The organism is Delftia sp. WSY_7 (assembly GCF_043104845.1).
Lineage (GTDB): Bacteria > Pseudomonadota > Gammaproteobacteria > Burkholderiales > Burkholderiaceae_C > Comamonas > Comamonas tsuruhatensis.
This window is the reverse complement of sequence record NZ_JBICLB010000015.1, coordinates 1-55,947: the sequence shown is the minus strand read 5'-3', so window position 1 is coordinate 55,947 and position 55,947 is coordinate 1. Positions and strand designations below refer to the sequence as shown.

General features: G+C 67.4%; 51 protein-coding genes and 1 pseudogene (1 of these 52 only partly in view). 13 read left to right on the top strand and 39 right to left on the bottom strand.

The features are described from left to right. The 3 genes from ACF8ME_RS07560 to ACF8ME_RS07550 form a co-directional block, all read left to right on the top strand. Positions 1–355, top strand: partial view of a hypothetical protein gene (locus ACF8ME_RS07560; protein WP_392415913.1) — the 3' end only. The gene continues 1,895 nt to the left of window position 1, outside the view; only the last 355 of its 2,250 coding nucleotides appear in the window; the start codon falls outside the window, past its left edge; it ends in the stop codon at positions 353–355. 72 nt (positions 356–427) lie between these two features. Continuing rightward, on the top strand, positions 428–1,543 hold the full coding sequence (locus ACF8ME_RS07555) for a 3-deoxy-7-phosphoheptulonate synthase (protein WP_043825515.1): 1,116 nt from the start codon (positions 428–430) through the stop codon (positions 1,541–1,543). Between the two features lie 435 nt (positions 1,544–1,978). Continuing rightward, on the top strand, positions 1,979–3,280 hold the full coding sequence (locus ACF8ME_RS07550) for an MATE family efflux transporter (RefSeq protein ID WP_392415911.1): 1,302 nt from the start codon (positions 1,979–1,981) through the stop codon (positions 3,278–3,280). Between the two features lie 99 nt (positions 3,281–3,379). Here the strand turns inward: ACF8ME_RS07550 and ACF8ME_RS07545 are convergent. From ACF8ME_RS07545 to ACF8ME_RS07535, 3 genes and pseudogenes are all read right to left on the bottom strand, one after another. Then, positions 3,380–3,822: pseudogene (locus ACF8ME_RS07545) on the bottom strand (PaaI family thioesterase). Continuing rightward, on the bottom strand, positions 3,815–4,282 hold the full coding sequence (locus ACF8ME_RS07540) for a MerR family DNA-binding transcriptional regulator (RefSeq protein ID WP_392415909.1): 468 nt from the start codon (positions 4,280–4,282) through the stop codon (positions 3,815–3,817). Before ACF8ME_RS07540 ends, ACF8ME_RS07545 begins: the two are co-directional and overlap by 8 nt. 29 nt (positions 4,283–4,311) lie before the next feature. Next, a complete protein-coding gene (locus ACF8ME_RS07535) occupies positions 4,312–5,214 on the bottom strand; it encodes a LysR substrate-binding domain-containing protein (protein ID WP_209672543.1) in 903 nt (300 codons plus the stop codon). A gap of 117 nt (positions 5,215–5,331) precedes the next feature. Between ACF8ME_RS07535 and ACF8ME_RS07530 the strand changes: the two genes are divergently transcribed. Both ACF8ME_RS07530 and ACF8ME_RS07525 read left to right on the top strand, forming a co-directional pair. Further along, positions 5,332–5,955 (top strand): glutathione S-transferase family protein, encoded by a 624-nt coding sequence (locus ACF8ME_RS07530; RefSeq protein ID WP_047325949.1) that lies wholly within the window; start codon positions 5,332–5,334, stop codon positions 5,953–5,955. Between the two features lie 20 nt (positions 5,956–5,975). Continuing rightward, the gene (locus tag ACF8ME_RS07525) at positions 5,976–7,013 is read left to right on the top strand and encodes an LLM class oxidoreductase (RefSeq protein ID WP_047325948.1); all 1,038 of its coding nucleotides are present in this window, start codon (positions 5,976–5,978) and stop codon (positions 7,011–7,013) included. Between the two features lie 63 nt (positions 7,014–7,076). Here the strand turns inward: ACF8ME_RS07525 and ACF8ME_RS07520 are convergent, their stop codons facing one another. Continuing rightward, a complete protein-coding gene (locus ACF8ME_RS07520; RefSeq protein WP_016450326.1) occupies positions 7,077–7,859 on the bottom strand; it encodes an SDR family oxidoreductase in 783 nt (260 codons plus the stop codon). Between the two features lie 66 nt (positions 7,860–7,925). Between ACF8ME_RS07520 and ACF8ME_RS07515 the strand changes: the two genes are divergently transcribed. Beyond that, entirely contained in the window at positions 7,926–8,873 is a 948-nt protein-coding gene (locus ACF8ME_RS07515) for a LysR family transcriptional regulator (RefSeq protein ID WP_047325946.1), read from the top strand. Between the two features lie 162 nt (positions 8,874–9,035). Here ACF8ME_RS07515 and dbpA read toward each other — a convergent pair whose 3' ends face one another. The 3 genes from dbpA to ACF8ME_RS07500 all read right to left on the bottom strand — a co-directional run bounded on the left by dbpA (position 9,036) and on the right by ACF8ME_RS07500 (position 12,909). Further along, positions 9,036–10,436 carry an ATP-dependent RNA helicase DbpA gene (dbpA, locus tag ACF8ME_RS07510; RefSeq protein ID WP_016454517.1) on the bottom strand — a complete coding sequence of 467 codons (1,401 nt, stop codon included), beginning with the start codon at positions 10,434–10,436 and terminating at the stop codon, positions 9,036–9,038. A 341-nt stretch (positions 10,437–10,777) separates the two neighbouring features. Further along, a complete protein-coding gene (locus ACF8ME_RS07505; protein ID WP_016450329.1) occupies positions 10,778–12,454 on the bottom strand; it encodes a hypothetical protein in 1,677 nt (558 codons plus the stop codon). A 143-nt stretch (positions 12,455–12,597) separates the two neighbouring features. After that, positions 12,598–12,909 (bottom strand): hypothetical protein, encoded by a 312-nt coding sequence (locus tag ACF8ME_RS07500; protein ID WP_193584884.1) that lies wholly within the window; start codon positions 12,907–12,909, stop codon positions 12,598–12,600. 106 nt (positions 12,910–13,015) lie between these two features. Between ACF8ME_RS07500 and ACF8ME_RS07495 the strand changes: the two genes are divergently transcribed. Continuing rightward, positions 13,016–13,402 carry a hypothetical protein gene (locus ACF8ME_RS07495; protein ID WP_047325945.1) on the top strand — a complete coding sequence of 129 codons (387 nt, stop codon included), beginning with the start codon at positions 13,016–13,018 and terminating at the stop codon, positions 13,400–13,402. 205 nt (positions 13,403–13,607) lie between these two features. Here ACF8ME_RS07495 and ACF8ME_RS07490 read toward each other — a convergent pair whose 3' ends face one another. Both ACF8ME_RS07490 and ACF8ME_RS07485 read right to left on the bottom strand, forming a co-directional pair. Beyond that, positions 13,608–13,907, bottom strand: coding sequence for a hypothetical protein (locus ACF8ME_RS07490; RefSeq protein ID WP_047325944.1), 300 nt, complete (start codon positions 13,905–13,907; stop codon positions 13,608–13,610). Beyond that, complete coding sequence (locus ACF8ME_RS07485; protein WP_133074251.1) at positions 13,908–14,168, bottom strand: hypothetical protein; 261 nt, start codon at positions 14,166–14,168, stop codon at positions 13,908–13,910. Between the two features lie 373 nt (positions 14,169–14,541). Here ACF8ME_RS07485 and ACF8ME_RS07480 point away from each other — a divergent pair, with 373 nt between their 5' ends. Further along, the gene (locus tag ACF8ME_RS07480; RefSeq protein ID WP_392415907.1) at positions 14,542–15,855 is read left to right on the top strand and encodes a hypothetical protein; all 1,314 of its coding nucleotides are present in this window, start codon (positions 14,542–14,544) and stop codon (positions 15,853–15,855) included. Here the strand turns inward: ACF8ME_RS07480 and ACF8ME_RS07475 are convergent. After that, entirely contained in the window at positions 15,843–15,980 is a 138-nt protein-coding gene (locus ACF8ME_RS07475; protein ID WP_189354339.1) for a hypothetical protein, read from the bottom strand. The two genes, ACF8ME_RS07480 and ACF8ME_RS07475, sit on opposite strands and share 13 nt — an antisense overlap. Positions 15,981–16,012: 32 nt before the next feature. Beyond that, positions 16,013–16,192, bottom strand: a complete 180-nt coding sequence (locus tag ACF8ME_RS07470; protein WP_133074249.1) for a hypothetical protein — start codon at positions 16,190–16,192, stop codon at positions 16,013–16,015. Positions 16,193–16,429: 237 nt separating this feature from the next. Here ACF8ME_RS07470 and ACF8ME_RS07465 point away from each other — a divergent pair, with 237 nt between their 5' ends. The 3 genes from ACF8ME_RS07465 to ACF8ME_RS07455 all read left to right on the top strand — a co-directional run bounded on the left by ACF8ME_RS07465 (position 16,430) and on the right by ACF8ME_RS07455 (position 17,808). Further along, positions 16,430–16,744 carry a helix-turn-helix transcriptional regulator gene (locus ACF8ME_RS07465; protein WP_012203973.1) on the top strand — a complete coding sequence of 105 codons (315 nt, stop codon included), beginning with the start codon at positions 16,430–16,432 and terminating at the stop codon, positions 16,742–16,744. Then, the gene (locus ACF8ME_RS07460; protein WP_392415904.1) at positions 16,741–17,097 is read left to right on the top strand and encodes an SRPBCC domain-containing protein; all 357 of its coding nucleotides are present in this window, start codon (positions 16,741–16,743) and stop codon (positions 17,095–17,097) included. Before ACF8ME_RS07465 ends, ACF8ME_RS07460 begins: the two co-directional genes overlap by 4 nt. 105 nt (positions 17,098–17,202) lie before the next feature. Beyond that, positions 17,203–17,808 carry an ATP-dependent Clp protease proteolytic subunit gene (locus tag ACF8ME_RS07455; protein WP_392415902.1) on the top strand — a complete coding sequence of 202 codons (606 nt, stop codon included), beginning with the start codon at positions 17,203–17,205 and terminating at the stop codon, positions 17,806–17,808. Between the two features lie 360 nt (positions 17,809–18,168). Here the strand turns inward: ACF8ME_RS07455 and ACF8ME_RS07450 are convergent, their stop codons facing one another. The 6 genes from ACF8ME_RS07450 to ACF8ME_RS07425 form a co-directional block, all read right to left on the bottom strand. Beyond that, the gene (locus tag ACF8ME_RS07450) at positions 18,169–19,134 is read right to left on the bottom strand and encodes a DNA/RNA non-specific endonuclease (protein ID WP_392415900.1); all 966 of its coding nucleotides are present in this window, start codon (positions 19,132–19,134) and stop codon (positions 18,169–18,171) included. A 140-nt stretch (positions 19,135–19,274) separates the two neighbouring features. Then, on the bottom strand, positions 19,275–20,486 hold the full coding sequence (locus tag ACF8ME_RS07445) for an MFS transporter (RefSeq protein WP_392415899.1): 1,212 nt from the start codon (positions 20,484–20,486) through the stop codon (positions 19,275–19,277). Positions 20,487–20,497: 11 nt separating this feature from the next. Continuing rightward, entirely contained in the window at positions 20,498–20,845 is a 348-nt protein-coding gene (locus tag ACF8ME_RS07440) for a DMT family protein (protein WP_392415897.1), read from the bottom strand. Positions 20,846–20,941: 96 nt separating this feature from the next. After that, complete coding sequence (locus ACF8ME_RS07435) at positions 20,942–21,610, bottom strand: hypothetical protein (protein ID WP_392415895.1); 669 nt, start codon at positions 21,608–21,610, stop codon at positions 20,942–20,944. Positions 21,611–21,783: 173 nt separating this feature from the next. Then, the gene (locus ACF8ME_RS07430) at positions 21,784–23,118 is read right to left on the bottom strand and encodes a sigma-54-dependent transcriptional regulator (RefSeq protein WP_392415893.1); all 1,335 of its coding nucleotides are present in this window, start codon (positions 23,116–23,118) and stop codon (positions 21,784–21,786) included. After that, on the bottom strand, positions 23,103–24,455 hold the full coding sequence (locus ACF8ME_RS07425; RefSeq protein ID WP_392415891.1) for a sensor histidine kinase: 1,353 nt from the start codon (positions 24,453–24,455) through the stop codon (positions 23,103–23,105). Before ACF8ME_RS07425 ends, ACF8ME_RS07430 begins: the two co-directional genes overlap by 16 nt. Positions 24,456–24,823: 368 nt before the next feature. Between ACF8ME_RS07425 and ACF8ME_RS07420 the strand changes: the two genes are divergently transcribed. Beyond that, positions 24,824–25,378, top strand: coding sequence for a hypothetical protein (locus tag ACF8ME_RS07420; RefSeq protein ID WP_043792335.1), 555 nt, complete (start codon positions 24,824–24,826; stop codon positions 25,376–25,378). A 15-nt stretch (positions 25,379–25,393) separates the two neighbouring features. After that, complete coding sequence (locus ACF8ME_RS07415; RefSeq protein WP_392415889.1) at positions 25,394–26,836, top strand: EAL domain-containing protein; 1,443 nt, start codon at positions 25,394–25,396, stop codon at positions 26,834–26,836. 52 nt (positions 26,837–26,888) lie between these two features. Here the strand turns inward: ACF8ME_RS07415 and ACF8ME_RS07410 are convergent, their stop codons facing one another. The 22 genes from ACF8ME_RS07410 to ACF8ME_RS07305 all read right to left on the bottom strand — a co-directional run. Next, positions 26,889–28,163, bottom strand: coding sequence for a glycosyltransferase (locus ACF8ME_RS07410; protein ID WP_392415888.1), 1,275 nt, complete (start codon positions 28,161–28,163; stop codon positions 26,889–26,891). A gap of 34 nt (positions 28,164–28,197) precedes the next feature. After that, on the bottom strand, positions 28,198–29,592 hold the full coding sequence (locus ACF8ME_RS07405; RefSeq protein ID WP_016450343.1) for a sigma 54-interacting transcriptional regulator: 1,395 nt from the start codon (positions 29,590–29,592) through the stop codon (positions 28,198–28,200). 47 nt (positions 29,593–29,639) lie between these two features. Further along, a complete protein-coding gene (locus ACF8ME_RS07400) occupies positions 29,640–31,904 on the bottom strand; it encodes a TadG family pilus assembly protein (protein WP_338497664.1) in 2,265 nt (754 codons plus the stop codon). Between the two features lie 17 nt (positions 31,905–31,921). Next, complete coding sequence (locus ACF8ME_RS07395) at positions 31,922–32,440, bottom strand: TadE/TadG family type IV pilus assembly protein (protein ID WP_235434556.1); 519 nt, start codon at positions 32,438–32,440, stop codon at positions 31,922–31,924. 140 nt (positions 32,441–32,580) lie between these two features. After that, on the bottom strand, positions 32,581–33,096 hold the full coding sequence (locus tag ACF8ME_RS07390) for a TadE/TadG family type IV pilus assembly protein (RefSeq protein ID WP_026062699.1): 516 nt from the start codon (positions 33,094–33,096) through the stop codon (positions 32,581–32,583). A 32-nt stretch (positions 33,097–33,128) separates the two neighbouring features. Beyond that, a complete protein-coding gene (locus tag ACF8ME_RS07385) occupies positions 33,129–33,578 on the bottom strand; it encodes a DUF3613 domain-containing protein (protein WP_392415886.1) in 450 nt (149 codons plus the stop codon). Positions 33,579–33,588: 10 nt separating this feature from the next. Further along, on the bottom strand, positions 33,589–34,563 hold the full coding sequence (locus ACF8ME_RS07380; RefSeq protein ID WP_374005924.1) for a tetratricopeptide repeat protein: 975 nt from the start codon (positions 34,561–34,563) through the stop codon (positions 33,589–33,591). A 2-nt stretch (positions 34,564–34,565) separates the two neighbouring features. Then, on the bottom strand, positions 34,566–35,570 hold the full coding sequence (locus ACF8ME_RS07375; protein WP_016450672.1) for a type II secretion system F family protein: 1,005 nt from the start codon (positions 35,568–35,570) through the stop codon (positions 34,566–34,568). Positions 35,571–35,630: 60 nt separating this feature from the next. Further along, positions 35,631–36,593 (bottom strand): type II secretion system F family protein, encoded by a 963-nt coding sequence (locus ACF8ME_RS07370; RefSeq protein ID WP_016450673.1) that lies wholly within the window; start codon positions 36,591–36,593, stop codon positions 35,631–35,633. Then, positions 36,590–37,912, bottom strand: a complete 1,323-nt coding sequence (locus ACF8ME_RS07365; protein WP_016450674.1) for a CpaF family protein — start codon at positions 37,910–37,912, stop codon at positions 36,590–36,592. The genes ACF8ME_RS07370 and ACF8ME_RS07365 overlap by 4 nt, the downstream gene beginning before the upstream one ends. Positions 37,913–37,919: 7 nt before the next feature. Next, a complete protein-coding gene (locus ACF8ME_RS07360; RefSeq protein ID WP_016450675.1) occupies positions 37,920–39,461 on the bottom strand; it encodes a pilus assembly protein CpaE in 1,542 nt (513 codons plus the stop codon). Between the two features lie 4 nt (positions 39,462–39,465). Beyond that, complete coding sequence (locus ACF8ME_RS07355; RefSeq protein WP_392415885.1) at positions 39,466–40,953, bottom strand: type II and III secretion system protein family protein; 1,488 nt, start codon at positions 40,951–40,953, stop codon at positions 39,466–39,468. A gap of 25 nt (positions 40,954–40,978) precedes the next feature. Then, a complete protein-coding gene (cpaB, locus tag ACF8ME_RS07350; protein ID WP_016450677.1) occupies positions 40,979–42,025 on the bottom strand; it encodes a Flp pilus assembly protein CpaB in 1,047 nt (348 codons plus the stop codon). 192 nt (positions 42,026–42,217) lie between these two features. Beyond that, positions 42,218–42,802 carry a prepilin peptidase gene (locus ACF8ME_RS07345; protein ID WP_080649882.1) on the bottom strand — a complete coding sequence of 195 codons (585 nt, stop codon included), beginning with the start codon at positions 42,800–42,802 and terminating at the stop codon, positions 42,218–42,220. Between the two features lie 2 nt (positions 42,803–42,804). Next, the gene (locus tag ACF8ME_RS07340; protein ID WP_043792328.1) at positions 42,805–42,981 is read right to left on the bottom strand and encodes a Flp family type IVb pilin; all 177 of its coding nucleotides are present in this window, start codon (positions 42,979–42,981) and stop codon (positions 42,805–42,807) included. A 106-nt stretch (positions 42,982–43,087) separates the two neighbouring features. Then, positions 43,088–43,264: a Flp family type IVb pilin gene (locus tag ACF8ME_RS07335; RefSeq protein ID WP_013803749.1), complete on the bottom strand. Its 177-nt coding sequence runs from the start codon at positions 43,262–43,264 to the stop codon at positions 43,088–43,090. A 98-nt stretch (positions 43,265–43,362) separates the two neighbouring features. Beyond that, positions 43,363–45,102 (bottom strand): TolC family protein, encoded by a 1,740-nt coding sequence (locus tag ACF8ME_RS07330; RefSeq protein ID WP_392415884.1) that lies wholly within the window; start codon positions 45,100–45,102, stop codon positions 43,363–43,365. Next, positions 45,102–46,499, bottom strand: coding sequence for an HlyD family type I secretion periplasmic adaptor subunit (locus tag ACF8ME_RS07325; protein WP_392415882.1), 1,398 nt, complete (start codon positions 46,497–46,499; stop codon positions 45,102–45,104). The genes ACF8ME_RS07330 and ACF8ME_RS07325 overlap by 1 nt, the downstream gene beginning before the upstream one ends. Continuing rightward, entirely contained in the window at positions 46,496–48,340 is a 1,845-nt protein-coding gene (locus tag ACF8ME_RS07320; RefSeq protein ID WP_209803379.1) for an ATP-binding cassette domain-containing protein, read from the bottom strand. Before ACF8ME_RS07320 ends, ACF8ME_RS07325 begins: the two co-directional genes overlap by 4 nt. A gap of 99 nt (positions 48,341–48,439) precedes the next feature. Continuing rightward, complete coding sequence (locus ACF8ME_RS07315; protein ID WP_392415880.1) at positions 48,440–51,613, bottom strand: Mur ligase; 3,174 nt, start codon at positions 51,611–51,613, stop codon at positions 48,440–48,442. A 136-nt stretch (positions 51,614–51,749) separates the two neighbouring features. Then, the gene (locus ACF8ME_RS07310; protein WP_392415878.1) at positions 51,750–52,274 is read right to left on the bottom strand and encodes an OmpA family protein; all 525 of its coding nucleotides are present in this window, start codon (positions 52,272–52,274) and stop codon (positions 51,750–51,752) included. Positions 52,275–52,356: 82 nt separating this feature from the next. After that, positions 52,357–55,947, bottom strand: a 3,591-nt coding sequence (locus tag ACF8ME_RS07305) for a hypothetical protein (protein WP_392415876.1), incomplete at its 5' end; no start/stop codon positions are given.

The following is a 55,947-nucleotide window of genomic DNA, read 5'->3' as shown; positions in this document are numbered from 1 at the left end:
GCGCCAGCGCAGCCTGGGGCCCATCCTGGACGCCAGCGGCTGGGCCATCAACGGCCGCATGCGCATCAACCTGCCGCTGGGCCGCAGCCTGTCGCAGACCGCCAAGGTGCCGGTGGGCGCGCGGCGCAAGGCGGGCGACCCCTATGCGGAAGGCAACGGCCTGCGCAACACCCTGGTGGCGCTGGCCGTGGTGGCCTTGCTGGCGCTGATGGCCTGGCGCCTGCACTGGGTCGATGGCCTGCTGCCCGCCGGCTGGCAGTACGGCGCGGCACCGGCCGCTGTGCCGGCTGCGCCAGAGTCCGCACCTGCGCCTGCGCCAGCAGCGGCACCGGCACCTGCAGCGGCGGTTCAGTAAGTCGATGCCAAGGGGCGGGCAAGCCACTTGCCCCGCCCCGGTCGGGAAACCTCAAGGCGCGACAATAGCGCCATGACCACCCCCACCCACGTACAACGCAGTGCCGTGCCCCTGAGCACGCACGACACCACCCGCATCGACGACCTGCGCATCAAGGCCGTGCGCCCCCTGATCACCCCGGCCCTGCTGCAGGAATGGCTGCCCGCGCCCGAAGCCGCGCAGCAACTGGTGGAAACCAGCCGCGCCGCCATCTCGGACGTACTGCAGGGCCGGGACGACCGGCTCATCGTCGTCGTCGGACCCTGCTCCATCCACGACCACGACCAGGCCATGGACTATGCGCGCCAGCTCAAGGCCCAGGCCGACGCCCTGGCCGGCGAGCTGCTCGTGGTCATGCGCGTCTACTTCGAGAAGCCCCGCACCACCGTGGGCTGGAAGGGCTACATCAACGACCCGCACCTGGACGGCAGCTTCGCCATCAACGAAGGCCTGGAAATGGCCCGCGCCCTGCTGCTGGACGTGCTGGCCCTGGGCCTGCCCGTGGGCACGGAATTCCTGGACCTGCTGTCGCCGCAATTCATCAGCGACCTGGTCAGCTGGGGCGCCATCGGCGCGCGCACCACGGAAAGCCAGAGCCACCGCCAGCTGGCCAGCGGCCTGTCCTGCCCCGTGGGCTTCAAGAACGGCACGGACGGTGGCGTCAAGGTGGCCAGCGACGCCATCCAGGCGGCCAGCGCGCCCCACGCCTTCATGGGCATGACCAAGATGGGCCAGTCCGCCATCTTCGAGACCCGCGGCAATGGCGACTGCCACGTCATCCTGCGCGGCGGCAAGCAGCCCAACTACGGCGCCGAGCATGTGCAGGCCGCCTGCGCCCTGCTGGAAGGCGCAGGCCTGCGCCCGCAGGTCATGATCGATGTCTCCCACGCCAACAGCAGCAAGCAGCACCGCCGCCAGATCGACGTGGCGGCCGACGTGGCCCAGCAGATCGCCGGTGGCGATGCCCGCATCACGGGGTTGATGATCGAAAGCCACCTGCAGGAAGGGCGGCAGGACATCGTGGACGGCCAGCCGCTGGCGCATGGCGTGTCCGTGACCGATGCCTGCATCAGCCTGGAGCAGACCGTGCCTGTGCTGGAGCAGCTGGCTGCAGCAGTGAAGGCGCGGCGGGCGAAGCTGCGGGGGTGAGTTGACTGGTCGGGTCTGTTTTGGACCCGCGTCAGACAAGGGAGCAGTCCTGTCCTTCGGCAGGACTGCAATGCTGCAACCGCTACAGCGCAGTGGCGTGCATACAGGTCGCCGATGTAAAGACAGGGTCGGCAGACTGCGAGATCTCATTCAGATGCTGGGGCAGCGCATGCCCGCATCACGCTTTTCAGACCAGTCCGATTGCGTCATGCATTTTCGCATTGAATGATTGATTTTTATATCGGCTCAAGAGATTTTCTATTGTTGCATCCAGTGTATCTCAAGGATTGCGCCGATATGTTTGTCCATATTCCGCAGTGACAGGGATGGCGGGCAATGAATAATGAATGGCAGCTTCAACGTAACCCAGGATCTTCATTTCAAAGAATTCGGGTCATATATCATGGGTTTTGATTCTGCGGAGGAGGGATAGGTATGAGGCCTGGTGATGCAAAGCGGGTATTTGACCTCGCAGTTGGGCGCTCCGCCCCGCCGCTTGCCTCCATGGTCACCATTTTTGCCATTAGTTTCCATAGCCCTGCTCTTGTTGCCCAATTCAGCATAGCTCTTTCCTTTGCTTCACTTTTCTTTGTATTTCCGGCGAGTATTGGCGCCATCTTCTTTTCGGAAATGGCTGCCAGCAAAGATAAGGAGCAGTCAGACTCACTCATCAGTTTGCTGCTTTGGCTGGTCCTCCTATACACCGGGTTTTGTTTTATTCTGGTGTATTGGCTTCCTGTTATCTCGAAAACCCTGATATCCGGTTTGCCAGAGGAACTGTTGGATGGGGCCGTATCGCAGGCAAGATTGATAATTCTGTGTATTCCATTCTTCGGAATCATCAATGTATGTAGCTGCGTTCTTGAGTCAAGATCACATACTGCCATCGTTGCAAAATTCAGAATGTGGCAGGTTTTTTTCCATGCAGCCTGTGTGATTGTTGTGCTGGTGCTGCTTGGGAGGAATGAGTGGATGAGTGATGACTCGGTCGCTCTTGCCTATCTGTTCAGTGACATCATTTTTTCCATTGCCGCATATGCTTTGATGCGGAAATACTGTCAATTCGGTTTTTCATTCAATTTTCGTGGATTGCCTGGCAGAAGAATATTTTCCGTTTTGATTCCTGGCTATGCCAATTCTTTCTTTGGAAAATATCTGCTTTATATATTGTCAATGTCTGTTGCAGGGCTGGGTGCAATGTATTCTGCAATTCAATCCCAAGCTTCTGCCATATTGCTTTTGGCAGAACTGCCTGCCATGGGAGTCTGTGCTCTTCTGGCGATGGAGATATCAAAAAATCGTGGAAGATGGGCAGTGCAATTTCAGTTCATCAAAGATTCTTCTTCATTGATGATTTATTGTGCCATTATTCCGGCTGTTGCATTGTTTGTATTCATGCTGTTCTATGAAATATCGATGGCCAATGGTTATCAAATTGTCGGTGAGGGGTTCCTTTCCTTGGTGTGCAAAGGAACTACGGATGTGGGGTTTTTCTATGCGGCAGCAATTTCTGGCGGGCTAGGCCTTTATTGGTCGTCAAGAATCATTTTTTGGGTTGTTTACGCATTGGTGTTTTTTGCCCCGATGTCATTGGGATTTCATGGCTCCAGTTATTCCATGATCAATTATGTTTTCTCATTTTCTTCTCTCCTGTCCTGTGCGCTGTTGGTCCTGCTTATCCGCAACAGGCGAGATTCCCTATCCGAAGAGAAGATTGGCTTGAAGCAGAGCCTGTAGCAGTGGTGGCCCTTGGCGAGGTGATCTGTCCTTCGGCAACCCCGCAACCGCCACGACGCAGGCGCTGACATACGGGGTGGGGAGGCGGCGGGAGCGCCCTCAGGCCCGCGCTGGCCTGGGCTCCAGATTGCGCGCAGTCCCCAGCCAGGTCGCGCAATGCGTTTCATGACCATCCTCGGCCACCGCGAACAGGTCGGCTGCGCAGATGCTGAGCACGCGGCCGGCATCCACCACGCGGCCGCGCGCCCGCAGGTGGGTGCCGCGTGCGGGGGCGAAGAGCTTCACGCTGCCGTCCACCGTGGCATTGGCCCAGCCGGCAGGCAGCAGCGAACCTGCGGCCGACACCGCCGCAAAGTCGCCCAGTGCAAAGACCGCCGTGGCCTGCAACTGGCCCGGCTGAAAGCACAGGGCATCTCCAGCTCGGTGGCTCCGGGCTCGGCACGCACGAAGCGCAGGCCCAGGGTGCGCGCCATGGGCATGGCCAGCACGGCGTTCTGCAGCGCCTGGGTGGATGGGGTGGGGTGCGTGGTCGGCTCAGTCATGGCCTGTCTCCTTCGTGGTGGGTGAAGCGGCACGGCGCACGCGCGGCCAGGGCGCGGCGGGTTTGTCGGGTGCGTTGGATGGGGCCGGTGCCGTCTGCGTCAGATCCCGCTCGGCCTGGCGGGCGCGCAGCCACTGCACATGGTCCAGGGCCTGGGCGCGCTGGGCCTGCAGCGCAGCGATCTGTTCGTCTATCTCCTGTACGCGCTGCTGCACGGCATCGGCCAGGTCACCGGGGCCTATGCGCCCCGCACGCCAGGCGCGCAGGTTCTCCGCAATGCGCGGCAGCCCGAACCCCAGCGCGCGGGACATGGCGATGAACACCACCTCGCGCCGGGCCGAGCGCGGATAGTCGCGGTAGCCATTGGGCAGGCGCCGGGGCTTGAGCAGGCCCGCGCGCTCGTAGTGCCGCAGCGCGTGGATGGAGACGCCCGTGAGCCGGGCGAGTTCGGAGATCAGCATGTGCCAAGGCTAGCAAGGCTCGTGCTGGGCTAGGGTTGGGAAGGGGACAGGTTTTTTCCCGCCTCGTCGCGAATCCATTCCAGGAACGCGCGCACTTCGGGGCGGTCGGCCGCTCCGGGCCGCGTCACCGCGTAGTAGGCAAATCGTGCGGGCCATGGCTTGTCCAGCACCTGGATGAGCCGGCCCGCCGCGATTTCTTCCTGGGCATAGGCCTGCGGCACCAGCGCCAGGCCCTGGCCAGCCTCTGCCGCACGGATCAGCAGGAAGTCATCGTCAAAGGCACTGCCGCGCTCCGCGCGCAGGTCGTCGGCCACGCCATGCGCTTTCAGCCAGAGCGGCCAGTCTGCGCGGTCGCCGTCGTGCAGCAGGGGGTAGTCGAGGCAATCGCCGGCCCCATGGATCACGGCCCCGTGCGCCTTCAGGAATCCCGGCGAGGCGACGGGCGTCAGAACCGGCGCCATGAGGGGGAGAACCTCCAGCCCCGGATAGTCTCCCAGCCCGTGGCGCAAGGCCACGTCCACCCGGTCGCGCCGCAGGTCCACCAGTTCCGATGTGGCCTCCACGCGGATTTCAATGTCCGGGTGCAATTGCTTGAAACGCCCCAGCCGGGGCACCAGCCACGATGCCGCGAACATGGCGACCGTGCTGACGGTCAGGCTCCGTCTTGCCTTGGTGCTTTCCAGGTCGTGCATGGCCTGGTCGATTTGAAGAAACGCTTCGCGCAGCCTGGGGAACACGCTGGCGCCTGCCTCGGTCAGCCGCATGCCAAGGCGCTCACGCTCCAGCAACACCACTCCCAGGCGGTCTTCCAGCACGCGGATCTGCTGGCTGACGGCGCCGGGCGTGACGTGCAGGGCCTGTGCCGCTGCCTTGACGCTTTTGCGCTGCCCCACTTCCACGAAAGTGCGCAGCGCCTGCAATGGATAGGTCATATTGTTTTTAGATTTACTAAATTCATGGAGCAAAAATCATCGCTTTGAATGAGATGTTTATCGCTTGAGAATAAGTCTTGCCAGTGATTCTATGAATTCAGTTTATCTAAAAGTTATATGCTCCATCTCTATTCAGACAGCTCCCCCAATGGCTTCAAGGCGACCATTGCGCTGGAAGAGCTTTCGCTGCCTTACCAGCTGCACCATGTGCGCATCGATGAAGGCGAGCACCGGCAGCCGGCCTTTCTGGCGCTGAATCCCCATGGCCGCATTCCCGTGCTCACGGACAGCGAGACGGGTGTGGTGTTGTTTGAGTCAGCGGCCATTCTTCTGTACCTGGCCGACAGGAGCGGGCAGCTGCTGCCAGCGGACCTGCAGGCCCGCTGGGAGGCGATCAAATGGCTGCAATTCCAGGCGTCCAGTGTCGGGCCGCTGCTGGGCCAGCGCGTGCACTTCGAGCTGTTCGCGGACAGCCCTGACCCTGCGGCCATCGAACGCTACCGGCGCCTGACGGAGGAGGCGTTCACGGTGCTGGACCACGCGCTGCAAGGCCGTCCCTATCTGGCTGGCGACAGCTACTCCATTGCAGACATTGCCCATTTCGGCTGGATGCACATCGCGCGAATCATCCACTTCGACTTCAGCCGGCACCGCCATCTGAGCGCATGGCATGAGCGGGTCGCGGCCCGGCCTGCGGTGCGCAAGGGCATCACGCTGCCGGCACCGGCAACCGGCGCATGAACACGAGTCAGGTCCAGACAATGAATGCAACTCCTCTCTCCCCGCGCACGGGCGGGGCTTCCTATGCCTCGTTCTACGCACACCCTGGCTACCGGCGCATGTTCGCACCAGACCGGCTGACCGTGGGCATCTTCCTGCCGCTGCGCAGCTACAAGGGCGACATGTCGGTGCTGCGCGGGCAGGCGGATCTGGTCACCCGCATCGACCAGAATGGCTTTGCCGCCGTGTGGGTGCGCGATGTCCCCTTGTTCGATCCCTCGTTCGGGGACGCCGGGCAGGTATTCGACCCCTTCACCTACCTGTCTTTTCTGGCGGCCCGTACCCGCAAGGTCGCCTTGGCCACCGGCAGCGCCATCGTCTCCCTGCGCCATCCGATCGACCTGGCCAAGGCCGCCACAAGCATTGACCAGCTTTCCGGTGGCCGGCTGGTGATGGGCGTGGCCTCCGGCGACAGGCCGATGGAGTTTCCCGCCTACGGGCTGGAACACGAGGCCCGGGCACAGCGCTTTTCCCACGCGGTTGCCTATATGCGCCAGCTCATGCAGCCCGGGCACCTGGACATCGATTCCCCGCTGGGGCGCCTGGAAGGCGCCGAGTTTCTCCCCCAGCCCGTTGCGGGGAGCATTCCGCTGATGGTGACGGGATCGTCCGGCCAGTCGCTGGCGTGGATTGCCGAGCATGCAGATGGCTGGCTGACCTACCCCGGTGCCACCCATACCCCCCGGGGGCCCCAGCACCTGGCCGAGAAAATCCGCGCCTGGCGTGACCTGATCCCTGGAGGCGCGTTCCGCCCGCACATGACGAACGAGTGGATCGACCTAGTCGATGACCCCGGCCACCCCCCGACCCCGTTGCATGGGGGCTATGTCCTGCGCACCGGGCGCAAGGGACTGGTGGCATTGCTCGAACAGTGGCAGGCGGCGGGGGTGAACCACGCGGCGCTGGGCATCCAGTGGTCACAGCGCCCGCCCGCCGAGGTGCTGGAGGAACTGGCCCAGGAGGTGCTGCCGCACTTTCCCTCGCACGAAGGGCTGCCGGCAGTGGCGGCTGACTGGTGAACGCAGGCCTGGGCCAGGAATGGCCGGGTCGCGGCGAACTTGCATCCCTGAGACCGGGGGCATTCAAGCCGGCTGCGCTGCAGGCCTCATCACGCGCGCCGTGAACCGGGCCATGAACTCGCGCGTGACAATGCGCCCGCCCAGGGCCGTCAGGTAGTTGGCGCAGCCGTGCACCACCGAGGCGCGGTTGTCGTCGAAGGCTTTCAGCCCCAGGCGAACCACGTCTTCGCTGGATGCTTTTTTCCCGAAGGATGCGGCCTCGCCGGCGCGGGCGAAGAACGCCGTGTCGGTAGCGCCCGGGCACAACGCCAGCACGCGCACGCCGCGCGGCCGGTACTCGGCCCAGAGCGCTTCGCTGAACGAAAGGACAAAGGCCTTGGTCGCGGCGTAGACCGCCATGTACGGGACCGGCTGAAACGCTGCCGTGGAGGCGATGTTGATGACGCCGCCCTGGCGCTGCTCCAGTGCAGGGAGACACAGGTGCGTCAATTCCACCAGGGCGCCCACATTCAGGTCGATGGCCTCCCGCTGTATGTCCAGCGCCAGTTCATCAAACCTGCCGTGGGTGCCGAAGCCGGCGTTGTTCACCAGCAGGTCCGGCAGCAGGCCCCTGGCGCTGACGGCCTCGAAGACCCGCCGGGCCGCCCCGGGTGCGGCCAGGTCCTCCACCAGGAATTCGGCGCCGGGCAATTCGCGGGCGAGCTTCTCGAGCCTGTCGCGGCTGCGCGCGATCAGCACGACTTTGGCGCCACGGCGGGCAAGCTCCCTGGCGAATACTTCACCGATGCCCATGGAGGCGCCGGTCACCAGGACGGTTTTCTGGGAGAAATCAAAAGGGGTTTTCATGCACTCGAGTATTGCGACGGGGGGCCCGCCTGGGAATGGGCAGCGCTGGTAAGCTGATTTGCATTCATGAAAAACCAACCGCCCACCACCTGGGATGACCTGCGCGTGCTCCTGGCGCTTCACCGCCACCAAAGCCTGCTGGCCGCAGGCGCTGCCCTGGGCCTGTCCACCTCCACCGTCGCGCGGCGCATCGAGGCGCTGGAGCAATCCCTGGGCCGCGCCCTGGTACACCGCAGCAGCGCAGGGACGACGGTCGAGCCCGATGCGATGGAACTGGTGGAGCTGGCCGAGCAATTCGAGCTGGGACTGGGCGGCATCAAGCGCGACGACCGGCCCGCTGAGAAGGCCCATGCGCTGACCGGCACCATCCGCGTCAGCATGGGCGAAGGCTTCGTGAAGCCGGTGACCGCCGTGCTCTCGCAGTTGAGAAGCGCGCACCCCGGACTGCATATCGAAGTGGCCGTGGAGTCGCGCTTCACGGATGTCGGGCGGCGCGAAGTGGACGTCGCGCTCCGGGTCGGGCGCTCCAGCTCGGCCGTGGTGGTGGAGAAATGGGCGGGGCAACTGACGTTTGGCCTGTACGCCTCGCACGGCTATGTCGAGCAGCGCCTGCCGGGTCGCCGCCTGCGCGTGCAGGACTTCGCCAGCCACGATTTCGTGGGACAGGACCTGGCCACCGGCCGGCAGGACGCCTCCAACCTGTGGCTGGCCAGCCGGGGCGCCACCCGGTTCGTCTTTCGATCCGGCTCCGACCTGGCCCGCCAGGAGGCCACGGAGCAAGGCCAGGGCATCTGCCTGCTGCCCGACGCCATGGCCCATGCCGTGCCCGGCCTGGCACGGCTGGAGGTGGATGCGCCGCTGCCGTCCTGCCCGGTGTACCTGGCCTATCACCGCGACCGCCGCAACGTGCCGGGCGTGCGGGCAGTGATCGACGCGCTGGGCGCGGCGCTGGCCGAAGGGCTGCAGCCGCCCGCAGAAAAAGCCGAAGCGGCCAACCCTGCCGCGCAGTCATGACAGGCCCGGTCTTTCCAGACCGTTCAAGGCGAGGGCGCGGCCGACGGACCCGGTGAGCAGCCAGGACCATCGTTGGTCGTCGATCCCAACGAAACAAGAATGGGCAGTGGCTGGCGCGAAACGACCCGTTGTGGTCGTTCGTGCCTCGGCGCCTGCAACCGCTCAATCCTTGAGCAAGCGCGCCTTCACCGTTCGCCCCTTGATCTTTCCGCTATTGAGCCGGGCAACCACGTCATGCGCAATCTTGCGGTCCACTGCCACATAGGTTGCGAACTCGTTGATGTCGATCTTGCCCACTTGCTCGCGGGTGTAGCCCAGGTCTGCGGTGAGCGCGCCCAGCACATCGCCCGGGCGGATCTTGTCCTTGCGGCTGGCATTGATGTGGATGGTGGCCTTGGATGGCAGGAGCCGGCCGCCGGGAGTCGGCGTCAGCTCGTCCAGCGGGTACCAGACGGATGGGCTGCCCTGCATCTGCTCGATGTTTCCGACCGCGCCCATTTCGTCCATCGTCGCAAGACTCAGGGCCAGGCCTTTCTGGCCGGCGCGGCCTGTGCGGCCGATGCGGTGCACGTGCACTTCAGGGTCGGGCGTGATGTCCACGTTGATGACGGCGCCCAGGTTGGTCACATCCAGCCCGCGAGCCGCCACATCGGTGGCGACCAGCACGGAGCAACTGCCGTTCACGAAGCGCACCAGCACCTGGTCACGGTCACGCTGCTCCAGATCGCCGTGCAGCTCCAGCGCGCTGTAGCCCTGGGCCTGCAGCAGCTCGGCAAGGGCCCGGCAGCGCGCCTTGGTATTGCAGAAGGCCAGCGTGCTCTCGGGCCGGAAATGCTCCAGCAGGCGAGCCACCGCAGGCAGCCGCTCTTCCTTGTCCACCTCGTACCAGCGCTGCTCGATCTGCTCGCCGCTGTGCTGCGCGGCAACCTTGACCGTGACCGGGTCACGCATGAATCGCGCGGCCAGCTTGGCGATGCCTTCAGGGTAGGTTGCGGAGAACAGCAAGGTCTGGCGCTGCGGGGGGCACTGCTTGGCGACCTTGGCGATGTCATCGACGAAACCCATGTCGAGCATGCGATCCGCTTCGTCGAGCACCAAGGTGTTCAGCGAATCAAGGTTCAGATTGCCCCGGTCCAGGTGATCGATCACACGGCCGGGCGTGCCCACGATCACGTGCGCGCCGTTCTCAAGGCTCGCGTTCTGGCCGCGCAGCGGAACGCCGCCGGACAGGGTCACCACCTTGACGTTGTCTTCCGCACGCGCCAGGCGGCGAATCTCGGTCGTCACCTGATCGGCCAGCTCGCGGGTGGGGCAGAGCACCAGGCCTTGCACCGAGAAATTGCGCGTATCCAGCTTGGCCAGCAGCGCCAGGGCAAAGGCTGCGGTCTTGCCGCTGCCGGTCTTCGCCTGGGCGATCACATCCTTGCCTTCAAGCGCAGGGGGCAGGCTGGCGAGCTGAATCGCCGTCATTTCAAGGTAGCCGAGCCGCTCAAGATTGGCGAGCGTCGCAGGCGAAAGCGCAAGTTTGTCGAAGGAATGGGGGGAAGCCGAGGGTGCAGTCATGGCGGCATTTTAGTTTTGGCGCTCTCAGGACCGGGGCGCGGCACGCTGGTCACTGAGAAAGAACAGGGGCTTGCTGGGCCATTGCCGGCATGTGCGAGAAGACGGCCAGCGGGGTGTTGACGGCATGGATGGCAAGAGGTCTGCCGTGGGGCTAACAGATAGCAACCAGCCTGAAGCTGCCGGCCAGCAGTCGGCTGGCGACCCATTGCGGTCTTCGAAGCAAATTCAAAAGCGGTCGTCCAGAGCACCCCAGTTTCGAAGACCTGCGGCCGCATCGGCGTAACTCAATGCAAGCCTGAAGGCTCTTGCAAACGTTGGCTGGCGAGCGGTCGGCTGGCCTACTACCGGCCGCGCTTCTCCAAAATCGCGATGAGTTCTGCGTCGACCTCGTCCGGCACTTGGTTCTGTCGATGGCGAAGTCGTTCAACTACCGTGCCGGTCGGGGGATGGCTGTCCCACGCCTCGCGGCTCCAGTCGCCCCGCAGCAAGATGTCCCAGTAGATCTCGCCTTTCGTGCTATCCACCAGATCGCCTGCGTCATCGGGGGCTGCGCCGTAGCTCAGCAGCAGCGCCGCCAGCGGTAGGCAGATCGGGCGCATCTCGCTGCCGCGACCGCACAGCAGCAGCGCAACGGCACCGAGCAGCGAGCCGCGCCAGTACAGACGCTTGTAGCGGAAGTCAGCGTCAATGCCGCTGCCCGTCAATTTGTGCAAGCACAGGCGCACAGGCATGTTGGCGTCTAACCCCTGGGCAAGCAGCCCGGCCAAGAAATCCAAGATCAACTGACCATCGCGCGCCGGGACGAAGTGTCGGTCGCCGTTCAGTGGGACGTCGGCCATGAGCGCCCGCTCCTTGGCGTCGAAAATGCCAACTAACACCTCGCGCTGAAACGCATCGGGCTCCATCCAGAACGCGGCGCTGGCACCGTTGGTGAGCAACTCATTGGCCAGGGTCAGCGGCTGGCAACCCATCGTCGGGTGGCGCATGACGTTACGCAGCAGGGAGGTGGGGCGGTCATCCCACAGCGGGGTGTCCAGATTCACCCCTGCGGCGACCAGCTCGGCAACGGTTCCTGCGTCGCGCTCCTGCCAGTACAGGCGCTCCAGGCGGCGCTGATCGCTCATGGCCGGCGGCGCAACGGAGCGCGCGCCCAGTGTCTCCAGCACGGCCAGCACGTCCAGCCGGTCCTTAAAGAAACTCACACTGTTGAAGAGAAGGCTGCCCCTCACCTGCTCCGGGTGCAGGGCCCAGCGGATCTGCGCGTTGACGTCCACGCCCTCGCGAGAGGCCAGCAAGGCCAGCAGTTCGGGATGTTCGCAGAGCGCGCGCAGCACACACTCCGAGCGCCACAGCGCCACGGGGTCGGCTTGTGGCGCCTGCACGAGCGTGCGCAGCAGTGCCGGAGTGTTCTTGCCGCCGTAGCTCTGCACCACCTCTGCGACCTCGTCGACCCAGGCCAGGCAGGCGATTAGGTCGACGTTCGCGTCCAGCAGCGCCGACACCGCCTTGCCTAGCCGGGCCTTGGCCGCATGCACCAGAAGCGGCGTGCCATCGACCACGGCATTCTTCGGTGCGCCGGCCTTGATGGCCTTGGCGAAGGCAGCCTCCTTGCCGTCCAGCAGCAGCTCCAGCAGCTCCTCCTCCTCAGTCAGCATCGGCGCCGGGAAGGCCTTGGCAGCAACCTTTTTGCCGCCTTGGTAATGCAGCGTTCGCGTTTCGCCGACCTGCCCGTACCAGATGCGCACTCGGATGTGCGTCGCGCCGGCGTCGTGCAGTGCCTGGATATGCGCCTTCTCCAATTCGTCACCGGATGAGGTGTCAATCACGAAGCGCAGCGTCTCGCCCCGCAGCGACGTACTGGTCACGAAGGGCTTCTCCCAGTCGTCGAAGCAAGCTTGCAGCGGCGCGGGCCACTGGTCGGCGAACTGGCCGACTGCGGTCTGGAGGTGACCGTGCAGCGCGGAGAGCATAAGGGCATCAGCGCCGATGCAGGTAAAGGTCAGGATGTTGGAAGACATGAGGGGGGTGTAGACAGGCGAGAAGGCGTCTGAGGCGCCATTGTGTCCAAGCTCGGTGCCCGTTAGCTTGACACTTTGTCCACACACCCATATCCAGCCTTTGCGACTTTCAATCGACGTTGCAAATTCGGCTTTGGATTTGACTATCGGATAAAAGCAATGTCCGCTCTTGGCCGGTTGCCGTCGTCTGAGAGGAGCAGCTTCTCTTGGCGATATCGATACGCAGCCAGCAATCTCTTGCCGCCCCATCCTGCCGACATCCCGTCATAGCGGCTGCCCAGGCGTTCCCCCTGCCGCCTAGCCACCAACCCCAATACAGCTTTTTTCTCCTGCGCCCGACCGCCGCGAGCAAGCGTGCTCCACGCCAGGATCACTTCAGCAAGATCATCGTCCTCGCAGTAAAGGTAGGCAGTCGGCACTCCGAGGATTTGCGCAATCCGGTGAGACTTTTCCACGGGTGGCCGCCATCGTCGTATCCAAGCCGAAGACAACCATCCTGGCTCGGCTTCCTTCTACGAATTCCGTAGAGACGCCCCTCGCCGATTCAACGAGCATCGCAGGATGCCTCATCATCCCGATCATTCAACGGCTGCTTCTGCCGCGCCTCGGCTCGCCGACCTCGCCATTGACGCCGTCCTGCACATGGGCGCCGCGCTGGATGTGCTGGACCTGCACGCACGCCACAACATCACGGCCATCAATTGCGTCTGCCGGGATCTGCTGCGCATCTACTACGTGAAGGCCGATCAGGCGCAGTCGCTGGAGCCTGAGGACAAGGAATTGCTGGGCCTGTTGCACGACACGGCGGTGAACCTGGGCTATGCCATCGAGGTGGTGGACCACCTGAATGGCGACGAGGCTGACGACCCCATCCTCTATGCCGTGAGCTATCTGCTCAAGGCGGCCAAGCGGTTTGCGGATGAAGGCTTGTCGGCTGGGGTGTCGTGATGGGGGAGGGCGCGAACATATTGCCTGCGCTTCACATGCAGGGAATCTGCGTGCGTTGGAAGGCTGCAGTTCGCCGGAGCCATGAATTCGTGCACTGTGGCGACGGAGTTTTGAACAGAGCCATGCTCGTCGCTGCAGGCTCGTACTGATTGGGCTTTTTTTGGCGACGCTAGAGGCTTGGCGTTGGCAACCGTTCCCTATGCAGCTACGCCTTATGTCGGCGCAGAACGGCGAAGCAGCGATGCCGAATCCGTTGGGAAATGTGCTTGTTCTCAGATACCAGGGCCAGCGCTTGAAGCACCTCAGCGTTCACTGGTGCACCTTGCTCCAGCCATTCGATGGCCAGGCCCGGCCAGTAGTCGGAGGCTTCGTAGCCCAGGCCGGCCAGGACGATTTCAACGGGCGATGCACTGCCTGAATAGGCTTGCAGCGGGTGCTCCAGATGCAAAAGCAGGATGCGCGTGTCCATTGGGTTGAATTTCAAAGTTTTGCTGCGGGGCTGCATTCACTGAATCCAGTTGCCACGCCGGGCATGGGTGCGCGTCCATCCGTCATCGAGCTTGCCGCCGTTGATCTCGCAGGAAGCTGGCGTCTGCGTCGTGCCCTGCACTCTGGCGCCCGTGTGGTTTGTCATGGAAACGGGGGCGGCAATCACGAGGGTCACCACCCGGCGATCCTTGGTGGCACTCAGGTACGTTGCGCCCGGGGGCAGGCCGGCATTCTTCTGGTACCAGTCAAGACACATGCGCGCTTCTTCCTCCAGCATGGAGGAGGGCGATACAGCCTGTGGTGCGGGGGCAGACGCGGGCTTGGTGGCGGGCTCGGTCGGCATCGCATCCCGCAAAGGCCTGGAGGATGCAGGGGGCGGGTCCAGTTGCATGGGCTTGGCGGTGGTGCCTTGCGGGCAAGGGGCATCCTGGTACCAGGTTTTTCCGTCGGCAAGGCATTTCATGACGGCCTGGGCATCGGGGACCAAGCCAGCCGCTGCCACTATCCACAGCAGTTTTTTTAGCATTGCTTCCATCCATTGTTCTGTGATCGACTTCTGTCTTGAAGAAGATGCTCTGGTATCAAACGTTCAAGAACTATGCGATGCTTGCTCATACAAGTTGACTTGTCGTTGATGCTGATCCCCGTAATTGAAAACGATATTTTTAGCTAGGGTCAGCAAGGGTGGATTATATGGTCTGCCAATATTAAGAAAATGGGGGCTACGAGTGTCCATACATAGCGAAGAACAGGCAGCGGCTGACGGAGGTTCTGCGGCAGCGCTTCGGCTATTGAACGGAATCGCGTTGTTGCCTTTGCATGGTATGGCAGAAGCCCGAAACCAGAGCATGCCCAGTTTTTTGCATGAAATCACTGGATTGTCTAAAGCACGTATCTCTCAGGGAAACCTGGATGCGATCAGGCCATCCACACTGAGAAGAATAAATGAGCATATAGGCCGATTGCTAGGGCGCAAATTTTCAAATCCAGCTGAACTGGAAAAAGCGCAGAAACACATGGAGATGATACCTCGGACCTCTTCTGGAAAGTACGGTCCATGGAGCGGGTTCATTCATCAACTTGAGTTTCTTCCTCATATTCCATTGCCGATCAGTAAGGCGGCTGGGTTGGAATTGGATGATTTTCTGGAAGCCCTGGTTTTTGCATGCGTTAAAAATGAACTGGAGAGTTTTAAGCTAATTCTGCACAACCACATGAAGGAGCATTCGGCGCAAGTTGGAGAAGTATTGAGTCCAACACCTGTGCTTGAATTGGAAAGCTGGCTGCAGGTAACTCGGGTATTTGTGGATTTTTCGGACACACTGTACCTTGATGTGATAAGTGCTTTGGATGCTGAATGGAGCAGCCATTATTTTTCTGGCCGGCAGAGTATGCCGCTATTTCCGTTGGTGATGGTGCGCCCACAGGATGGTTTGCTGAAGCAGCAAGTTGCCACATCTCGCAAGAATCTCTTCTTCCGGCCTTCCCGTCGCCTGCTGGAGTTTTTGTATGCATTGGCGGTCTATTCTCGATATAAAAAATGGCCTGACAAACCGCCAAGCCCAAGCAAGCTTGCTTCAATACTCTACAGGCCGCAAGAGCAGGAATCACTAAGCGCCAGTGTTGTCAGCAGCTACTTTGATGGCTCTACCAAGCTCACACTGGATCTGGTATGTGAGCATTGGGAACAGCTCATGCGTCATTTTTTACCTGAACGAGCCAATGAAGCCATGCCACCTTACCCCATGATTTTCCTGGCGCTTCACTGGCAGAGTATTTTGATTCAAGACAACGGAAAATCATTCATGATATTGGATCTGGATCAGTACAACACGCTCTGGCGCCACTATCGCAAGAAATGGGATTTGCTTGAGGAAGAGTCGGGTAAGGATTCGATTCAACCAAGCCACAAGAAGACTGAGATCATCGAGTGGCCGGCCTGGATGCTCAGTCAACCTTCATGATTTTTCTGAGCGATGAGATTTTCCCAGTCATCTGGGCGCTGATCCTCTCCGCGCGAGTGCCAGTACTCATCATTGTTGGGATTGCATTGATTCGCATGGTTGTCGTTGTCGGCTTTGCTGGGCATGGTCGCTCTCCTTGATTGATGTGTCGGGAATTTCATTTCTGCTTTTTTGCGATGGCTTGTTGCATTCGACCAACATACGAGCCCTTGGGCACGCTACCGCCGCTCTTGATTGCAACGGCGCTTTGAATACGGGAAACCGCCGTTTGGGTGATGGGGGATTTGGGCTGGTTGCCGGGCGCAGGCGCACTACGGCGAACGGATGGCTTGGTCATGGAGTCTCCAATGAAGTTGAGAACGTGGCATTTTTCGGTGCCACGTAGACACTTTCATCGATCAGTTCAATGGAGTTCGTCCAGAAATGTTCACTTTGGCGTGGTCGTGTGGGGCAGAGAGCAATTTTTGGAGGCACCCACGTCTGGCGCAGGGTGCGGTCTATGCCAAAGCTGGTCGGAAGGCACGTTATTCATGGACTGCTTGCATTTAAAATAAGTGGTTGCTAAAGTGTCGTCATGCCCGAGAACGACATCTTCAAGGCCCTGGCCGACCCTACGCGCCGCTCCATCTTCGAGAAGCTGGCCGCTGGCAGCATGCATGCCAGCGCGCTGCGCGAGGGGATGGAGATCAGCCAGTCGGCCATGTCCCAGCACCTGGCCGTGCTGCGCAATGCGGGGCTGGTGAGCGAGCAGCGCCAGGGGCGCTTCATGCATTACGAGGTCGATCCCGAAGGGCTGGCGCAGATTGCGGGCTGGCTGGCGAAGTACCGCGCCTACTGGCCGCAGCGCGTGGATGCACTCAAGGGCCTGCTCAAGGACATGGACCAATGAACAAGATGAGCAATATGGACACCGACGATGCGGCCCGCGAGCTGGTGCAGGAGTACGCGCTGGACGCTCCGCCCGAGAAGGTCTGGCGCGCCCTGAGCATTCCCGAGCTGCGCGCGCAGTGGCTGCCGGGCACCGAGCATGCCGAGCCTTTGCGGCAGGTGCCGCAGCAGGAACTGCGCCTGCGGCTGCGCGAGGCGGAGCCTCCCTTTCTTGAAAGCACGGTGGACCTGCAGATCAGCCCCGGCGCCGATGGCGGCACGCTGCTGCGCATCGTCCATGTGCTGACCGATGCGCGGTTGCAGCCCGCCAGGGAAGCGGCCAACGACGGCGGCTTCCTGATGTACGCGACCTGATGCACCTGACCTGATACACGCGACCTGAGGACCCCGGGCAACGGGGCATGCGGCGCAGGGCCGCAGCCCTTTCTTTTTTTCACCACCACACACAGGAGTTCGCCCATGCGCGAATCGATGATGCTCGTCCCCATGGTTGTCGAACAGTCGGCGCGCGGAGAGCGGTCCTTCGACATCTACTCGCGCCTGCTGCGCGACCGCGTGATCTTTCTCAACGGCGAGGTCAACGATGCGGTCTCTGCCCTGGTCTGCGCGCAACTGTTGTTCCTGGAGGCGGAGAACCCGGACAAGCCCATTCACCTCTACATCAACTCGCCGGGCGGGGTGATCACCAGCGGGCTGGCCATGTACGACACCATGCAGTTCATCAAGTCACCCGTGCACACGCTGTGCATGGGCACGGCGCGCTCCATGGGCTCCTTCCTGCTCATGGCCGGCGAGCCCGGCCACCGCATGGCCCTGCCCAACGCCAGCCTGCACGTGCACCAGCCGTTGGGCGGCGTGCAGGGCCAGGCCTCCGACATCCGCATCCATGCCGAGGAAATGCTGCGCACCAAGGACCGCGTGACACGCCTGTACGCCCAGCACTGCGGCCGCAACTACGAAGAGGTGGAACGCGACCTGGACCGCGACCGCTTCATGACCGCAGAAGAAGCCCGCGAATGGGGCCTGATAGACAAGGTTCTGGACCGGCGCACGGTAACCCCCTGAGCCGCAGCGCCAGCAGCGCGCAGCGCGCCCCTTCTCCACCCCCCGTATGTCAGCGCCTGCGGCGTGGCGGTTGCGGGGTTGCAGTCCTGCCGAAGGACAGGACTGCTTCGTGATCTGACTCGCTGCGGTTGTTTGAGCGGCGCGCGAAGCGCAAAGCGAGTTCCGCAGCGAACCCCGCAACCGCCACGACGCAGGTTGCCCGCAGCGAAGCGGAGGGTCGCGGACATCCGGGTCGCCTTCTTTGATCTGACCTTTCTTGGCGAATCAAGAAAGGGCAGTCGGCCGCCGGGCCGAGACCCGGCCTCGAAAAACAACCCCCCGGCAGGGGCAAGAAACAGTTCCCTGGCCCACGCCAGAAGACTAGCTGCGCCCCCTCATCACCCCCGCCAACAACGGCATCCCCGTCCTCCGAGTGAACTCCTCATAACTGATGGGCGCACTCATCCGCGTATCCGCACTGTTGGCCTGCCAGTGCGCCCAGGCCCGCCCCGTGCTGGCGTCGTAGACCAGCTTGAAGATATGGCTGGGCACATGGACCTTGCCCGGCCCGATGGTCAGGGGCTGGCCGTCGAACACCGGCCCGGTGAAGACGTAGACATCGCCCTTGGCGCGCTGGGCGTAGCGGCGCGTGTCCTGCTCGACCTTGCTCCAGACGCCGCCGTTGTGGGTCTGGTCCTGGGGAACCATGTTGGCCAGGCTGAAACTCTGGGCCATGGCCTCGGGCGAGTACATGTCGCCGGCCGGCGCCATGTGGCCGCGCGAGTAGCCGGAGCGGCGGTAGTCGTCCAGTTCGGCACGCTCGGCGCGGGGCAGGCGGGCATCGGCATAGAACTTGTCGCTGCGCTTGAGGCCCTGGCCCTGCTCCAGCAACTGGCGGTTCAGGCGCTCCACCACGAAGACGGGCGTCTTGGTCTGTCCGCTGTGCAGCACGGCGAAGGCGCTGAAGCACAGCTCGCGCTGAAGGGGCTGGACCTGCAGGGCAGGGGGCTCGCCACCGGGGAAGAAATCGCGGCAGTGCGAAAAGCCCGTGGCCAGGCTGCCGGCAGGCGGGCTGGCGCCACCGGAGGCCGTGCCCGAACCTGTCTCCGGCTGCTTGCGCAGGTGCTCCAGCCCGGGGATGGGCAGGGTGGACAGCAGGGGCGGCTCGGGCAGCTTGGGATGCCAGTTCGGGTCCAGGCTGCAGCTGGCGATCTGGAAGGTGCCCGCTGCCGCCACCACGGCGGCGATCACGGAGCGCCACAGTCCGCTGCGGCCGGAGGCTTTCTTCTTGGAGGCGGGGGAGGAACTGCGCTTGCGCGCGGAAGGCTTCTTGTTCTTGACTGTCATTCGGGGGCGGCAGGCGCTGGCCGCAGGGAGGCAAGTCCGCAATGGCGCGGGTTCTGGTTCGGGTCCTAGGAATTCTCCTATGTTTCCAGGCCCCCAAATGTGTCCAGGTGCTCCGAAAGTGAGCCGTGCCCTGCCGGTCCTCAGGCCTTGGGCTGGAGACGGGCCGCCCGGTGTTCGGACGGTGCGCCGAACCAGCACAGCGCCAGCGCCAGCACCGCGATGCCGCCCAGCGAAAGAAAGGCCGCATCAAAGCCGAAGCGCTGCGCGATCCAGCCCGCCAGTGCCGGGCTGGCGGCCGCGCCCAGGCCCTGCAGCGTCATCACGGCGCCCAGGCCTGCGTTGACGTGGCCGGTGCCGCGCAGCGTCTGCGCGACCAGGCCCGGCAGGGCAACGCCCAGCAGCCCGGCGCCCACGCCGTCTAGCACCTGCACGGGGATCAGCGCCCAGTCGGAGTCCCAGGTGGCGGCGACCAGGCCGCGCAGCGGCAGCGACAGCAGGGCCGCCTTGACCAGCAGCCAGTAGCCGCTGCGCTGGGCGTGGCGCCCGGCGAGCAGGGCCATGGGGATCATGACCAGTTGCGCCACGATGATGGTCAGCGCCGTGAAGCCGCTGGGGTTGGCATGGCCGCGCGCCACGGCGGCCTGGCCCAGCAGCGGCAGCATGGCGGCATTGCCCAGGTGGAACAGCAGCATGGCCACGGCCAGCACCCGCAGCGCCGGCGTGCCCGTGAGCACGTGCAGCAGGCCGGGTGCGCAAGGCCCGGCCTGCTCTGGGGGCGGCGTGCCTTGCGGGGTTTCATCCAGCCGCATCAGCGCCAGGCAGGCCAGCGAGGCGCAGCCCATCAGGGCCATGAGCACGAAGACGGAAGGCAGTCCCCAGCGCAGGCCCATGGCCCCCGCCAGTGCGGCCGTGGCCACGTTGCCGGCGTGGTTCCAGGCTTCGTTGATGCCCAGCTGCCGGGGCAGGTCCGCATGGCCGGTGATCTGCAGCGTGATGCCCAGCAGGCAGGGGGCGATCAAGGCCGCGACCACGCCGGTGATGACCTGCGATGCCGCCGTCACGGCCAGCGACGGTGCGATCCAGATGGCCAGGTTGCCCGCCAGCAGCAGGGCGATGGCCGCTGCCAGCAGCCTGCGCTTGCGGCGCGAGGCATCGACGAGCGCGCCCAGCGGCGTGGTGGCCAGCATGCCCGTGATGCCGCCCAGGGCCATGACGTAGCCGATGTCGTCCAGCCGCCAGCCCTGGGCGAGCAGGAAGACGCCCAGGAAGGGGCCCAGGCCGTCGCGCACATCGGCCAGGAAGAAGTTGAGCCCGGGCAGCCAGCGCCGCGCATGGTGGTGTGTGCGGTGCATGGCGGCTTCCTTTAGCGCAAGGGGCCCTTGAACACGAAGAAGGCGCCCAGGCAGATGAAGCCGAAGCCCACCAGGTGGTTGAGGGTGAGCTTCTCGCCCAGGTAGAGCACGGAGAAAACGGCGAAGACCACCAGCGTGATCACCTCCTGGATGGTCTTGAGCTCGGCCGCGCTGTAGACCTCATGGCCGAGCCGGTTGGCAGGCACGGCAAAGCAGTACTCGGCCAGCGCGATCAGCCAGCTCACCAGGATGACGAGGTACAGCGGCCGGTTCTCGAACTTCAGGTGCCCGTACCAGGCGAAGGTCATGAAGACGTTGGAGATCAGCAGCAGCAGGACGGGGGCGAACTTGGGGGACATGGCGGGCTCGGTGAAAGCGGGAGAGCAGGGCAGCAGGGAAGCAGGAAACCAGGAAGGGGCAGGAACCCGCCCGGCCCCGGGGACCGGGCGGTGGCGTCAGCGCGCGCGGTCGTACAGCGGCTGCAGGTCCGACAGGCTGGCACCCATGCTGGTGGCCTCCAGCGAGGTGCCGTGCGCGTTGCGCGTGCCCAGGCCCGAGGCGGCAAACAGCTGCCCCGGCTGCAGCGGCTGCTGCAGCGCATGGGGGGCAAAGCGCACGATGGCGCCGTCGGACAGGATGACGCCGTTGGCATCGCCGCGCGGGCCGGTGAGAACGGCCTCGATGCGGCCCTGGGCCTGCTGCGTCTGCAGTCCGGCCATGCGCAGGTGCGGGGGCATGGGGCGGGCGCGGCCGGGCTCCGGTGGCTGGTCATACACGGTCTGGCCGGTGGCGGTGTTCACGATGGCGTCGGCCTTGACCGCACCACCGGCTTCGCTGCGGCCGATGATGCGCACCGTGTCGCCCACCTTCACGGCGGTCGTCAGCGCATCGGCCATGTGGGGCGGGAACCGGACCACCGTGCCGTCGGTCAGGCGCAGCCCGTCCACTTCCCCGTAAGGGTTGGTGAGCAGCCGGGCGACTGGGCTCTCGAGCACGGCCTGCGCGTGCGGCATGGCCGCGTGGGGTGCGCCAGGGCAGTGGGCAGGCAGGGGCGGGGCGGCATGCGCGTTCAGTGCGCTGGCACCCAGCCACAGGGCGGCGGAAGAAAGGGTGAGACGGGTCATGATGGCTCCTGGGTTGGCGATGGACATGCACAGTCCAACGCAAGCGCCATGCCATCCGGAAATCTCATGAAATCAAGGGCTTGCGGTCGCTGATGCGGGCCATGTGTCCGAGATGGCGACAGGGGGTGTCACCCATCCGGACACCGCAGGCGGCGCCTGTGCCCGCTGCTGCCTCAACCCAGGCCGAACTCCGCGAGCTTGCGGTACAACTGCTGGCGCGACAGGCCCAGGCGGCGTGCGGCCTCGGCACGGTTGCCCATGGTTGCGGCCAGGGCGCGCGTGACCATTTCACGTTCCAGCTGGGCGACGGCGGGGGCCAGCGGCCCGTTCCAGTCGATGGCGGGGCCGTTCGCCGCCGCAGGCTGCAGGCCGATGTGCTCGGGCCCGATGACCGGCCCGGGGCACAGCAGGGCCGCGCGCTCCATGGCGTTGCGCAGCTCGCGCACGTTGCCGGGCCAGTCGTGCGCCAGCAGCAGGCGCGCGGCGTCGGACCCCAGGCGCTTGGGCGAGGTGCCGCCGCCTTGGCGCAGGAAATGCTCGGCCAGCAGCAGCACGTCGCCCAGGCGCTCGCGCAGCGGCGGCAGGTGCACGGGCACGACCTGGAGCCGGTACCAGAGATCCTCGCGAAAGCGCCCCTGCCTGACGGCGTCCGGCAGGTCGCGGTGCGTGGCCGCGATGATGCGCACGTTCACGGGCAGCGCCCGGCTGGCGCCCACGGGCGTGATCTCGCGCTCCTGCAGCGCCCGGAGGATCTTGGCCTGCGTGGGCAGCGGCATGTCGCCCACTTCATCGAGGAACAGCGTGCCGCCCTGCGCCTCGCGAAAGCGCCCTGCGCGGTCGCTGACGGCGCCCGTGAAGGCGCCCTTCACATGGCCGAAGAGTTCGCTTTCCATCAGGTCTGCCGGAATGGCGGCGCAGTTGACGGCCACGAAGGGGCGTTCCGCCCGGGCGCTGTTGCGGTGCAGGGCGCGTGCCACCAGTTCCTTGCCCGTGCCGGTCTCGCCCAGCACCAGCACGGTGGCGTCGCTGTCCGCCGCCAGGCCGATGCGCTTGAAGACCTGCCGCATGGCCTCGCTGCCGCTGACCAGTTCACCATCGTCATGCATCTGCGGCTGGCCGGCTTGGCCGTCCCCGCAGTCCTGGGCCGGCCCTGCGCCTTGCAGCGCGCGGTCCAGGGCCTCAACCAGGGCGGTGCGGGCGATGGGTTTGGTCAGGTGGTCGAAGGCGCCCAGGCGCATGGCCTCGATGGTGTTGCCGCCGCTGGCGTAGGCCGTGAGCATGATGCAGGGCGCCCGCGAGAGGCCGCGGGCCTTGCGCAGGAAGGCCAGGCCGTCCTCGCCCGGCATGCGCAGGTCCACGATGGCCGCATCCACGGACCCGGCCTGCAGGATCTGCAGCCCCGCCGCCACGGTCGGGGCCTGGCTGACCCCATGGCCCAGGTCGCCCAGCATCTCGGCCAGGCTTTCACGGAAGGCCGTGTCGTCGTCCACGATCAGGATGCGGGCCATGGAAATTCCATTTCTATGCGGGTGCCTTGTGCAGTCTTGCCTTGTGCAGTCTTGGCCAGGGCGATCCGGCCGCCGTGGGCCTGGACGATTTCGCGCACCAGCGCCAATCCCAGCCCGGTGCCGCCGGGGCGTGCGGTGGTGAAGGGCTCGAACAGCGTGTCGCGCAGTTCGGCCGCGATGCCGGTGCCGTCATCGGCAATCCACAGCCGCAGGCAGCCTTTGGCGTCCCGGTCCGCGCCCAGTTCCACCCGGCCGCCGTCCGCCGTGTGCGCCAGGGCGTTGAGCAGCAGATTGTCCAGCGCGCGGGCCATCTGTGCGGGGTCCAGCAGCGGGCGGCGCCCTTCCTGCAGGTCCCGGGCAAGGCCGGTGGACACCGCCGTTGCCAGCTGCACGCCGCTGGCCTGGGCCATTTCTGCATGGGCCTGGAGCCTTTCGTCCAGCAGCTGCTGCAGGTCCACGGGCTCCGGGTGCACGCGGAAGGGCTGGGTCAAGGCCAGCAGGCTCGATACCAGGTCTTCCAGGCGCGCGGTCTGTGCCAGCACGGCCTCCAGGGCGCCCTGGCTGCGGGCCTGCCGCAGTGGCTCGGGCGCGGCCAGGGCGTTCTCGGCCTTCATGCGCATGGTGCCCAGCGGGTTGCGGATCTCGTGCGCCAGGCCGGCCGACAGCCGGCCCAGGGTGGCCAGCCGTTCGGCGCCGAGCAGTTGTTGCTCCATCTGTGCCGACTGCCGCTGCCAGCGCCGCAGCATTCTGCCCAGCCACAGGCCCGAGACCAGGACCATGCCCAGCAGCAGGCTGACGGCAAGGATGAGGGGGTTGACCACGTCGGCGCTGATCAGGGGGACGCGCATCAGCGTCCAGGCCACCAGGGCGGGCGCATCGGCCTGGGCCGGGCAGGCGGCAAAGACCACCGCCTCGCGCAGGCCGGGGCGCAGGTCGGTCACCAGCCCGGCGCTGTCCCGTGCGCGCTGGGCGGTGGAGGCGATGCGCTCCATCTCCGCACTGGGCGCATCGCGCTTGATGCCGGAGCCGTCATAGGTGGGAAACGCATAGGCCACCACGCCGGGGCCCTCGCGCCAGAAGCCGCCCTCCATGCCGGGGCGCTCGCGCAGCGCCAGGTCCAGCACGGCCTGCGCGGCGGACCGGGCCTGGGCAGATGGCGTGTCTGCCGTCAGCCCCGCCAGCCCCATGCGCGCGGCCCCGGCCTGCAGCGCGCTGCAGCTGACGCCTGCGGCGTCGCGGGCGCGGGCAATCTGCGGTTCGGTGCCCTGCCGGGTCAACAGCAACAGCAGCCACGCCAGCACCAGGGCGACGGCCGAGATGGTGAGCCAGAGGACCACCAGATCCCGTTGGATGGACTTTTGCGGGGACAGGGCCGGCTCCTGAAGTGATGCGCTGGAACATACACCGAAAGGGGGGCCGCGCCTGGCAGCCAGGGCAGCGTCGTCCTGCGCGGCCGCCGTGAAAGTAACGCCGTGGCGTGCCGGCGTTACGTGACATCGCACGTAACGCCGCAGGGTGACACGGTGGTGGTTGTGCTTGGGTGCCCAAATAAATCAATAGGTTACAGATGGCTTTGCGTTGGATGAAGACGTCCAGGCCCATGGCACGCTTGTTGCAACAGGATGCAAAAAGCTTGTCGCAGTGTCTGGAAAACCGTGTGCTGCGCCGGCCGCCCCATTGATCGCTGTCTTTCGGAGGAGAAACCATGGCCGCTGTCTCGTTGTCGTTTGCAGGCATGCCCCTGCCGCGACTGCGCGCCTACCCGGAAAGGGCGCGCAGCAAGCCGTTGAACGTGCCCGCGTCGTTTGCGTCTGCCGCCGTGCCGCGCACCGCTGCGCGCGAGGCGGGCGACGGAAGCCCCCATGCGCAGGTGGCGCAGGCGGCGCCGGTGGCGCTGCTCACGCGGGTGAGCGAGGGCGTGCGCATCGTGCGGCGCAGCGATGTGATCGTGGCGCAGGCCGGCGCCTTGCTGCAGCAGGGCGACCGGGTCATCGTGCCGCAGCAGGGCAGCGCGCAGGCGGTGTTCCAGGAGCAGGACGGGCAGGCGCTGCTGGGCAGCTTTGCTGGCGGAACGGATGCCACGCTGGCGTATTTCAGCCGCAAGGCGGATGCCTGCTCGGTGGTCTTTGACCTGGTGGCCGGCCATGTGGACCTGGCGCTGTCGGCCGTGGATGCCGGCATGCTCGGCGGCGGGCCGGCCGGCCGGGGGCGCAGGGCGATCGGATTTCACTGCTATTCACAACCCATTGCAGGCCGTTGAACGAAGGCGCTCACCATGCACGACATCATCGAAACCTCGCACAGCGACATGCCCCTGGATCTGGCCATCTGGCTGCCGCCCCTGCAGGCCTGGCGCAGCGTCTATGGCAACGGTTTCTGCGACGAGGCCATGCAGGCCTGCATGGACCGGCTCAAGGGCCTGGGCATCGATGCCCAATCGCTGGAGCGCGCGGGCGATACGCTGCTGGTTCGCGGGTTCGACCCCCGCACGCTGGCCGACACGGTGCTGCCCGGCCATCATGCCCGGCATGGCTGGATGCATGCGCTGGAGTCCGCCCTGGTGAGCGAGCCCGTGGTGCACGGCTCGCGCCAGGCCTATCTGCGGGCCGAGGTGCAGGCTCTGGGCTGCGTCTCCTTCGCGGGGCTGCACGAGATACGCGGCAAGGGCCACGCCACGGCGGGCGGCCAGGACATGGCGGTGCGCAGAATGCCCGCCAGGCTCATCAAGGGCTACCAGGCCGACATGCAGCTGGCGGGCCGCCTGCTGGACGATCTGCGGCTGGGCCATCTGGCGCTGGCATTCCAGCCCGTGACGCTGCTGGAGCCCGGGGGCATGGCAGGGGGAGGCAGTGGGACCGGCACGGGCCGCACGCTCTACCACGAGTGCCTGCTGCGCCGCAGCGTGTTCTCTGCCTACGACAACTATGCCGTGCCCCATGCCATCGAGGCGCTGGAGCGGCTGGGCCTGGCCGCGCGGCTGGACCGCAGCGTGCTGTGGTCGGTGATAGGGGCGCTGGAGATGAAGACCGGCCACAGCCTGGGCTGCAATCTGTCGGCCGCCTCGTTCTGCGACGAGGCCTGGTGGGAAGGCGTGTTCGACTATCTGGAGGAGCGGCCCGAGATCGCCCAGCGCCTGGTGCTGGAGATCACCGAGACCAGTGTCTTCCCCTGCGAGAAGGCCGCGCTGGGCCTGGTGCGGCACCTGCAGATCCTGGGCGTGCGCGTGGCGCTGGACGATATCGTTCCCCGGCGCGGCGGCCTGGACATCCTGGGCAAGCTGCGCGCCAACATCGTCAAGATCGACAAGTCCGTGCTGGACCAGAGCCTGCAGGCCCGGCCGTCGGCCCGGATGCTGCAGGGCCTGATCAGCCTGTGCGCCGACCGCGGCGCCTGCGTGATCGTGGAAGGCGTGGAGTCCGCCCAGGGCATGGAGGCCGTGGCGCTTGCGGGGGCGCATGGCGTGCAGGGGTTTTTCATAGCCCGGCCATCGCTGCATGGGCTGCTCGACCAGGTGGTGTGCGTGGCCGATGTGCTGGAGGTGCTGCAGGCGTCCGAGGCGCAGGAGGGCGACGCGCTGGACATGGCACTGAGCATGGCCCTGAGCTGGAGTGGCATGGACCGCGTGACGGCTCTTTCGGCTGCCGACGGCGGGACTGGCGGGGCCGTCGGCACTGTCGGGGCTGTCGGGGCCCCTGCATCGGCGCTGTCCGCCGCCTAGGCGCGCAAGGGCCCGCACCTGAACGCAGGCCGAGCCCGGCCCGCGCTGCACCTTACTCCAGCATCAGCGGGCTCGCCCTGCGCCGCGCCATGGCCAGGCGGAACAGGTCCATGAAGCGCGGTGCCACGTTGGAGATGTGAAAGCGCTTGCCCGTCTCGCGCGCGGCCCGGCTGTAGCGCTGGCGCCGGGCCGGGTCGTCGCGCAGCTGGCGGATGGCGCCGATCCAGGCGTCGTCGCTGTCGGGCAGCAGCAGGCCGTTGACATCGTTTTGCACCAGCTCCGGCACAAAGCCCCAGTTCGATCCGATCACGCAGCCGCCGCGCGCCAGGATCTCCATCAATCCCCAGTTGGCCACGCCGTAGCGCAACGGGTAGAGGAACAGGTCCACCGAGGCCAGGGTGCGCGCGAACTCGTCGTACGGCAGCTTGCCCGGGAACTCCACCACCTGTGCGGCCGGGTGGATCTGCAGCAGATGGTCGCGGAAACTGGCCACCTTGCCCTGGTAGCGGCGCTCCACCCATTGCTGTTCGTAACCATAGGTCACGGCCGTGGGGTCGCCCAGGGCGATGAAGCGCATCTGCTGGCCATCGCCCTCGCGCACCAGGCGGTCGACCAGGCGCATGAAGGTCTCGAAGCCCTTGGAGCTGGACAGGTCGCGCGATGAGAAGGCCACGGTGAAGCGCGTGTCCTGGCGCGGCGGCGGCTCGGCCTGCTCGTCGGGCGCCTGGATGTCGAAGCCCTCGAACTGCACGGCCACGCGCTCCTGCAGCAGCGGCGGGAACAGCGAGCGCGCATGGGCGCTGGGCGCGATGGTCAGGTCGCTGCACAGCACCTGGTGGTAGTGCAGCATTTCCATGTTGCGGTCGGCCAGGCGCTGGGACAGGTCGGGCGGGTAGTCGGGCTCGTTGCCGTGCACGCGGTAGCTGGGGAATTCGATGTAGCTGACGATGGCGGCATCGATCTCGCCGTACAGCAGGTTGGGCGCGGCCCACAGCGAGTGGGCGACCACCACGTCGATGCGCTTGCCCTTTTCCTTCTCGAAGGCCTGCAGGCCCTGCAGCAGGCCGCGGCCTATGCGCGCCGAGCGCTCCACCTTGCTGGAGTAGTAGTAGCTTTGCGGGCCGACGATGTCGCCATCGGGCCGGAACGACAGCAGGTGGTCGCACTGGCTGGCGTAGTTCTCGGCATGGCCGGGCATGGTCATGAACCAGCTGTCGGCCGCGCCGCTGGCGCGAAGGTGGCTGCACAGCAGGCTGTACTGGCTGGGGTAGACGGCGCTGACGAAGATGATGACCGGCTTGTCCTGCATGTTCGTGGAGGTCTCCATGGCGTGGGGGGATGGGATGTGTCGGAGGGCGTGCTCAGCCCGGCACGGGCACTTCGGGCTCGCCGTCGCTGATCTGGTACTTGCGCATCTTTTCCCAGAGCACCTTGCGGCTGATGCCCAGGTGCTGGGCCGTGTTCTGGCGCTTCCAGTCGTTGGTGTTGAGCGCCGCGATGATGCGGTTGCGCTCGTCCATGTCCCAGTTGCTGCGGTCGGCCAGCAGGGGCTCGGCGGCGCCCGCGTCCGGCGGGAAGGTGGTGGCCGACAGGGCCTGGGCGTGCTGCAGGATGCGCTGCGTGGCGCCGTCGGCGTTCCAGTCGCGCGTCTGGCGGGCGGCCACGCCGATGCGCTCGGCCAGGTTGCGCAGCTCGCGCACATTGCCGGGGAAGTACATCTGGGCCACGGCGTCGAGGATGAAGAAGGGCGGCTCGCCCAGCTCCTTCATCGTGGCCTCGCCCACTACCTTGTGCAGGATGGCGTGGAAGATGGCCAGCTTGTCGGCCTCGCCGCGCTCCTCCAGGCTGGGGATCTGCAGCTCGATCACGGCCAGGCGGAAGAACAGGTCGGCCCGGAAGCGTCCCTCGCGCACCAGCCCGCGCAGCGGCTTGTTGGTGGCCGCCACCAGCCGGAAATCCAGCCGCACGGCGGCGGCCGACCCCAGCCGCGTGATGGCGCGCTCTTCCAGCACGCGCAGCAGCTTGACCTGCTGGTACAGCGGCAGGTCCGCGATCTCGTCCAGGAACAGCGTGCCGCCGTTGGCCTGCTCCAGATAGCCCTTGTGGGCATTGACCGCGCCCGTGAACGAGCCCTTGGCGTGGCCGAAGAACAGGGACTCGAACAGCCCGTCCGGGATGGCGCCGCAGTTGACCACCACGAAGGGGCCCTGGCCGTAGCGGTTGTTGCGCTCGTGCAGCCGCTCGGCAATGCGCTCCTTGCCCACGCCGGTCTCGCCGATGATGAGCACGCTGTGCTCGCAGTCGGCAAAGGTGTCCACGTCGCGCAGCAGGCGCTGCATGCAGTCGGCCACGGCGATGATGTCCTCCGAGCGCTGCACCTGGCGCTGGTTGCTCTGCATGCGCCGCAGGATGCGCACCAGCATGGCCCGCAGCTCGGCCCCCGTGAAGTCGAAGGGCAGCACATGCGAGTACTCCATGGCATAGGTGCCGGCGTTGGCGTCGCGCTGCTTGGCGCTGACCCACAGCACGGGCATGCCGAAGGTGCCCTCCACGCCCTGGCGCGTGAAGCGCGCGCCCTCCAGCACCGAGACGCTGACCACGGCGATCGCATTGCCCAGCTCGCTGGTGTCGGCGGGCAGGGTCAGCCCGTCGGCGCGCACCACGTCCACGCCCAGGTTGAGCACGCAGCGCTCCACCCGCTCGGCGATGTCGGCCTGGCCTTCCCAGACATAGATGACGAGCTCGTCCAGATTCACGTTGCATTCCCTCGTTGTCGATTCATGGATTGGATGGCCTGTGCAGTTCAAAAAACCAGTTGCGCCGTGTCGCAGCCGATGGACAGGGCCTTGATGTCGGTGCGGCCCACCTCCAGGCCCAGCGTGTCCTTGAGCACCGTGGTCAGCAGCCCGCCCACGCCGTTGAGGATGGGCTTGAGCACGCCCGTGATCAGCGGCTTGAGCAGGGTGCACAGGGCGCCGGTGCAGGTGAGGTTGTTGTCGCGGTTGAGCAGGGACTGGATCTCGGGGCTGTTGGCGTTGATCGCGTACAGGTACTGCGGGTGCGAGGTCAGCAGCTTGGTCACGTTGTGCTTGACGCAGCCGTTCCAGTTGAGCAGCGAGCTGAGCAGGCCCGCGCAGCTCTGGTAGCCGTTGTCGTAGGTGGAGATGCCCAGCACATCCAGCAGGCCGCCGGGCACGCTGGTGTAGGAGTTGAGGGCTGCCGAGAACGTGCCGCTGTTCCAGGTGGAGGACGGGCAGGCCACCAGCAGGCAGGACTTGGCGATGGCGTTGTTGAACGTGAAGTTGGAGGTGAGCAGCGGCGGCATGTAGTCCTTGTCGCTGGCCACGCCGCGCCCGTTGAGCAGCAGGTTGGTGAGGCTGGTCACGTTGTAGAGCCCGTTCACCATGGAGGCGTCCAGATAGGAGCCCAGCAGCCGCGTGGTGATGTCGGTGGGCGTGGTGCCCGGCGGCTGCAGCAGGCCGCTGAGCAGGTTGAGCAGGCCCGTGACGATGTTGTCGACCGTGTCGCCCAGCGCCAGCTGGTTCACCTGCGTGGAGCGGTTGGTCTTGGACCAGTTGGGGTCGGCCGGATCTTCGTAGCCCGGCTCCATGCCCAGGCCCGTGGTGGAGTCGGTGTACTCCAGGGCCGGCACCCACAGCTTGCCGGTCAGCACGGGCAGGTGCAGCAGGGTGATGAGCTGCTCGTCCTGCAGGCCCTTCTCGCAGCTTTGCTTGTTGGCCGGGTCCATCTTGCCCACGCAGGCGTTGAGGATGGAGGACTTGACCGACAGGTCCATGGTCTGCGGGCTGGCGCTGCACTGCAGCGCCGTCAGCGTGCCCGTGGCGTTGGTGATGTCCACGGCAATGGGCAGCTTGACCTGGGTGCCCAGGATGTCCTTGACCAGCCATTTGAGCGCGCCGCCCAGCAACTGGTCCGTGTCCACGTTCAGGTTCAGCCGGATCTGCGCGCTGTAGCCCTGCGTGCCGACGGGGCCCACGGCAATGGTGGGCGGCTGCACGATGGTCAGCTGGGCCTTGATGAGGCCGGCCACATCGAGCTGGTTGGCCTGCAGCGCATGGCCGTTGGCGCCGATGGCGATGGCGGTCTTGAGCACGTCGCCGATGCCCAGCTGCACGTCCATGGCCGCGTTCAGCGGATCGGTGCGGCCGGCGCCCAGGAAGGCGAACAGGCCCTTCTGGTCATCCAGGCTGCCCAGCGGGATCTTGATGGTGCTCAGGCCCGCGTTGATGATCTGGGTCTTGAGCGCGTTGAGCTGCACGGCCAGCGCGTTGTCGGTGATGGCGCTGATGGAGGCGTCGATCACGTTCAGCAGGGTGACGCTGGCGATGTTGGCCAGGCCCTCGGGCGACAGCGCGCGCAGCTGCTCTATGCCCAGGTTCACGCCCAGGGCCTTGAGCAGGCCGGCCGGGCTGATCTTGGCGTCGGCCAGGCCCTTGGAGTCCAGCAGGGTCAGCATGCCCACGTCCAGCCCCACCAGGCCCAGCAGCCCGCCCAGCGGCGTGTCCTTGTTGAAGCGCAGCAGCTGCGAGCCCACCTGGAAGGACGCCACCGAGTCGTTGCGCATGGCAATGGCCTCGGCCACCACGAGGCGGCTCCAGGTGCCGGGAAAGATGGTGGGCGAGGTGCCGCCCACCGTGACGCGCGCCGCGTTGAGCGGGCCGGAGGCGGCGTCGAAGAAGCGGCCGCCGCTGGACTGCCTGGCCGGGTCCGCCGGGTTCCAGTTGCCGCAGCTGACCAGGGTCTGGGCGCTGCTGCGGGTCAGGGGAACCGGCCAGTTGGCCGTGATGCTGTCCTCGCCCGCCGTCACGCAGGCGGCGCGGTTGCTGCGCTCGGCATTGATGGTCTGGGCGGCCTGGGTGGCTGCCAGATCGGCAATGCGCTGCAGGTCGCGCTTGGCGTAGTACATGTAGCCCAGGTCCACGATGCCGAGCAGCAGGAACAGCACCGAGCCCAGCAGGGCGAACTGCACCAGCAGGCTGCCGCCTTGCCGGCGCCCTTGCCGGCGCGTTCTGGGGCGTCGTACGGATGCGGGGAGGTGGGTGAGCATGCTCTGGTCCTCCTGTCTTAGCTGCCGGGGGCGAGCCTGATCAGGCTGCGGGCCTCCAGGCGCGTGGGTTCGCCCAGGGTCTGGCTGCCCACCTGCAGGCCCTGGCCCAGCACGGGGGGAAGCATGTACACCACGCTCAGCGTGGCCTGGGAACTGGTCCAGTCGATCTGCACCTGGGTGGGCGCCGTGCCGGGCGGAATGCCGCTGGCCGTCAGGCTCTGGTTCACCACGTCGGTGGTGGCCTGCAGGATGCTGGCGCGCTCGGCCGGCTTGGCCGGATTGAAGCCAGCCATCCCGCCGAAGGCCAGATGCTGGACCATGCGCGCGCCGTCGCCCGTGGCGCGCGCCACCGACTGCTGGGCCTGCAGCACGCGCCAGTACACGAACATGCCCATCAGCAGCATCACCATCACCCCGGCGATCAACGCGAACTCCACCGCCGCCACGCCGCGCTGCCGCCTGCGCAGCCCTGCCGCGAAGGTATCGCCGGTGTCCTGCATGAACTCGGCCGATGCAGCAGGGCGTGCCCCACGCACGGCATGCCCCAACCCAGGGACACCGAGGAAGGGCCTAAGCCGGCCGCGCCGCCCCGCCCCGAGGGTGTCGCCGGTTGCCCGGATGCCCCCCTCCCGCGAAGCGAGAGAGGGGGAAGGCGCGAAGCGACTCAGGGGGAGCTTCATAGCCCCCCCCTGTCCACCATGATGCTGGCGCTGGCGGTCAGCGTCGTCGGCATGACCAGGCCGAAGCCCGGCAGGGCGGGTGCTATCGGGCTGGTTCCATAAGGGATGGTGAAGCCCACGCGCACCATGCAGCGTTCGGCCACCAGCACGCCGCAGGTCAGCGTGGCCGAGCACAGCTCGCTGTTTTGCAGCCTGCAGATGCGCACGTCGATGCTGCCTGCCGTGGGCCTCAGGTCGGCCGGCAGCCAGTCCAGCCGCTGCTGCACCAGGCTGCGGGCTGCGTCCAGGCGGGCGCTGCGGCTGGTCTGGTAGCGCAGCGTGGCCCGCGCGGCGTCCTCGGCGGCGGCCTGCATGGATTCGCGCACCAGGAACGCCAGCCCGTAGCTGATGCAGGCGTACAGCAGGGCGAAGAACACCGGGAAGATGATGGCCCACTCCAGCGCGTACACCCCCCGCTGCCGCAGGCTGGCAGGCCGGTGGGGGTGGTGAGCGCGGAGTGGGCGCCGGATCATGGTCGTTCCTCAAGCTGCTGGCCGGGGCGGGCTCAGTTCTTGCCGCCGGCTTCGACGCCGGTCTTGTACAGGGCGGGGATTTCCGTCTCGAAGCTCTTGAGGTAGCGCGCATAGCTGCGCCGCGCCTGCTCGCCGTCGATGGGGCGGGCACGCTGGCCCGGCTGGCTGTGCTGCATTCCCAGCAGCCGCAGGGTGCCGCCGCCGATGTCGATCTCGCGCCGGGGCACGTACATCACGGTTCCATCGGGGTTGGTGTAGAGCGTGTAGCCGGCCAGGATGGAGTCGGTGGAGGGCTCGGCGGACACATGGGGCCGTGCATCCACCTGCTCGGGCGGGCTCTGCACTTCGCCAAAGGCCTGGGCGTGTGCCGGGGCCGTATGGGTCAGGGCCAGTGTCAGGGCCAGGCCGGCAGCCGGCAGCCAGGGCGCCAGCGCTGCGGCGGCTGCGCGGCGGGGCAAATGCATGCGGTGTGTGTCTGGCATGTCGTGGTCCTCAAAGTGGCGAGGCCGGTGCTGCGCCAGCGGCGCCGGACGGCTCGGACAGAAGAATGCGCCGGGTGATGCCGGCCGGCAGGGCGCTCGCGTCGGTGGCGGGCCTGGGCACGGGCTCCACGCCCCGTGCCTGCCGGGTCCCGGGCGCGGGCGCTGCGGACAGTTGGCCGCCGCGCAGGCGCACCGCCTCGTTCACGCTGGCCAGCTGGGACTGCAGGGTCTGCAGCGAGGTCTGGTCGATCATGGGCAGGGCGCCCTTGGCCTGGGGCTGCGCCAGCTGGCGCAGCAGCTGGGAGGCCTGGGCCTCGTTGCCGCTGGCCAGCCAGAACAGCGCCATGTTCAGCTGCACCCGCGCGTTGGCCGGGGCCAGCTGCGAGGCCTGCATGATGGGCATCTGCGCGGCGGCCAGCTGGCCGTCGAGCATGTGGGCGTAGGCCAGGTCGCTGAGCACGTTGGCGTCTATGGGATTGAGCTGGCGCGCCTTCTCAAGCTGTTCCACGGCCTGGCCATACTCGCCCTGGCTTGCGTGCAGCAGGCCCAGGCCGCGCCGCGCGCGTGCCGTGGTGGCGCCCTGCAGCAGCGCCTGGTAGGCCTGCCGGGCCTGCTCGGCCTGGCCGGTGTTGCGCAGCGCGTCGGCCCGCATCAGGCGCGATTCCGGTTGCGTGCCGTATTGCTGCTCGAAGGCCTCGGTATGCGCCAGCGATGCATACCACTGGCCGGCCTGCTGCATCTGCGTGATCAGGTCCAGATAGGTCTGGGCGTTGTCGACCTGGGTGGCCTGCTGGGCGTTTTGCAGCTGCTGCTGTGCCTGGGCTGCGGTCTCCTGCTGCGAAGAGGTGGCGCCGTAGCCTTGCGGCCCTTTGCCGGCGCAGCCGGCCAGGGCCAGGGCCATGGCCAGGGGGGCCAGGGCTGTCCGCGCTGTCAGTGCTGTCAGCGCTGGCGTCCGCCCGGCGGGGGTGCCTTTGTGGTGTTTCATGCCTAGCGTCCTCCCATGGTGGTCAATGCCCTGATCACGGCCAGGAAACCGGGGCCCGCCGTGATGACCAGCAGGGCGGGCAAAAGCGTGAGGACCATGACACCCGTCATCTTGACGGTGATGGAACCTATCTTTTCCTTGAAGCTGGCCTGGCGCTTTTCGCGCAGCCGGATGCTGAATTCCTTGAGCGGCTCCTGCACGGCGCCGCCATGCTTGTCCACCTGCACCAGCAGGTTGACGATGGCGCTCATGTCGTCGTCCGCGCTCATGTTGACCATGCGCTGGAAGGACTGCTCGCGCGTGCGGCCGGTGTTGTAGAGCTGGTTGGCCAGGGCCAGCTCGCCGCTGATGACGCGCAGCACGCCCTTGAACTCCGAGGCCAGGATCTGCAGGCTCTGGTCCACGCTCAGGCCCACGCCCTGCAGCAGTCTCAGCAGGTCCACGAACAGCGGCAGTTCCTCGACCACCTGCTCGCGCCGGCCCTTGGCCCGCGAGCGCAGAAACCACTTGGGAAGCATGAGCCCCAGGCTCACTCCCACAAAGCCGTAGACCAGCGCAGCGTTCTCGCCGGGGCGCAGCACACCCAGCGCCAGCAGGGGCAGGACCACGCACAGCACCATGCGGCTGGCCACATAGGCCATGCTGCCGTTGCGCGTGCCCACGCCGGCCTGGTCCAGCAGCTTGCGGTCCTCATCGGCCAGCAGGGCCTTGGCCACGCCCCATTGCAGCCAGGCCGGTGGCGGCAGGTTGGCCGCCACCGCCTGCGGGGAATCGGACGAACGCACGTTGATGGACAGCGGGTTGAGCAGTTGCGCGTCGTTGGCCTGCATGGCGCTCTTCGTGGCCGCCTTCGTGGTCGATGCCGAGTCGCGCGCCTGCAGGATCCTGGCGACCTGGCTGGAGGCGCGTGCCGAGCGCCACAGCCTCCACACCAGGGTGGACGCCCACAGCACCAGTCCCAGAGCGCCCAGGCCGATGCTGGCGATCCACAGTTGCTGCGTGTTCATGCGTGGCTCCTTGCGCAGACGGGTGGGCGGGCGTGTGCTTGTGCCTGTGCTGTCATGGGTTCACCTCAGCTTGGCCAGCCGGTACAGGAGAAAGGCGCCCAGCGCTTCCAGGGCGGCGGCGACCAGGACCATGGTCTGGCCGCTGTCGTCGTTCCACATGCGCATGAAATAGCCCCGGTTGATCACCATGATCAGCGTCCCCACCACCAGGGGCAGCAGGGCCAGCACCCAGGCCGACATGCGGATCTCGGAGGACAGCGCATGCAGTTCGCGCTCGGCGGACTGGCGGTCGCGGATGTAGGCCGAGACACGCTCCAGCACCAGGTCGGCGCGGCCGCCATAGCGCACGCTCATGCGGAACACGGCGGCCAGCAGGCCGAATTCGGGCAGGCGCCAGTTGCGCTCGAGCTGGCCCATGGCCTGCCCCAGATCGGGCGAGGCGCTGAGCATGGCCGCCGCCTGCTGCAGGGCATCGCCCAGCGGATCGGGGACGTTGTTCAGCGCCATCTGGAAGGCCGCATGGGGCGAGTTGCCGATGGAGATCAGCCGGACCATGTTGTCCAGGAAGCCGGGCAGCTGCTGCAGCAGCCTTTCGCGGCGCTTGGCCTGCCGCCGCCAGATGCCCAGGCCCAGAAGCACGGCATAGAGCACGGCCACCACCAGCCCTGCCGCCGCTCCTGCCTGGCTGGCAGCCAGCAGGGCCAGGACCAGGCCGGTGATGGCGAACAGGGCCAGGGTGTTGGATGAGATGCCCCAGGACTGGATGCCCAGGCGCTGGTTCAGCCATTGCACCGCGGCAGGCGCCGGCGCAGGCTGCGGCGCGGCGGGCTTGTAGACAGGCTCGGCCATGGCAAGCGCGGGCGCAATCGCCTCCCTGTGGCCTTCGACGCTGCGCTGCAGGTGCAGCTTGATCGACTGCTCATGCTCCTTGCGGCGCCCGCGCATGATCACCCACAGCGCCAGTGCCAGCAGCAGGCAGGCCAGCGCGCCAAGGATGAGGATCACGGGTGCCAGGCCTGTCATCGCACGCCTCCGCTGCCGGCCTGCTGCTGCGAGCGCCACCAGCTCAACAGCTTGGGCGAGTGGGGCGAGATGCCCAGCGAGACCCAGTGGTCGATTTCCTGCCCGTCGCCGCCGACCTGGGGCTCGTAGCGGTACAGCTCCTGCATGGAGATCATGTTGTCGGTCATGCCCGTGACCTCGGTCAGCGACAGCAGGCGCCGGCGGCCGTTGGACAGGCGTCCGATCTGCACGATGAAGTCCACGGCATTGGCGATCTGGCGGCGCAGGCTGACCTCGCTGCCCTGGAAGCCCGCAAAGCCTGCCAGCATCTCGGCCCGGTACAGGCACTCGCGCGGCGAGCTGGCGTGGATGGTGCCCATGGAGCCGTCATGGCCGGTGTTCATGGCCTGCAGCAGCTCCAGCACTTCGCCGCCGCGCACTTCGCCGACGATGATGCGGTCGGGCCGCATGCGCAGGCTGTTGCGCAGCAGGTCGCGGATGCTGACGTGGCCCGAGCCGTCGAAGCCGCCGGGGCGGCTTTCCAGCCGCACCACATGGTTGTGGTTGAGGGCCAGCTCGGCCGTGTCCTCGATGGAGACGATGCGCTCGCTGGAGGGGATGAAGCTGGCCAGCGCGTTGAGCAGCGAGGTCTTGCCCGAGCTGGTGCCGCCGCTGACCAGGATGTTGCAGCGCGCCTGCACGGCCATCTCCAGGATGCGGCAGATGTCGTGGTTGAAGGTGCCCAGCTGCACCAGCTCGGAAGGCGTCAGCGGGTCCTTGCGGAACTTGCGGATGGAGACCGAGGGGCCGTCGATGGACAGCGGCTCGATGATGACGTTGATGCGCCCTCCATCGGGCAGGCGGGCATCGACCATGGGGCTGGATTCATCGAGACGCCGGCCCAGCGGCGCCAGGATGCGGCGCACGATGCGCAGCACATGCTCGTCGTCCTTGAAGTGCAGGGTCTCGCGCTGCAGCACGCCGCCGCGCGAGACGTAGATGTTGCCATGGCCGTTGATGAGGATGTCTTCGACCCGGGGGTCCTCCAGCAGTGGCTGCAGCGGTCCCAGTCCCGTGAGTTCGCGCGTGAGGGCGCGCGCCACCTGCAGCGCCTCCTGCTCGTTGACGGGCACGGAGTGCAGGCGGATGAAGCTGTCCAGCTCCATCAGCACGAACTGCGCGATGGCAGCCTGCGACCAGCGGCCGAACTCGGCGCCCAGCTCCTCGATGCGGCTGAGCAAATGCTCGTGCGTGCGGTTCTTCAGGTCGAGGAACAGCGCGCTTTGCTCGAACTCGCTGGCCTGTGCGTCCGCCAGATGGGAATAAGCCGTGGTCGTCATGGTGCGTTCAGCTTCTTGTTCGGTGGAAGAAACGGTTCAGTCCGCGGGCGGGCGCGGCCTGATCGCCCGCATGGGCCTGGTGGTGGGTGGTGATCAGCAAGGTGGCGAGCTTGTCCACGGCCTGCACATAGGGCTCCCGCTGCAGGCGGCTGGGCAGCAGCTGGCCCTGGTTGACGGCCTGGGCCAGCTCCCGGCGGCGCTCGGGGATGGTGGCCAGCAGCGGCAGCTGCAGCTGCCTGGCGATCTGCTGGGCCTCCAGTTCGAGCTGGCTGTCGTGCCGGCTGACGATGAGGTGCATGCGTTCGCGCTCGATCTTTTGCTCGTCCAGCTGCCGCAGCAGTTCGGTGGTGGAGACCACGCTGGCCACGCTCTGGTCGCAGACCACCCAGACCTGGCTGGCGCGCAGCGCCACGCGCATGGCCAGGTGGGTGGGGACGACGGCGCCCAGGTCGGCAATCACGTGGCGGAAGTACTGGCGCAGGCGCAGCAGCAGGGCATCGACGTCGGCATACGAGACATCGCGCAGGCGGCTGGACTGGCGCGGCAGCGTGAGCATGCGCAGGCCGCTTTCGTGGCGTGACAGGCCGGTGGAGGCCAGGCGCCGGTCGAAGCGGCGCAGGTTGTTGACGGCCTCGATGAAGTCGAAGTCGCTTTGCGTTCCCATGTACAGGGAGCAGTCGCCGCTGGGATTGCCCAGGTCGATGAGCAGGCCGTCCAGCGTTTCGTTGCTGATTTCGCTGGCGCTGATTTCCTTGCCCTCGATCCGGCCGTGCAGGCGCTTTTGCAGATACCAGGCCAGGTGCGAGACCAGCAGGCTGCTGCCCAGGCCCGCGCGTGCGGACAGGATGGCCGTCAGCGGCGCGCTGGGCGCGCTGGACTGCGGTGCCGGCATGCGCTTGATCAGCTCGCGCACGGTCTGCAGCGCGGTCTGCACGGGCGCGTCCACGTCCAGGAAATCCTGCACGCCGGCACGCAGGGCGGCCAGCATGCACTGCGGGTACTTGGTGCGGCCCACGGCCACGCAGGGCAGGTGGGGGTGGGAGATGTGCAGCTGGGAGGCCAGATGGGCGGCCTCGTCGGTGGACAGCGGGTCGAAATGCACAAAGATGGCATGCGGCATGAAGCGCTGTACCTGCTCCGTGATGTTGTCCTGGAAGCGCGCCACGTGCAGCCGTGTGCCGTCCAGCATTCGCTGCATCCAGGACTGGGCCAGCGCGCTTTCGGGCGTGCCGGCATGGATGAACAGCAGCTCCATCTCCAGCACATCGTCGAGCGGCTGTGGCGGCTGGCGCAGCGCGGCGGTCGATGCAGCGGCGGACGCCGCTGCGGCATGGGGCGGCGCCATCCTGTCCGGTGGCGCCTTGTCCAGCAGCGCCTTGTCCAGCAGCGCTTTTTCCTGGGCCATCGCGTCGGTGGCGGGCTGCAGCTTGCCGGCCAGCGAGGTCGAGGAACGCAGACCCAGCAATGTCTCCAGCGAGGTGGGTGAGCCGATGGCCGGCGAGCCTGTGGCGTCCACAGGCGAATCGGTTGCGGTGGGCTTGCTTGTCATGTCGTCAGTACGAGAAACCGGGTACGGCGGTGTCTTGGTTCATTCCGCCGGCGAGGTAGGGCAGCCAGACCTTGCCGGCGTTGCGCTGCTCGGAGCGCGCGCCCGGCAGCAGGGCTTCGAGGTTGGTGCTGGCGGGCAGCGGGTGGACCAGGCGCGGGGTGACGATGATCACCAGCTCGGTCTCTTCCTGCGTGTAGTTGAGGTTCTTGAAGAAGGTGCCCAGGATGGGCAGGTCGCCCAGCACGGGCACCTTGCTGACGTTGGAGGTGGTGGCGCGGCTGACCAGCCCGCCGATGACGAAGCTCTCGCCATCGGCCAGCTCCACCGAGGTGTCCGCGCGGCGCGTGCGGATGGCGGGCACGGTGACGCCGCTGATGGTCACGCCGCTGTTGAAGTCCAGGTCGCTGGCCTCGGGCGAGACCTTCAGGGCGATGCGCTCGTCCGACAGGATGGTGGGCGTCAGCTGCAGCTTGATGCCGAATTCCTTGTACTGGATGGCAATGTTGCCGTCGCGCGCAGGCACGGGAATCGGCAGCTCGCCGCCGGCCAGGAAGCTGGCGTTCTGGCCGGTCTGTGCCAGCAGGGTCGGCCGGGCCAGCACGCGGGCCATGCCGTTGCCCTCGAGGATGCTCAACTGCGTGACGATGCCGGCGCCGCTGAAGGCCTTGCCGAAGGTCATCACCAGGCTCATGGCGCTGGCAATGGCCGAGGAGGTGTTGTTGGACACGCTGCCCGATCCCGTGTTGCCCGAGCCCGTGCCGCCCGACCCGGTATTGCCCGTTCCCGTGCCCGTGCCGTTGGTATTGGTGCTGATGCTGCCGACCACGCCGGGGCTGAAGCTGCCGAAGCTGAAGCCCTGGTTGTTGCGCCCGCCGCTGTAGATATTGACGCCTACGCGCTTCATGGCGGATTTCTTGAACTCCACCACCTGCACGTCCACCTGCACGGTGTTGCTCCTGACATCGATCTGCGCGTTGTCCACCAGCGGCGTCTGGGCGGGCGCGCCCAGGCGCAGTTCGGCCACGGCCTGGGCATGCTCGGGGACCGAGGCCAGCCGCTTTTCCAGCAGCAGGTGCTGGCCTCTGACCTGGACCTCCCAGCGCTGGGGAACGCCGCCCTTGCGGGGCCACACCACCAAGCTGGTGCTGCCCTGGGCCTTGGGCGTGAGCAGCAGCTCGGTTCCGCCGGAGCCGGAGCCGGAGCCCGGCGTGGCGCGCAGCAGTTTCACATCCAGCACATTGGGGTCGCCCACGGCGATGCGGACCGGGGCGTCGGCCAGCGCCATCAGGTGCTGGCGCCCGGCCACCAGCTGCAGGGATTCGCCAGGAAGCATGTCGCCGGCACCAGGGTTGGCCATGCCCTGGCCGGCAGCGGTGTCCGCTGGGGCAGACACCGCTGGCGTCAAGGCCAGCAAGGCCATGCTGCCGCACAGCGTCCAGACCGCCCTCTGCAGCGGCGTGGCCCCGGCCGTCGAGATGTTCTTGCACTTCATGGCATCTCCCTCTTGTTGTGTGTTGTCAGTAGTTCACCATCTGCACGGCCGCTCCGTTGTGCAGCTCCACCGTGCGTTCGCGCGGGGCCCGCTGCGGCTGCGGCCGCACGGCGGGCGCGAGGGCCGTCATGGGCTGCGCGGCCGGCTTGCGGATGTTCCTGGCGTCGGCGCCGGTGGCCAGGTCCTGCATGCGCAGGCCGGCGAAGGCGCGGTCTGCACCCTCCAGCGTCTGGTCCTTCCTGAGGCGGCCGGCCACCGGCTGCAGCGCGCCGGGCAGGGCGGCGAAGAGCTTGGGATCGGGCACGGACAGGTCGTCGGGGTTGCGCAGGGCCAGGGTGAGCTGGCCGAATTTCTCGGCCAGCGTGAGGCGCTCCACATCGTCCAGCGGCACGGCCAGCACGGCCGATTGCACGTTCTCCGGGCGCTGGCCTGCCTGATCGCCGGCGCTGGCGCGGCGCAGCGGCGAGCCTGACGACTCCTTGTCCTGCTGTGCCTGGCGCTGGGCCGCCGACAGAGGCGGGCGCTCGACGCTTCCGGCGCCATAGGCCAGCACGCGGCTGCGCGCCAGCAGCAGCCGGGTCTGCGCGTCCACGGGCGCCTGGTCGGACTTGCCGTCCAGCGTGAAGTAGACATCCACAAAATCACCGGGGCGCACATGGTGGCCTGCGGCCATCTGCTCCCGGATGGCAATCGCAACGGCCCGCTGGCCCGGCTCCAGCTGCAGCGCCAGGCCGCTGAGCAGTTGCTGCTCGAACAGCGGGGTGCCCGGTGTGAGCGGCATCAGCGTGGTGCGGCCCAGCACGTCGTCGGTTGCGGCAAAGCTGCCCGGCACGGGGGCAGGCAGCTGGGCCAGCTTCACATCGTCGCTGCCGATGCGCTGGCCTGCGGCAATGGCCTGGGCCACGACCACGACGGCGTGCAGCTGGGCCGGTTCGGGGGCCGGCTGCGACGAGGCCGCGGGGGAGGGGGCAGCCACGGGGCGTGCGGGCTGGCTGCCCAGCATCCAGGCAAGGCCCGCAAGCACGATGGCAAGCCCCACCAGCAGTCCGGCAAGAATCTTGGTGAGGTTCATGGCTGGGACTCCTGGTGCAAGTGCGTTGCGACGGTGTTCAGGGCCGGGGGCTGCCCTGGCGCTTTCCTGCCATGGCGGAGAAGCTCCTCCAGGGCAGGAAAGCGTCCAGGCAGCGCACGGCCATGGCGTGTGGCGGAGCCGGTCCATGGACGGCGTGGAGGCAGGCAGGTGACAGGCATGGGCATCTCCGGTTCAGACAAGTGGCTGGCTGTGGCGCCAGGCCAGGGCGATGGCCGCAATGGCCATGTAGCCGGCATAGGGGATGGAGCGCTGGGGCTGGCGCGGTCCATCGGTGGCGCCTGCGGGCCGGGGCGTCGCGCCCAGGGGCGCCAGGCGGGCAGTCCAGGACAGGGCGGCGCTGGACAGTGGCAGCCGTGCCTGCAGCCACAGCCCGGTGGGGCTGTCCCGAAGGTGGCGCAGCGACAGAACCAGTACACCGTGCAGGCCGGCCAGCAGGCTGCCGCCGGTCCAGATCAGCAGCAGGTCGAAGCCCCACCCGAACCACAGTCCCGCGACCGCGCCGAACTTGACGTCGCCCGCTCCCATCCAGCGCAGTGCATAGAAAGGAAGCAGTACGGCAAACCCCGCCAGCATGCCGGCCAGCGCGTTCCAGGCCGAGACCTGGAACGGCTGGGCCCCACTGGCCAGTGCGCCAGCGCCTGTGGCCAGGCCGAGCAGCACCATCCAGTTGCGCACGCGGCGGATGCGCAGATCCATGGCCGCAATCGTTGCGAGCCATGTGATGCAGACGCATAGCCATAGCGAGGTCGGCTCCATCTTCAGGGGGCAAGTCCATTGAGCTTGGTGGCCAACCGGCTGAACAATCCGTTCAGATCGGTGCCCAGCGCGGTGGCGCCCACGACGATGCCCACGGCAATCAGCCCGGCAATCAGTCCGTACTCGATGGCGGTGGCGCCTTCCTCGTCTTTCCAGAAGTTCTTGATCGTTTCGGTCATGTCATGGTCCTTTCGGTTTGCAAGTTGCCTCGGGGCCGGTGGCCGGCATGGCGATCGCGCATCGGGCCGACCCCTTGCGGGCCCACTCGGATCGCGCCGGAGCCGCTCAGGGAACGAAGCCGGTGAGCTTGGTGGCGATCCGTGTGAACAGGCCGTTCAGATTGGTGCCCAGCGCAGTGGCGCCCACCACGATCCCCACGGCGATGAGGCCGGCGATCAAGCCGTACTCGATGGCGGTGGCGCCTTCCTCGTCTTTCCAGAAGTTCTTGATGATGTCGGTCATGGCATCGTCCTTTCGGTTGCAAAAGCCCATCGTTGTCGATGGCAGCGGCTGGCGATGGGCCCAAGCCGGCCGCTGCACGGGAACCCCTGCTTCCCACTTCACCACTGCTGTCGCGCGGCGGTGGTTTGAAAAGCGTCTGAAATGGGGCGCAACTGCTGCTCAAGGCGCAGCTGGATTCGTTGGGGCATGGCGCTGGCGGACAGGGTGGCCACGGCAGCGTCCATGGGGTCGGGGCGGGTGCGCGAGGGGGCCTGGCCGGGAGCCATGCCGGGCACCGTGCCGGGCACCGTGCCGGGCGCGGGGTCCGGCGTGCCGCCACCTGCTGGAATGGGTTTTTGCGTGCTGAACAGCGCGTTCAGCCATTGGTCGGGTGGGTCCTGCGGCAGCAGGCGGCCGGTGGTGCGCGCCAGGCGCAGTTCGTTGATGCGCTGGTCGTAGATGGCGTCGGCCTCGTCCAGCAGCAGGCGCTGCATGTCCAGCTGGGCGTCCAGCACCTGGGCCAAGCTGCCGCGGCCGACTTCGAGCAGGCGCCGGCGGCCCTCGAAGGCGGCGCGCGCCTCGCGCACGGCGTCGGCCAGCTGGCTTTCGCGCTGGCGGCCGGACTGGGTGCGGCCCCAGGCGGCGGAGGCGGTCTCGCGCACCTGGCGGCGCACGGTTTCCTGTTGCGCTTCCTGGGCCTGCAGTTCGTTGATGGCCTTGAGGATGCGGTCGCGCAGCTCGAAGCCGTTGCCGAAGTTCCAGCTCAGCTCCACGCCGTAGCGCGTGCCCTCGGCATAGAGCACGCCGCTGGGGTCGCGCGTGTGGGCCACCACGGCGGCCAGGGTGGGAAAGCGCTGGGATTTGCTGCGGTCGACTTCGGCGCGGGCCTTCTCGATCTGCTGCTGCATTTCCTGCAGCTCTGGGCTGACGGCTTCGGACGCCTGCAGGGCCGAGTCTTCGCTGGCCGGCATCCATTGCTCGGGCACATTGAGCTGGGGCAGCCAGCCGGCCTGGGGCGTGAAGCCGAAGTAGCGCGTGAAGCGGGCCAGCGCATCCATGCGCTGCGACTCCAGCGCATGCTGCTGGGCCAGGGCGCCGGCCTGGCGCGAGGCGGCCTGGCGCAGGTCGTTGCGGCCCACGGCGCCCAGTTCGGCGCGGCGCTCCTCGATGCGCGCGAGCTGGCCGATGATGCGTGCCGACTCGGCCGCCACGCGCGCCTTGTCCTCGAAGCGGTGCAGCTCCAGCAGGGCGGTCAGTGCCTCCAGCAGCACGTTCTGGCGCGTGCCGTAGAGCACGCTGCCCTGGGCCGCCTCCTGCGATTCGGCCGAGCGGATGCCCGCGCCGATGGCTCCGCCATCGAGCAGGGCCATGCGCACTTCGGCATTGACGGCGGTGTACGACTCGCGGCCCCGGCGGAGCTTGGCATCGCCCGTGTTGGTGCCCACCTTGAAGGTGGGCCAGCGCGCGCCGCGCGCGGTGTTCACGTCATGCCCGGCCGATTCCAGCGCGGCGCGCGCCTTGCGCACGTCGGGGTATTCGTCGAGCAGGGCGTAGAGGGCATCGAGCAGGCGGCGCTGCCCGCTGTCGCTGGCCAGGGTGCCGGGCGTGAGCTGCTGGGCCAGGCGCAGGACCACGGCGTCGGGTACCGGGACGGATGCGGGTTCGGGTGAAGGTGCGTGAGCGTGAGCGGAGTCCGCCGTGCCCGCCGCAGCCGTGGTGGCCAGGTCCGGTTCCTCGGCCGCCATGGGCGCGGCCTCAGCCTGCAGCGCCTGCAGGGCCGATACGCAGCAGGCAGTGGCCAGCAGCTGGCGCAGCCGGGCGTGCCAGCCTGTGGTGGGAGTGGACGGGCGGCCTTGCATCAGGGCTCCCGGAAGGCTTCGCTCTGGATGCGCAGCACGGGCCGCAGCAAGTACCAGATAAAGGGTTCGTGGCCCAGCAGCAGGTCGAGCTCGGCCTGCATGCCGGTGGTGATGCGGTTGTCGGTGCGGCCCACCCAGGGCTGCTCCAGGCTGGCCTGGATGCGGAAGTACGAGGGCGAGTCGGCCAGGTTGGGGTCGCGGTCGGCATCGGCGGCCACCAGGGTGACCTGGCCGGGCACCGAGCCGTAGCGCAGGAAATCGTAGGCCGAGATCTTCACCCGGGTGGGCTGGCCGGTGCGCACGTAGCCACGGTCGGCGGGGCTCAAGCGTGCTTCGACGATGACCTCGTCCTTGTCGGGCACGACTTCGAGGATGGGCTCGCCTGGCTTGACCACCCAGCCTGCACCCGAGCTGCGCAGTCCCTTGACGAAGCCGCTGGTGGGCGCCAGCACGGCGGTGCGCGTGCGCTGGGTCCGGGCGCGCATCAGGTCTTCGTTGAGGCTGGCCAGCTCGCGTTCGGTCTGGGCCAGTTCGTCGGAGGCGCGGCGGCGGAAGGCGCCCTGGGTCTCCTGCAGCTTGGCCTGGGCCTGCTCGATCTTGGCGCGGTTGCTGAACAGCGTCTGGCGCGATGCCGCCAGCTCGGCGCGGACCTGCTCCAGCGCCCGCTGCTTGTCCAGCACTTCCAGCTGGCCGATCAACTGCTCGGCGGCGAGCTGCCCGGCAATGGAGGCTTCCTGCTGGTGCAGGCGCAGATTGGTCTCCAGCCCCTCGATGCGGGCCTGGACCTGGGCCACGTCGCCGCGCGCCTGCTGCAGCTGGGCCTGGGCCGCGGCAATGCTGCCCTGGTGTTCCAGCGCGCGGGCCGAGAAGGCGCCCAGCTCGGCCTGGACCACCTGCGGGTCCAGGTCGGCCGGGAAACTGGTGCGCTGCAGCGGCCTGCCCTGGCTTTCCGCGCCCAGCCGTACCTTGACCGCCTGGGCCGTGGCCATGCGCGCCGTGAGCTGTTCGAGGTTGAGGCTGTTGCCGCCCAGGTCGATCTCCAGCAGGGGCTGGCCCTGGGTCACGGCCTGGCCTTCGCGCACATGGACGGCGGTGACGATGCCGCCTTCCAGATGCTGCACGGTCTGCACGCGGTCGGAGGGGATGACCTGGCCGCTGGCCACCACCACGTTCTCCACGGGATAGAACAGGCCGGTGATCACCAGCGCGGTGACCGGGATGGCGAGCAGCCACTTGCCGCGCGCCAGGCCTGCCCAGCGCGATACGGGGGGCGTTGCGGGTGGCGTTGCGCCGGATGCATCCGCGCCGGCCCCGGCCGGCCCGGCCTCGAGCGGGCGGGATGGCTGGTGCGACTGGCGCAGCACCAGGGGCAGATCGTCGTAGCGGCCGGCTCTCATGAGGCAAGCTCCGGCGCCACGGCGGGCTGGTCGGGGTGCGGGGCCTTGTCGGCGGGTGCGGGGGCCGCTGCGGGCACGGCGGCCTCGCGTGCCGTGCCGAACAGCTGGGGCAGCAGTTGCTGGGGCGAGCCATGCTCGATGCCGCCATCGCCGCGCACATGGTAGAGGTGCTGGGCCATGGAGGCCACGCGCAGCGAGTGCGTGACGACGATGACCGTGTGCTTGAGCGCAATCTGCCGCAGTGTCTGCAGCAGCGCGGTTTCGCTCTCGAAGTCCAGGTCGTTGCTGGGCTCGTCCAGGATCAGCACGGAGGGGTTGCGCAGGAACAGCTGGGCCAGGGCCAGCTTGCGCAGCTCGCCCGCCGACAGGCCCGCGCCGCCTTCGCCCAGCACCGTCTGGTAGCCCTGGGGCAGGCGGCTGATGAAGCCATGCGCGCCCGAGATCTGGCAGGCGGTGACGATCTTGTGGTCGTCGGCATCGGGGTTGACCATGCGCAGCCCGTCCACGATGGGGCCGCTGAACCAGTACACCTGCTGGGCCAGGCAGCCTATCCAGCGGCCCAGCTCGGCGCGCGGGAACTGGGCCATGTCGTATTCATCGATGAAGATGCGGCCCTGCGTGGGCTGGTAGAGCCCTGCCAGCAGCTTGGCCAGGGTGGACTTGCCGGCGCCGTTGCGCCCCACGATGGCGTGCAGCCCGCCGGGGCCGATCTCCAGCGACGCCTGCTCCAGCGCCACATGGCCGCCCGGGTAGTGGAAGCTGGCCTGGTCCAGGCGCAGCCGGCCCTGGGGACGCGGCAGGTCCACGGTCTCGGCCGTGATTTCGACGGGCTCCTCCAGCACGGACTGCAGGCGGCGTGCGGCCTCGTTGGCCTGGGCCAGCGAGCGCCAGTTGCTGGCCAGCTGCGAGATGGGGCCCAGCGCCTTGCCCGACAGCAGGTTCACGGCCATCAGGCTGCCGATGCTCATCCACTGCGCATTGATGGCAATGGCACCCACGGTGATCACCGCGATGGAGAACAGCGTCAGCAGCACGGTGCTGGCTTCGCGCGCGTTTTCCATCTCGCCGTTCTTGCCGAAGCTCTCGGCCAGCCAGCGGTCATAGCCGTTTTGCCAGTTCTGGCGCGCGGCGGCGTCGTAGCCCAGCACCTTCAGCGTGGCGCGGGCGTTGCAGACTTCGGCCGTGCCCCGGTCCAGCATGCGGGCCTGGGCGATTTCCTCCACGCGGCCGCTGCGCACCTCGTCGGCCCACCACCAGGCCAGCGCGCCCATGATGAGCATGGCCACCAGGATCACCGGCAGCACGGGCCAGGCAATGATGCCGATGACCACCAGGGCCAGCAGGGCCATGGGCAGGTCCAGCAGCGAGGTCGCCAGGCCCCCGGACATGCCCGAGCGCATGGCGCTCACGTCGCGGAACAGCTGCAGCCACTGGCTGGAAGAGCGCTGCTCCAGCGCGGCCAGCGGGTGGCGCAGCATGGAATGCATCAGCGCCTGGGAGACATCGCGGTCGATCATGGCGCCGGCTTCGCGCAGGGCGCGGGCGCGCCGGCGGCGCAGCCACCATTCCAGGCCCAGGAAGCACAGCACGCCGGCCACCATGGCCGTGAGCGTGGCCGTGCCGCCGCGTGCAATGACGCGGTTGTAGACCTGCAGCAGGAAGATGGATGGCAACAGGCCCAGCACACTGATGGGCAGGGACAGCCACGCGGCACGGCGCAGCTGGTGAGCGGCCCGGTCGAAGGACTCGGCGATGGCAGTTGCAAAAGCCCCCACCGTCTCCGTTCCCGACGGCATCGCCGTGGCCTTGGCCAACTGGCGGGGAAGAAGGTATCGGATCATGTTCTGATGGGCTTAGTAAACGTCTTTACAAAATGTAAAGGCGCTCGTTTCCCAAATACTGTAGCGAGTTATATACAGTCCTCTATAAGTTTTATTCAATCAATAATGCATGTTCATTTGATTTTGATGTGGATCAAAGCGGATGGCGGGGCTGGATGCTATTAGGTGGGCCCCGTGTCCACTGAAACTGTCTCGTATGGCATCTGCGGCCAGGGCCAGATTGGTAGTGGCGCGGCCTGCCAACAAAACCGTGTCGCCTTTATGGGTTGTACGAAGAAGTGAACAGATCAATTGATTGAGATCGTCATACCAATTGACGTGCAGAAGATCTGCCAGCGCCGCCGCCAGCTGCCGCAGCGGCTCGCCGTACAGCAGCACGCGCCGGGCCTGGGCCGCGCGCACCAGCGGCTCCAGCGCCAGCTGTGCAGTGTCCATGCTGACCTGGCCCGGCTGTATGCCGGCCAGCACGATCAGCCTGCGGCTGACATGGGGGGCGTGCTCCTGCAGCTGGGAAAAAGCAGCATGCATGGACAGTAAGTGGTTGCTCAGGCTGTGGTCCAGCAGGCAGATCCCACTGGGCAGCAGCTGCGGCTGGCCGGCGCCGATCAGCGGCCGCCAGTGCGCGAGCGAGGCCTGGACCTGTGCAGGCGCATAGCCCAGCGCATGCATGGCGGCCAGCGCGGCCTGAGCATTGCGGGCCATGTGGTGGCCATCCGATTGCAGGGAAATCCCGAGGCGCCGGTTGTCTATGCTTATTTGCAGATTTCCATTGTGAAACCCCATTTCACGGACCTGCGCATTGGAATGCGGCCCGAAGGTGATGAGACGCATTCCCATGCGTTGTGCATTCTCAATAATGCACGGGTTTTCACCTATGTCTTGTTCGATCACCAATGCACTGCCTTTGTGCATGTGCTGCATGGCTTCCACGACTTCCTGCAGCGCCTCGTATTTGCGGCAGGCGGACAGACCGGCCGGTCCGCACTGCTCGGAATCACCAGTACTGTGGATGTCATTAATTGAAAGATTAGTAATAACCAGAATGTCTGGATCAATCAGTGGCAGATCTCCACGCAGTGCCTGCAATGGCAGCTCCAGCAGGGCGCAGGGCGCTGCCTCGCTCCAGTTGATCATCTGCAGCGCCGTGCCCTGGGACAGCAGGGCGTCGCCCCGTGCATCGCCGCCGTCCTGCAGGCATTGGCGCAGCATGCCCAGGGTGGATGTCTTGCCCACGCAGCCGCTGACCGCGATCACGGGCGCCTGGATGCGGCGCCGGGCGGCCTGCGCCAGGCTGCGCAATCCTTCCTGTATGTCGGGCACATGCAGCACGGGCACGCCATGGTGCAGCAGGCCCTGCGGGCTGCTGCTGATCAGGGCCGAGGCCCGCAGCGTGGGAAGCGCGGCGGCCTGCACGCCCAGGGCCATGCCGGCACGCCGCACCAGCACGGCGGCGCCGGGCTGATGGTGCAGGCGGCTGGCGTCCAGCCCCGCGCAGCAGGTGCCGGCACCTCTGCCTTGCGCTGACGGGGCATCCAGCCAGCGTCCGTTCATCAGCTCGGCCAGTGCAGGGCCTTCCCAGGACATGGACGGGTACAGGGTCCCGGCCGCGGGCGAGAAAGCCGGCCGGCCCGCGGCCTCGCCGTCGCGCGCCCCCGGCAAGCAGGCCCTGGCAGGGCTGCCGTCCGCATCCGGGCCATTGCCGGCCTGCGCAGGCACGGCCTCGCCTTCGCCTTCGCCTTCGCCTTCGCCTTCGGTTTCGTGCTCCGGTTCGGTTTCGGCCACGGCGTGGCTGGCAGCCGAACGCAGTGCCTGGGCCAGCGCGTCCAGCAGCTCCAGGCCGGCCAGGCTGGATGCCAGCAGCCAGGCGATTTCGCGCGGGGACTGCAGCACCTGGCGCAGGCTGGCGTCGGCAAAGGCGGCATGGCGGCGCCGGGCGGGCGGCAGGTACAGCGCCTGTTCCGGCCAGATGGCGCGCTGGGCCAGGGCCTGCAGATGGCGCTGCAGGCCGATCTGCCACTGGCGCAGCAGGTCCGTGGGCTGTGGCTCCAGGCCAGCGTCGAGCTGCAGGCTTTCGACCAGTGCAATGCCTATCCAGCGAGCGCAGGGGTCGTCGGCCTGCCCCCCAGGGCGGTCATCGGGGCTGCCGGGCATGTGCAGCAGCGGCGGCAGCGCGGCCTGCAGGAAGGCGGCGGGCAGGACGGCCGTCTCGGGCAGGGCGCTGCGCGCCGCACGCAGCGTGGGGCTGTCGCTGGTGGGCGGGCGGGAGCTGGCATAGGCATGCATGGCCAGTTCGGCCCAGCTCAGCAGGGACTGGCCGCTGCGGGATGCATCGGCGTGGGCCGCAGCCTCGGCCTTGGTGGCGCTGGCCGACGCGGCCGCGGTGGACAGCAGGCTTTCCGCCAGCGGGTCCATCAGCGCCGGAATGCGGGCGCGGGCCTGGCTGTCGGCCCCCGGCCCCAGCACAAAACTGTTGCGCAGGTGGCGGGCCAGCACCAGCATGGCCAGCGCGCCGGACAGGCAGTCGCCGGGCAGCGGCTGCAGCCGCTGCTCCACATGGCCCATGGCCAGCGCAATGGCCTGCGCCAGTGCGGCGCTGCCCGCATGGCGCTGGGCCTGCAGCAGGGCGTAGGTCACGCTCAGGTGGTCGCACACGTCTTCGCAACCGGGCCAGCTCCCTTCCTTGCCCTGTTGCGCCAGCAACTGCTGGACCGCGGCGTGCACGGGCACGAGGTGTGGCCACAGGCGCTGCTGCGGCGGGTCGGTTCGCGGCACGGCCAAGGCGGGATGCTCACCGCTGATGTACATGCCGCGCAGGTGCAGCAGCAGGCAGGGGGGATGCAGGGGGCGTGGGAGGGGGGGCTCATCGTCGGGTGCGCCGGCAGCCCCACCCTGGGGCGGATCGGGCAGCAAGGGGTGCAGCAACTGCGCGCGCTCCAGGCTGGCATCGGCCAGGGCAAGGGAGCGCAGGGGCATCTCGGTCCAGGCACGGCAATCGGGCAGGGGACTGTCCGCCTCCAGGGGTGTGATGTCCTGGACCCAGTCGATGCGCAGATCGACCTCATCGCGCTTGCGGGCCCAGGCCCACTGGCGCACGCGGGTCGCCCCCTCGCGCCAGGCGGCCTCCAGCGTGGTGGCGCGTACATGGAAGACGGAGGCGGCCTTGTTCTCGGCCGCCACCGTGAAGAAAAGAATGCAGCCGGGGTAGGGCTCGGGCAGCAACACCATGTGCCGTGCCAGGTACTCCAGGCCATTTGCCAATTGCTGCGACAACATGCTCTCGGCCTCGGTCAAGGTCAGTGGGAGGCTGCGCTTCCCGTGGGGACGGGACGCCGGGCTGCGGTGCGCTGACCGCGTACGGATCTGTTCTTTCATGGCGGCCCGGCGGCAGGCGAGTGCGGAGCGCGGCGGCTCAGCGGTAGTCGAATTCCACGCGCCGGTTGCGCTGGTGGGCGTCTTCGCTCGTGCCTTCGTCGGCCAGCCGCTCCTTGCCGTAGCTGACGGACTCCACGCGGGCCGGATTCACGCCCAGCAGCTGCAGGCTGTTGCGCACCGCGTCGGCACGTTTTTGGCCGAGCGCCAGGTTGTATTCGATGCCGCCGCGCCTGTCCGTATGGCCGCGCAGCATCACCGAGCGGCCGGGATTGCTGCGCAGCCACTGCGCATGGCTTTCCACGATGGCCCGGTCGCTGCTGCGGATGGTGTAGGCGTCAAAGTCGAAGTAGACGATGTGGGCGACATTGGCGGGACCGCGCTGGTCGGCCTGGCTCATGGCCACCACGGGTGCGACGCCGGAGCTGGCCGGCGCAGGCGCCGGGGCCTTGCCGAAGGCGTAGTGGTGTTCGGAACGCTGCGTGCTGGTGGTGGCGGTGGAACCGCAGGCGGCCAGGCCTGCGGCCAGCAGCACGATGGTGCACAGCCTGAGAGTGTGTGACATGGAAAATCTCCTGGGACGTGCGCCGCCACCGCGAGGCGGCGGCGCAGGGAAGGAATGCGGCGCCCGCAGGCGCCGCTGCAGCTCACAGCAGGGCGTTGTGGTGCAACTGCTGCGTCAACACGCTGGCTGCTGCATCGGCCGTGCTGCTGGCATGGCTGCTGATGGAGGTGGCAATCGGATCCAGCTCGGCCGCAGAGGCCGTTGCCGCTTGCGAAGTGCCGCCCAGAAGGCCTCCGAGCAGTCCGCCACCGGACGATCCCCCCAGCAGCCCGCCCAGCAGGCCGCCGCCACCCAGCAGTCCGCTGACGATGCCGTTGTCGCCGACGACCGTGTTGACCACACCGCTGACGATGCCGTTGTCGCCAGCCACGGTGTCGAGCACGCCGCTGACGATGCCGTTGTCGCCGGCCACCGCGTCCAGCACGCCGCTGACGACGCCGTTGTCACCGGCCACGGTCTCCAGCAGGCCGCCGACCAGTCCGGTGTCGCCCGTGAGGCCGCCCAGCAGGCCACCGTCGCCGCCGAGCAGCCCGCCGACGATGCCGTTGTCGCCGGCCACGGTCTCCAGCAGGCCGCCGACCAGGCCGGTGCCGCCCGTGAGGCCGCCCAGCAGGCCACCGTCGTCGCCGAGCAGGCCGCCAACGATGCCGTTGTCGCCGGCCACGGTGTCGAGCAGGCCGCCGACCAGGCCGGTGTCGCCCGTGAGGCCGCCCAGCAGGCCACCGTCGCCGCCGAGCAGGCCGCCAACGATGCCGTTGTCGCCGGCCACGGTGTCGAGCAGGCCGCCGACCAGTCCGGTGTCGCCCGTGAGGCCGCCCAGCAGGCCACCGTCGCCGCCGACCACGCCGCCAACCACGCCGCCCAGTAGGCCGTCGCCTCCCGTCAGACCGGCCAGCACGCCGTTGACGGTGCCGATCACCGGCTGCAGTGCCTGGCCCTGGACCTGCGTCAGGCCGTTGGCCAGGTCCGTCACCACGCCCAGCGGGCCGCCGTTCACCTGGGTCACGCCTTCGACCAGGCCCGTGACCACGGACAGGGCGCCGGTGCCGGGGTTGATCACCGCATCCAGCACCTGGCCCACAGGCGCTCCGGCCGTGCCGCCGAGCAGGTCATCGACGGTGTTCTGCACCGTGGTGACCAGGCCTTCGCCGCTGCCTGTGCCGCCACCCGGAACCAGGCCGCCCAGCAGCCCGCCGACCAGGCCGTCCTCGCCGAGCACGCCACCCAGCAGGCCGCCGTCGCCGCCGAGCAGGCCGCCGACCAGGCCGTCGTCGCCGAGCACGCCGCCCAGCAGGCCGCCGTCACCGCCGAGCAAGCCGCCACCCAGCAAGCCGCCGTCACCGCCCAGCAAACCACCGACCAGGCCGTCATCGCCAAGCACGCCACCCAGCAAGCCGCCGTCACCGCCGAGCAAGCCACCGACCAAGCCGTCGTCGCCGAGCACGCCACCCAGCAGGCCGCCGTCACCGCCGACCACACCACCCAGCAGGCCATCGCCGCCGGTCAGGCCGGCCAGCACGCCGTTGACGGTGCCGATCACCGGCTGCAGCGCCTGGCCCGGGACCTGCGTGAGACCGTTGGCCAGGTCCGTCACCACACCCAGCGGACCGCCGTTGACCTGGGTCACGCCTTCCACCAGACCCGTGACCACGGACAGTGCGCCGGTGCCGGGGTCGATCAGCGCATCCAGCACCTGGCCCACAGGCGCTCCGGCCGTGCCGCCGAGCAGGTCATCGACGGTGTTCTGCACCGTGGTGACCAGGCCTTCGCCGCTGCCTGTGCCGCCACCCGGGACCAGGCCGCCCAGCAGCCCGCCGACCAGGCCGTCCTCGCCGAGCACGCCACCCAGCAGGCCGCCGTCACCGCCCAGCAGGCCGCCGACCAGGCCGTCGTCGCCGAGCACGCCACCCAGCAGGCCACCGTCACCGCCCAGCAAGCCGCCGACCAGGCCATCGTCGCCAAGGACGCCACCCAGCAGGCCGCCGTCACCGCCCAGCAGGCCGCTGACCAGCTCGCCGATGCCGCCTTCACCCAGGCCGCTGCCCAGGCCGGCAATCAGGCCGTTGAGGGTTCCGATCACGGGCTGCAGTGCCTGGCCATCGACCTGGGTCAGGCCATTGACCAGTTCGGTCAGCACGCCCAGGGGGCCGCCGTCCACGCTGGTCAGACCTTCCAGCAGGCCGGTGACGACCGAGGCCGTTCCATCGGTGGGATTGGCCAGCGCATCCAGCAGTTGGCCCACAGGGGCTGCGACGGTGCCGCCGAGCAGGCCGTCCACCACGTCCTGGACCGTGGTGACCAGGCCGTCACCGCTGCCGCCTCCCGTGCCGCCCGGGATCAGGCCGCCCAGCAGGCCGTCGACCAGTTCACCGATGCCGCCTTCACCCAGGCCGCTGCCCAGGCCGGCAATCAGGCCGTTGAGGGTGCCGATCACCGGCTGCAGGGCCTGGCCGTCCACCTGGGTCAGGCCGTTGACCAGTTCGGTCAGCACGCCCAGGGGGCCGCCGTCCACGCTGGTCAGGCCTTCCAGCAGGCCGGTGACGACCGAGGCCGTTCCATCGGTGGGATTGGCCAGCGCGTCCAGCAGTTGGCCCACAGGGGCTGCGACGGTGCCGCCGAGCAGGCCGTCCACCACGTCCTGGACCGTGGTGACCAGGCCTTCTCCCGTGCCGCCACCCGTGCCACCGCCGGGCACCAATCCACCCAGCAGGCTGCCGACCAGTCCGCCGAGCCCATCTTCGCCCAGGCCGTTGCCCAGGCCGGCAATCAGCTCGTTGAGCGTGCCGATCACCGGGGCCAGGCCTTCGCCGTCCACCTGGGTGAGGCCGTTGACCAGTTCGGTCAGCACACCCAGGGGGCCGCCCTCGACATTGGTCAGGTTCTCCAGCGCGCCGGTCACGGTGGACAGCAGTCCGTCCGTGGGGTTGGCCAGGGCATCCAGCAACTGGCCCACAGGCGCTGCCACCGTGCCGCCCAGCAGGCCGTCCACGACGTCCTGCACGGACGTGACCACCCCGCTGTCAGGCGTGCCGGGCGGGTTGCCCGTTCCGCCGCCCACCAGGCCGCCCAGCAGGCCACCCACGCCGGCGAGCAGGCCGCCCAGCGCACCGTCTTCGTCGAGCAGGCCGCCGAGCACGTTGTCCACTACCGTGCCGATGGAGCCGCCGGAGCCCGCTTCGTCCAGGCCCTTGAGCAGCTCATTGAGCGTGCTGATCAGGGGCTCCAGGCCCTGGTTCTGGATGTTGACCAGGCCGTCCACCAGCTCGGTGAGCACGCCCAGCGGCCCGCCATTGGTGCTGGTCAGGCTCTCCAGCAGGCCTGTCACCCCGGACAGCGTGCCGCTGCCGGGATTGACCAGCGTATCGATCAGGTTGCCCACCGGGCCGGCGACCGTGCCACCGGACAGCGCACCCACCACGTCCTGCACGGAGGTGATCAGGCCGTGGCCATCCGTGGGATCCGTCGGATTGGTGGGGTCCGTGGGATTGGTCGGATTGGTCGGGTTCGTCGGGTCCGTGGGATTGGTCGGATTGGTCGGGTTCGTCGGGTCCGTGGGATTGGTGGGGTTGGTCGGGTTGGTGGGATCCGTGGGGTTGGTCGGATTGGTGGGGTTCGTAGGGTTGGTCGGGTTCGTGGGATCCGTGGGGTTGGTCGGATTGGTGGGGTTCGTAGG

Excerpts from the sequence above, each read along its gene's own strand:
- dbpA (WP_016454517.1), bottom strand. The coding sequence starts at position 10,436 with ATGACTGCACCCTCGGCTTCCCCCCATTCCTTCGACAAACTTGCGCTT.
- ACF8ME_RS07445 (WP_392415899.1), bottom strand. The coding sequence starts at position 20,486 with ATGCACCGCACACACCACCATGCGCGGCGCTGGCTGCCCGGGCTCAAC.
- ACF8ME_RS07495 (WP_047325945.1), top strand. The coding sequence starts at position 13,016 with ATGCCTCATCATCCCGATCATTCAACGGCTGCTTCTGCCGCGCCTCGG.
- ACF8ME_RS07415 (WP_392415889.1), top strand. The coding sequence starts at position 25,394 with ATGCACGACATCATCGAAACCTCGCACAGCGACATGCCCCTGGATCTG.
- ACF8ME_RS07325 (WP_392415882.1), bottom strand. The coding sequence starts at position 46,499 with ATGAGAGCCGGCCGCTACGACGATCTGCCCCTGGTGCTGCGCCAGTCG.
- ACF8ME_RS07310 (WP_392415878.1), bottom strand. The coding sequence starts at position 52,274 with ATGTCACACACTCTCAGGCTGTGCACCATCGTGCTGCTGGCCGCAGGC.
- ACF8ME_RS07450 (WP_392415900.1), bottom strand. The coding sequence starts at position 19,134 with ATGACAGTCAAGAACAAGAAGCCTTCCGCGCGCAAGCGCAGTTCCTCC.
- ACF8ME_RS07435 (WP_392415895.1), bottom strand. The coding sequence starts at position 21,610 with ATGACCCGTCTCACCCTTTCTTCCGCCGCCCTGTGGCTGGGTGCCAGC.
- ACF8ME_RS07535 (WP_209672543.1), bottom strand. The coding sequence starts at position 5,214 with ATGACCTATCCATTGCAGGCGCTGCGCACTTTCGTGGAAGTGGGGCAG.
- ACF8ME_RS07455 (WP_392415902.1), top strand. The coding sequence starts at position 17,203 with ATGCGCGAATCGATGATGCTCGTCCCCATGGTTGTCGAACAGTCGGCG.
- ACF8ME_RS07380 (WP_374005924.1), bottom strand. The coding sequence starts at position 34,563 with ATGAAACACCACAAAGGCACCCCCGCCGGGCGGACGCCAGCGCTGACA.
- ACF8ME_RS07345 (WP_080649882.1), bottom strand. The coding sequence starts at position 42,802 with ATGGAGCCGACCTCGCTATGGCTATGCGTCTGCATCACATGGCTCGCA.
- ACF8ME_RS07390 (WP_026062699.1), bottom strand. The coding sequence starts at position 33,096 with ATGATCCGGCGCCCACTCCGCGCTCACCACCCCCACCGGCCTGCCAGC.
- ACF8ME_RS07470 (WP_133074249.1), bottom strand. The coding sequence starts at position 16,192 with ATGACCAAGCCATCCGTTCGCCGTAGTGCGCCTGCGCCCGGCAACCAG.
- ACF8ME_RS07520 (WP_016450326.1), bottom strand. The coding sequence starts at position 7,859 with ATGAAAACCCCTTTTGATTTCTCCCAGAAAACCGTCCTGGTGACCGGC.
- ACF8ME_RS07465 (WP_012203973.1), top strand. The coding sequence starts at position 16,430 with ATGCCCGAGAACGACATCTTCAAGGCCCTGGCCGACCCTACGCGCCGC.
- ACF8ME_RS07330 (WP_392415884.1), bottom strand. The coding sequence starts at position 45,102 with ATGCAAGGCCGCCCGTCCACTCCCACCACAGGCTGGCACGCCCGGCTG.
- ACF8ME_RS07475 (WP_189354339.1), bottom strand. The coding sequence starts at position 15,980 with ATGCCCAGCAAAGCCGACAACGACAACCATGCGAATCAATGCAATCCC.
- ACF8ME_RS07410 (WP_392415888.1), bottom strand. The coding sequence starts at position 28,163 with ATGGAGACCTCCACGAACATGCAGGACAAGCCGGTCATCATCTTCGTC.
- ACF8ME_RS07335 (WP_013803749.1), bottom strand. The coding sequence starts at position 43,264 with ATGACCGACATCATCAAGAACTTCTGGAAAGACGAGGAAGGCGCCACC.
- ACF8ME_RS07530 (WP_047325949.1), top strand. The coding sequence starts at position 5,332 with ATGCTCCATCTCTATTCAGACAGCTCCCCCAATGGCTTCAAGGCGACC.
- ACF8ME_RS07550 (WP_392415911.1), top strand. The coding sequence starts at position 1,979 with ATGAGGCCTGGTGATGCAAAGCGGGTATTTGACCTCGCAGTTGGGCGC.
- ACF8ME_RS07340 (WP_043792328.1), bottom strand. The coding sequence starts at position 42,981 with ATGACCGAAACGATCAAGAACTTCTGGAAAGACGAGGAAGGCGCCACC.
- ACF8ME_RS07540 (WP_392415909.1), bottom strand. The coding sequence starts at position 4,282 with ATGCTGATCTCCGAACTCGCCCGGCTCACGGGCGTCTCCATCCACGCG.
- ACF8ME_RS07400 (WP_338497664.1), bottom strand. The coding sequence starts at position 31,904 with ATGCTCACCCACCTCCCCGCATCCGTACGACGCCCCAGAACGCGCCGG.
- ACF8ME_RS07315 (WP_392415880.1), bottom strand. The coding sequence starts at position 51,613 with ATGTTGTCGCAGCAATTGGCAAATGGCCTGGAGTACCTGGCACGGCAC.
- ACF8ME_RS07555 (WP_043825515.1), top strand. The coding sequence starts at position 428 with ATGACCACCCCCACCCACGTACAACGCAGTGCCGTGCCCCTGAGCACG.
- ACF8ME_RS07485 (WP_133074251.1), bottom strand. The coding sequence starts at position 14,168 with ATGCTGGAGGAAGAAGCGCGCATGTGTCTTGACTGGTACCAGAAGAAT.
- ACF8ME_RS07365 (WP_016450674.1), bottom strand. The coding sequence starts at position 37,912 with ATGACGACCACGGCTTATTCCCATCTGGCGGACGCACAGGCCAGCGAG.
- ACF8ME_RS07320 (WP_209803379.1), bottom strand. The coding sequence starts at position 48,340 with ATGATCCGATACCTTCTTCCCCGCCAGTTGGCCAAGGCCACGGCGATG.
- ACF8ME_RS07355 (WP_392415885.1), bottom strand. The coding sequence starts at position 40,953 with ATGAAGTGCAAGAACATCTCGACGGCCGGGGCCACGCCGCTGCAGAGG.
- ACF8ME_RS07420 (WP_043792335.1), top strand. The coding sequence starts at position 24,824 with ATGGCCGCTGTCTCGTTGTCGTTTGCAGGCATGCCCCTGCCGCGACTG.
- ACF8ME_RS07505 (WP_016450329.1), bottom strand. The coding sequence starts at position 12,454 with ATGTCTTCCAACATCCTGACCTTTACCTGCATCGGCGCTGATGCCCTT.
- ACF8ME_RS07515 (WP_047325946.1), top strand. The coding sequence starts at position 7,926 with ATGAAAAACCAACCGCCCACCACCTGGGATGACCTGCGCGTGCTCCTG.
- ACF8ME_RS07490 (WP_047325944.1), bottom strand. The coding sequence starts at position 13,907 with ATGCAGCCCCGCAGCAAAACTTTGAAATTCAACCCAATGGACACGCGC.
- ACF8ME_RS07460 (WP_392415904.1), top strand. The coding sequence starts at position 16,741 with ATGAACAAGATGAGCAATATGGACACCGACGATGCGGCCCGCGAGCTG.
- ACF8ME_RS07440 (WP_392415897.1), bottom strand. The coding sequence starts at position 20,845 with ATGTCCCCCAAGTTCGCCCCCGTCCTGCTGCTGCTGATCTCCAACGTC.
- ACF8ME_RS07525 (WP_047325948.1), top strand. The coding sequence starts at position 5,976 with ATGAATGCAACTCCTCTCTCCCCGCGCACGGGCGGGGCTTCCTATGCC.
- ACF8ME_RS07375 (WP_016450672.1), bottom strand. The coding sequence starts at position 35,570 with ATGAACACGCAGCAACTGTGGATCGCCAGCATCGGCCTGGGCGCTCTG.
- ACF8ME_RS07360 (WP_016450675.1), bottom strand. The coding sequence starts at position 39,461 with ATGACAAGCAAGCCCACCGCAACCGATTCGCCTGTGGACGCCACAGGC.
- ACF8ME_RS07370 (WP_016450673.1), bottom strand. The coding sequence starts at position 36,593 with ATGACAGGCCTGGCACCCGTGATCCTCATCCTTGGCGCGCTGGCCTGC.
- ACF8ME_RS07385 (WP_392415886.1), bottom strand. The coding sequence starts at position 33,578 with ATGCCAGACACACACCGCATGCATTTGCCCCGCCGCGCAGCCGCCGCA.
- ACF8ME_RS07430 (WP_392415893.1), bottom strand. The coding sequence starts at position 23,118 with ATGGCCCGCATCCTGATCGTGGACGACGACACGGCCTTCCGTGAAAGC.
- cpaB (WP_016450677.1), bottom strand. The coding sequence starts at position 42,025 with ATGAACCTCACCAAGATTCTTGCCGGACTGCTGGTGGGGCTTGCCATC.